The sequence below is a fragment of the Oerskovia merdavium genome (assembly GCF_014836755.1).
In the GTDB taxonomy this organism is placed as follows: Bacteria; Actinomycetota; Actinomycetes; order Actinomycetales; family Cellulomonadaceae; genus Oerskovia; species Oerskovia merdavium.
The window spans coordinates 1-57671 of record NZ_JACSQF010000019.1 but is presented as its reverse complement, the minus strand read 5'-3'; the positions used below and the strand labels follow the sequence as shown (position 1 = coordinate 57671).

At 72.0% G+C, this 57671-nt stretch carries 48 protein-coding genes (1 of these 48 running past the window's edge); 28 read left to right on the top strand and 20 right to left on the bottom strand.

Annotated elements, in window-relative coordinates; genetic code table 11:
• The 6 genes from H9641_RS16295 to H9641_RS16270 form a co-directional block, all read right to left on the bottom strand.
• A protein-coding gene (locus H9641_RS16295) for an aminopeptidase P family protein (RefSeq protein ID WP_191805482.1) crosses the window boundary here: on the bottom strand, positions 1-1087 show its 5' portion. 41 nt of this gene lie to the left of the window's left edge; only the first 1087 of its 1128 coding nucleotides appear in the window; it begins with the start codon at positions 1085-1087; its stop codon lies off the left edge, out of view.
• A 153-nt stretch (positions 1088-1240) separates the two neighbouring features.
• Positions 1241-2074: a hypothetical protein gene (locus H9641_RS16290; RefSeq protein ID WP_191805481.1), complete on the bottom strand. Its 834-nt coding sequence runs from the start codon at positions 2072-2074 to the stop codon at positions 1241-1243.
• A gap of 106 nt (positions 2075-2180) precedes the next feature.
• Positions 2181-2753: a hypothetical protein gene (locus H9641_RS16285; RefSeq protein ID WP_191805480.1), complete on the bottom strand. Its 573-nt coding sequence runs from the start codon at positions 2751-2753 to the stop codon at positions 2181-2183.
• Between the two features lie 87 nt (positions 2754-2840).
• Complete coding sequence (locus H9641_RS16280; protein ID WP_191805479.1) at positions 2841-3764, bottom strand: NADP-dependent oxidoreductase; 924 nt, start codon at positions 3762-3764, stop codon at positions 2841-2843.
• Between the two features lie 67 nt (positions 3765-3831).
• Positions 3832-4239 carry a VOC family protein gene (locus tag H9641_RS16275; protein WP_191805478.1) on the bottom strand — a complete coding sequence of 136 codons (408 nt, stop codon included), beginning with the start codon at positions 4237-4239 and terminating at the stop codon, positions 3832-3834.
• Positions 4240-4384: 145 nt separating this feature from the next.
• Positions 4385-5623, bottom strand: a complete 1239-nt coding sequence (locus H9641_RS16270) for an amidohydrolase (protein WP_191805477.1) — start codon at positions 5621-5623, stop codon at positions 4385-4387.
• 129 nt (positions 5624-5752) lie between these two features.
• On the opposite strand from H9641_RS16270, the gene H9641_RS16265 reads away from it, so the two are divergent.
• Positions 5753-6415: a GntR family transcriptional regulator gene (locus tag H9641_RS16265; protein WP_191805476.1), complete on the top strand. Its 663-nt coding sequence runs from the start codon at positions 5753-5755 to the stop codon at positions 6413-6415.
• Between the two features lie 4 nt (positions 6416-6419).
• Here H9641_RS16265 and H9641_RS16260 read toward each other — a convergent pair whose 3' ends face one another.
• On the bottom strand, positions 6420-9014 hold the full coding sequence (locus H9641_RS16260) for an ATP-dependent DNA ligase (RefSeq protein ID WP_191805475.1): 2595 nt from the start codon (positions 9012-9014) through the stop codon (positions 6420-6422).
• A 174-nt stretch (positions 9015-9188) separates the two neighbouring features.
• Between H9641_RS16260 and H9641_RS16255 the strand changes: the two genes are divergently transcribed.
• From H9641_RS16255 to H9641_RS16240, 4 genes are all read left to right on the top strand, one after another.
• A complete protein-coding gene (locus tag H9641_RS16255) occupies positions 9189-9650 on the top strand; it encodes a hypothetical protein (RefSeq protein WP_191805474.1) in 462 nt (153 codons plus the stop codon).
• A 223-nt stretch (positions 9651-9873) separates the two neighbouring features.
• Positions 9874-10677 carry an SDR family NAD(P)-dependent oxidoreductase gene (locus H9641_RS16250; RefSeq protein WP_191805473.1) on the top strand — a complete coding sequence of 268 codons (804 nt, stop codon included), beginning with the start codon at positions 9874-9876 and terminating at the stop codon, positions 10675-10677.
• 142 nt (positions 10678-10819) lie between these two features.
• A complete protein-coding gene (locus tag H9641_RS20325; protein ID WP_225220594.1) occupies positions 10820-11461 on the top strand; it encodes a TetR/AcrR family transcriptional regulator in 642 nt (213 codons plus the stop codon).
• The gene (locus tag H9641_RS16240) at positions 11458-13164 is read left to right on the top strand and encodes an MDR family MFS transporter (protein ID WP_191805472.1); all 1707 of its coding nucleotides are present in this window, start codon (positions 11458-11460) and stop codon (positions 13162-13164) included. Before H9641_RS20325 ends, H9641_RS16240 begins: the two co-directional genes overlap by 4 nt.
• Positions 13165-13231: 67 nt before the next feature.
• Here the strand turns inward: H9641_RS16240 and H9641_RS16235 are convergent, their stop codons facing one another.
• Entirely contained in the window at positions 13232-14191 is a 960-nt protein-coding gene (locus tag H9641_RS16235) for a DUF5692 family protein (RefSeq protein WP_191805471.1), read from the bottom strand.
• Positions 14192-14305: 114 nt separating this feature from the next.
• On the bottom strand, positions 14306-14917 hold the full coding sequence (locus tag H9641_RS16230; RefSeq protein WP_191805470.1) for a TetR/AcrR family transcriptional regulator: 612 nt from the start codon (positions 14915-14917) through the stop codon (positions 14306-14308).
• Between the two features lie 250 nt (positions 14918-15167).
• Here H9641_RS16230 and H9641_RS16225 point away from each other — a divergent pair, with 250 nt between their 5' ends.
• The 3 genes from H9641_RS16225 to H9641_RS16215 all read left to right on the top strand — a co-directional run bounded on the left by H9641_RS16225 (position 15168) and on the right by H9641_RS16215 (position 17969).
• Positions 15168-15917 (top strand): GTP pyrophosphokinase, encoded by a 750-nt coding sequence (locus H9641_RS16225; protein ID WP_191805469.1) that lies wholly within the window; start codon positions 15168-15170, stop codon positions 15915-15917.
• A 176-nt stretch (positions 15918-16093) separates the two neighbouring features.
• The gene (locus H9641_RS16220) at positions 16094-17152 is read left to right on the top strand and encodes a hypothetical protein (RefSeq protein WP_191805468.1); all 1059 of its coding nucleotides are present in this window, start codon (positions 16094-16096) and stop codon (positions 17150-17152) included.
• A complete protein-coding gene (locus H9641_RS16215) occupies positions 17130-17969 on the top strand; it encodes a hypothetical protein (protein ID WP_191805467.1) in 840 nt (279 codons plus the stop codon). The genes H9641_RS16220 and H9641_RS16215 overlap by 23 nt, the downstream gene beginning before the upstream one ends.
• 6 nt (positions 17970-17975) lie before the next feature.
• Here the strand turns inward: H9641_RS16215 and H9641_RS16210 are convergent, their stop codons facing one another.
• A complete protein-coding gene (locus H9641_RS16210) occupies positions 17976-18278 on the bottom strand; it encodes a DUF1905 domain-containing protein (protein ID WP_191805466.1) in 303 nt (100 codons plus the stop codon).
• Positions 18279-18424: 146 nt separating this feature from the next.
• Here H9641_RS16210 and H9641_RS16205 point away from each other — a divergent pair, with 146 nt between their 5' ends.
• From H9641_RS16205 to H9641_RS16185, 5 genes are all read left to right on the top strand, one after another.
• Complete coding sequence (locus H9641_RS16205; protein WP_318244646.1) at positions 18425-18976, top strand: MOSC domain-containing protein; 552 nt, start codon at positions 18425-18427, stop codon at positions 18974-18976.
• A gap of 39 nt (positions 18977-19015) precedes the next feature.
• Positions 19016-19993, top strand: a complete 978-nt coding sequence (gene ku, locus H9641_RS16200) for a non-homologous end joining protein Ku (protein ID WP_191805465.1) — start codon at positions 19016-19018, stop codon at positions 19991-19993.
• 27 nt (positions 19994-20020) lie between these two features.
• Positions 20021-20518, top strand: coding sequence for a heme-degrading domain-containing protein (locus H9641_RS16195; protein ID WP_191805464.1), 498 nt, complete (start codon positions 20021-20023; stop codon positions 20516-20518).
• Positions 20519-20634: 116 nt separating this feature from the next.
• The gene (locus H9641_RS16190) at positions 20635-21114 is read left to right on the top strand and encodes a VOC family protein (RefSeq protein WP_191805463.1); all 480 of its coding nucleotides are present in this window, start codon (positions 20635-20637) and stop codon (positions 21112-21114) included.
• Between the two features lie 39 nt (positions 21115-21153).
• The gene (locus tag H9641_RS16185; RefSeq protein WP_191805462.1) at positions 21154-21582 is read left to right on the top strand and encodes a hypothetical protein; all 429 of its coding nucleotides are present in this window, start codon (positions 21154-21156) and stop codon (positions 21580-21582) included.
• Between the two features lie 132 nt (positions 21583-21714).
• On the opposite strand, the gene H9641_RS16180 is transcribed toward H9641_RS16185, so the two are convergent.
• From H9641_RS16180 to H9641_RS16145, 8 genes are all read right to left on the bottom strand, one after another.
• Positions 21715-24261, bottom strand: coding sequence for a sialidase family protein (locus tag H9641_RS16180; RefSeq protein WP_191805461.1), 2547 nt, complete (start codon positions 24259-24261; stop codon positions 21715-21717).
• A 303-nt stretch (positions 24262-24564) separates the two neighbouring features.
• Positions 24565-25290 (bottom strand): N-acetylmannosamine-6-phosphate 2-epimerase, encoded by a 726-nt coding sequence (locus tag H9641_RS16175; RefSeq protein ID WP_191805460.1) that lies wholly within the window; start codon positions 25288-25290, stop codon positions 24565-24567.
• Positions 25287-26375 (bottom strand): ROK family protein, encoded by a 1089-nt coding sequence (locus H9641_RS16170; RefSeq protein ID WP_318244645.1) that lies wholly within the window; start codon positions 26373-26375, stop codon positions 25287-25289. Before H9641_RS16170 ends, H9641_RS16175 begins: the two co-directional genes overlap by 4 nt.
• Complete coding sequence (locus H9641_RS16165; protein ID WP_191805459.1) at positions 26372-27301, bottom strand: dihydrodipicolinate synthase family protein; 930 nt, start codon at positions 27299-27301, stop codon at positions 26372-26374. Before H9641_RS16165 ends, H9641_RS16170 begins: the two co-directional genes overlap by 4 nt.
• Before the next feature lie 73 nt (positions 27302-27374).
• Positions 27375-28169 (bottom strand): ATP-binding cassette domain-containing protein, encoded by a 795-nt coding sequence (locus H9641_RS16160; RefSeq protein WP_191805458.1) that lies wholly within the window; start codon positions 28167-28169, stop codon positions 27375-27377.
• Positions 28166-30274, bottom strand: a complete 2109-nt coding sequence (locus H9641_RS16155; RefSeq protein WP_191805457.1) for a dipeptide/oligopeptide/nickel ABC transporter permease/ATP-binding protein — start codon at positions 30272-30274, stop codon at positions 28166-28168. Before H9641_RS16155 ends, H9641_RS16160 begins: the two co-directional genes overlap by 4 nt.
• Position 30275: 1 nt before the next feature.
• Positions 30276-31229, bottom strand: a complete 954-nt coding sequence (locus H9641_RS16150) for an ABC transporter permease (protein WP_139107857.1) — start codon at positions 31227-31229, stop codon at positions 30276-30278.
• A 75-nt stretch (positions 31230-31304) separates the two neighbouring features.
• Positions 31305-32930, bottom strand: coding sequence for an ABC transporter substrate-binding protein (locus H9641_RS16145; protein ID WP_191805456.1), 1626 nt, complete (start codon positions 32928-32930; stop codon positions 31305-31307).
• A gap of 94 nt (positions 32931-33024) precedes the next feature.
• On the opposite strand from H9641_RS16145, the gene H9641_RS16140 reads away from it, so the two are divergent.
• The 3 genes from H9641_RS16140 (at position 33025) to H9641_RS16130 (ending at position 38687) form a co-directional block, all read left to right on the top strand.
• Positions 33025-33834 (top strand): FadR/GntR family transcriptional regulator, encoded by an 810-nt coding sequence (locus tag H9641_RS16140; RefSeq protein WP_191805455.1) that lies wholly within the window; start codon positions 33025-33027, stop codon positions 33832-33834.
• Complete coding sequence (locus H9641_RS16135) at positions 33831-34463, top strand: SGNH/GDSL hydrolase family protein (RefSeq protein ID WP_191805454.1); 633 nt, start codon at positions 33831-33833, stop codon at positions 34461-34463. The genes H9641_RS16140 and H9641_RS16135 overlap by 4 nt, the downstream gene beginning before the upstream one ends.
• Positions 34464-34562: 99 nt before the next feature.
• Positions 34563-38687, top strand: coding sequence for an NPCBM/NEW2 domain-containing protein (locus tag H9641_RS16130; RefSeq protein WP_191805453.1), 4125 nt, complete (start codon positions 34563-34565; stop codon positions 38685-38687).
• 403 nt (positions 38688-39090) lie between these two features.
• Here the strand turns inward: H9641_RS16130 and H9641_RS16125 are convergent, their stop codons facing one another.
• A complete protein-coding gene (locus tag H9641_RS16125) occupies positions 39091-39663 on the bottom strand; it encodes a TetR/AcrR family transcriptional regulator (RefSeq protein ID WP_191805452.1) in 573 nt (190 codons plus the stop codon).
• Between the two features lie 172 nt (positions 39664-39835).
• On the opposite strand from H9641_RS16125, the gene H9641_RS16120 reads away from it, so the two are divergent.
• The 10 genes from H9641_RS16120 to leuS all read left to right on the top strand — a co-directional run bounded on the left by H9641_RS16120 (position 39836) and on the right by leuS (position 53355).
• Positions 39836-41347, top strand: a complete 1512-nt coding sequence (locus H9641_RS16120) for an MFS transporter (RefSeq protein ID WP_318244648.1) — start codon at positions 39836-39838, stop codon at positions 41345-41347.
• A gap of 68 nt (positions 41348-41415) precedes the next feature.
• Positions 41416-43365, top strand: a complete 1950-nt coding sequence (locus H9641_RS16115) for a metallophosphoesterase family protein (RefSeq protein ID WP_191805451.1) — start codon at positions 41416-41418, stop codon at positions 43363-43365.
• A gap of 85 nt (positions 43366-43450) precedes the next feature.
• On the top strand, positions 43451-44194 hold the full coding sequence (locus H9641_RS16110; protein WP_191805450.1) for a YceI family protein: 744 nt from the start codon (positions 43451-43453) through the stop codon (positions 44192-44194).
• 88 nt (positions 44195-44282) lie between these two features.
• On the top strand, positions 44283-45224 hold the full coding sequence (locus tag H9641_RS16105; protein WP_318244644.1) for a metal ABC transporter substrate-binding protein: 942 nt from the start codon (positions 44283-44285) through the stop codon (positions 45222-45224).
• Positions 45221-46120, top strand: a complete 900-nt coding sequence (locus H9641_RS16100) for a metal ABC transporter ATP-binding protein (RefSeq protein WP_318244643.1) — start codon at positions 45221-45223, stop codon at positions 46118-46120. The genes H9641_RS16105 and H9641_RS16100 overlap by 4 nt, the downstream gene beginning before the upstream one ends.
• The gene (locus H9641_RS16095) at positions 46117-47019 is read left to right on the top strand and encodes a metal ABC transporter permease (protein ID WP_191805448.1); all 903 of its coding nucleotides are present in this window, start codon (positions 46117-46119) and stop codon (positions 47017-47019) included. The genes H9641_RS16100 and H9641_RS16095 overlap by 4 nt, the downstream gene beginning before the upstream one ends.
• A gap of 107 nt (positions 47020-47126) precedes the next feature.
• A complete protein-coding gene (locus H9641_RS16090; RefSeq protein ID WP_318244642.1) occupies positions 47127-47831 on the top strand; it encodes a metal-dependent transcriptional regulator in 705 nt (234 codons plus the stop codon).
• Between the two features lie 92 nt (positions 47832-47923).
• The gene (locus H9641_RS16085; protein ID WP_404821960.1) at positions 47924-49243 is read left to right on the top strand and encodes an MFS transporter; all 1320 of its coding nucleotides are present in this window, start codon (positions 47924-47926) and stop codon (positions 49241-49243) included.
• A 208-nt stretch (positions 49244-49451) separates the two neighbouring features.
• Positions 49452-50141 carry a vitamin K epoxide reductase family protein gene (locus H9641_RS16080; protein WP_191805445.1) on the top strand — a complete coding sequence of 230 codons (690 nt, stop codon included), beginning with the start codon at positions 49452-49454 and terminating at the stop codon, positions 50139-50141.
• A 298-nt stretch (positions 50142-50439) separates the two neighbouring features.
• Positions 50440-53355: a leucine--tRNA ligase gene (gene leuS, locus H9641_RS16075; protein WP_191805509.1), complete on the top strand. Its 2916-nt coding sequence runs from the start codon at positions 50440-50442 to the stop codon at positions 53353-53355.
• Positions 53356-53446: 91 nt separating this feature from the next.
• On the opposite strand, the gene H9641_RS16070 is transcribed toward leuS, so the two are convergent.
• Positions 53447-55342, bottom strand: a complete 1896-nt coding sequence (locus tag H9641_RS16070; RefSeq protein ID WP_191805444.1) for a helicase HerA-like domain-containing protein — start codon at positions 55340-55342, stop codon at positions 53447-53449.
• 106 nt (positions 55343-55448) lie between these two features.
• On the opposite strand from H9641_RS16070, the gene H9641_RS16065 reads away from it, so the two are divergent.
• Positions 55449-56303 (top strand): DegV family protein, encoded by an 855-nt coding sequence (locus H9641_RS16065; RefSeq protein WP_191805443.1) that lies wholly within the window; start codon positions 55449-55451, stop codon positions 56301-56303.
• A 107-nt stretch (positions 56304-56410) separates the two neighbouring features.
• Entirely contained in the window at positions 56411-57589 is a 1179-nt protein-coding gene (locus H9641_RS16060) for a ComEA family DNA-binding protein (protein WP_318244641.1), read from the top strand.
• The last annotated feature ends 82 nt before the right edge of the window (positions 57590-57671 follow it).

The following is a 57671-nucleotide window of genomic DNA, read 5'->3' as shown; positions in this document are numbered from 1 at the left end:
GACGGGCGCCGTCGGGCACGTCGTCGCCGAACGCGACCACGATGTCCTCGATGCGCACCCCGAACTTCCCCGGGAGATAGATCCCGGGCTCGACCGAGAAGCACATCCCGGAGACGATGGGCTGCTCCTCGCCCTCGATCATGTACGGGGGCTCGTGCGTCGTGAGCCCGATCCCGTGGCCCGTGCGGTGGATGAACTGCTCGCCGTACCCGGCCTCGGTGATCACGGCGCGGGCGGCACGGTCGACGTCCTGGCAGGTCGCCCCGGGACGTACCGCGTCGACGCCGGCCTGCTGCGCGGCGCGCACGATCTCGAAGACCTCGCGCTGCTGGTCCGTGACGTCGCCGCCGACGTGCACCATGCGCGTCATGTCCGAGCCGTAGCCGTCCTTGAGGCCGCCGAAGTCGAGCACGACCATGTCACCCTCCTGGATGACCCGGTCGCCCGCCTCGTGGTGCGGGTTGGCACCGTTGGGTCCCGAGCCGACGACCGTGAAGTCGACCTGCGAGTGCCCGTGGTCGCGCAGGAAGCCCGCGAGGTCCGCGGCGACGTCCAGCTCGCGGCGACCGCTGAAGCGGATCTCGACGATGTCCGCGAACGTCGCGTCGTTCGCCGCTCCCGCGGATGCGAGCCGTTCGATCTCGTCCGGTCCCTTGACCGCGCGCAGCATGGGCAGCGCCTGCGTCATGGCGGAGTACGAGGAGCCCGGCAGGGTGCGCTGGAGCCCCAGCAGGTGCATGGCCCACGCCGAGTCGGAGATCGCGTAGCGCCCGGTCGCGTCGAGCAGGTCGGCCGTGACCGCGTACTCGTCGACGCCGTCGGTCCACGGGGTGACGTGCAGGGCGGCCGCGCCGGGGGCCCGGTCGAGGTCCGGCTGTTCCAGGACGGGCACCACGATCGACGCCTCGCCCTCGGCAGGGACCACGAGCAGCGTGATGCGCTCGGTCATGGCCGTGGGGGTGTAGCCCGTGAAGTACGTCATGTCCGGGCCGGGGGTGACGAGCACCCCGGCGAGCCCGGCGTGGCGGGCCTGGGCAGCCGCGCGGTCGATGCGCGCGGCGAAGTCCTGTGCGGTGAACTCCCTCATGGGGCCAGCCTGCCACCGGCGGCGCGGGTGCGCCGGACGAGCGGGAGTCCGGAGGAGCGGGGTGCCCGACGGCGGAGCGCAGCCCGGGCGCTCGGCTCACGTCCTGTCGTCGGGCTGTGCGGCCGCTTGCGGGTCCGCAGGGGTGGTGCGGTCTCAGGCCTTGCGGTGCTCCGCGACGCCGCGCAGCGCCTCGCGCCGGGTCCGCAGCTCCTCGCGGCCCTCGCGAGTGATCTGTGCCCAGTTCCGGTTCTTGGTGATCCGGGCGCGAACCAGGCCGGCCTCGGTGAGGTCGTGCAGGCGTCCCGCGAGGTTGCGTTCCTCGACGCCCGTGAGGCGTGCGAGCGCGGGCTGGTCGGCCTCGTCGGCGTCCCCGAGCACCGCGAGCACGCGCAGGTTGTCGGTCGCGGGGTCGCCGATGCTCAGCGCGCCGTCGCCCGACGCGAGGGTCTGCCGCTCCCCGCGGAGCGCGAGGCCCGCGACCACGAGGAGGCCCAGGCCGAGCGCGATCGTCGCCACGAGGCCGGGTATCGACAGCGGGAGGTCGATCGGCGAGGAGATCATCGCGAGCCCGTACGAGGCGGCCATCGTCGCGAGCCCTGCCACCCAGAGGAGGCGGTCCGAGGCGCGCAGGCCCAGGACGACGAGTCCGAGACCCAGGAGGAGGGGAGCACCCGTCGTGAAAGGGATCCAGGGCACCAGGAAGGCGACCAGGGCGCTCAGGACGAGCGCGATGCCGTACCCGTCGCTCCCGACGCCCACGCCCGTGGGCAACCGCAGAGCGAACGCCGTGACGTACGTCGCGAGGAACCCTGCAGCAGGCACGAGCACGACGAGCCAGAACTGGTTCGCGTCGAGCGAGCTCATCCCCGCGATGACCAGCACGGCCAGCCCGGAGAAGGCCAGCGGGAGCGAGCGAGCGTGCCGCGCTGCGCGGGTCCGCAGGCGTGCGGTGTCGGCTGCGACGAGGGCGGGGACGGTGGCGGGCATGGGCTTCACGGTACCGGCCCGGGCGCCACACTGAGTGCGGAGCTCTTGCGCGAAACGCCCGGCGAGTCGCACAAGAGCTCCGCACTCAGCGGTAGGGGCAGACAGTTCAGACCGTGGGGCTCCTATGTCGACCAGTACGGTCCTGTCGCTTGGACGGCCTGCGGCCGTTCCGACGCCCCGGGCCGCCCGTACCGGCGGCTTCCGGGGGAGGGACAGGGAAGAGATCGGGCAGCGGTGACGGCAGCCGGGACGCGAGCTCGTCGTCGATCCTGGCCCCGCGAACGGCCTCGGACCACGACGGTTCGGCACGGCACCGGTCGGCGATCTGCTGGTGCAGGTCGGCGCGGTGGTTCAGGACGTCCTCGACGGCGCCCGTGCTGACCCGGTCGAGGAAAGCGCCCTCGTCGTCGCTCTCGACGCCCAGCGAGATCAGGGCGTCGAGCAGCGGCAGGGGGTCGAGGTCGTGCAGGAGCCGCTGGGCGACCTCCTCGTAGTCGTCGAGGCGGCGGTCTGCCTCGAGCCGCCCAGCGCGCCCGCCTCGGTCGAGGAGGGACCATTCTCGATAGCGGAGCGCGATCCGGTGCGCGGACCTCGCGTCGAGGGGCGCTCTGGGGGGATCGGCCTCGTCGGGTCCGACCGCAGGGTCGTCGTCGGGCACGCTGCTCTGGTAGTGCTTCACCCGGACACCTTCTCGGTCGAGTGCGGAGTTCCTGTGCGACACGCCCAGCGTGCCTCGCAGGCACTCCGCTCCCGCGGGCCAGGCAGGTCAGACCGTGATGACGACCTTGCCGCGCACGTGCCCGGTCCGGCTCGCCTCGTGGGCCTTCGCGGCGTCGGCCAGGTCGTAGACCTCGGCGACGTCGACTGTGAGCTGTCCGGCGTCCGCGAGGCGGGCCAGCTCGGTCAGCCCCTCGACGTCGGGGCGGACCCAGACGTAGTGCCCGCCGAGCTCGTCGCGGGCTGCGGCGTCGACGACCGAGGCGACCGTGCCGCCCTCGCGCAGGACGTCGGGCGTGGTGGCCAGCGCCTCGCCGCCGATGTAGTCGAGGACGACGTCCACGCCGTCGGGCGCGAGGGCGCGCACACGCTCGGCCAGGCCCTCGCCGTACGTCACGGGCTCGGCGCCCAGGGAGCGCAGGTACTCGTGGTTGCGCTCGGACGCGGTGCCGATAACGCGCGCCCCGCGCGCCACCGCGATCTGGACGGCCATCGACCCGACGCCGCCCGCGGCCGCGTGCACGAGAACGGTCTGACCGCTCGTCACCCCGGCGCGGTCGATCGTCTGCAGGGCCGTGAGCCCGGCGAGCGGCGCGCCGGCCGCCTGCTCCCACGTCCAGGACGAGGGCTTGCGGGCCAGCGTGCGGACCGGGGCCGCGACGAGCTCGGCCGTGGTGCCTCCGGAGACCACGTCCTTGCGGACGTAGCCGAAGACCTCGTCACCGACCGAGAGCTCGGGCGTGTCCAGCCCGACGCGCTCGACCACGCCCGCGACGTCCCAGCCCGGCACCACGGGGAACGTGGCGTCCATGATCGCGTCGAGGTAGCCCTCGCGGACCTTCCAGTCCACGGGGTTCACGCTCGTGGCCCTGACCCGGACCAGGACGGTGTCCGGTCCGACCTTGGGCGTGGGGAGCTCGCTGAGCTCGAGGACGTCGGCTCCGCCGTAGCGGGAGTAGGTGATGGCTCGCATGCAGGCGGCAACGGGCGGCGGCGCCGAGGCATTCCCCGGCCACCACCGCCCGTCGCGTCCCGGTCGGTCAGCCCTCGATCGTGCTCGGGTCCATGTACATGACCTCCCACAGGTGACCGTCGAGGTCGGAGAAGCTGCGCGAGTACATGAATCCCTCGTCCTGCGGCGGGTTGGTCTGCGCGCCGCCCGCGGCGAGCGCACGGTCCGCCAGGTCGTCCACGCCCGTGCGGGACTCGGCGCTGATCGCGTTGATCGCCTCGGTCGCGCCCTGCGCGTCGACGATCGACTTGGGCGTGAAGCGGCGGAAGAACTCGTGGGTCAGGAGCATCACGTAGATCGTGTCGCTGATGACCACGCACGACGCGTTCTCGTCGGTGAACTGCTCGTTGATCGAGAACCCGAGCTGCGTGTAGAACGCCTTGGACTTCTCGAGGTCTGACACGGGCAGGTTGACGAAGATCTGGGTTCCGGCCATGTCGTTCTCCTTCGGACGTGCCGCCGGGGTGCAGCTCCGGTCGGCGAGGACAGGGTGTCGTCGGTGTAGACCGGGCATCCCCGGAGAACTCATCGGCCCGTCCGGCCCGTCCGGCCCGTCCGGCCCGTCCGGCCCGGCGCGCCCGTCAGACCAGCACCTCACCGTCCCGGGCGACGACCTGGCCGGCGGCCACGACGAGCGCACGGGCCGGGGCGCGGACCACGGCGTCCTGGGTGTTCTCGGCGTCGACCAGCACCACGTCGGCCCGCGACCCGACGACCAGGTCGTGGACGTCGTGGCCCACGAAGAAGCCTGCGTCGCTCGTCGCGAGCCGGGCCGCGCGGACCAGGTCCTCGTCGTAGCGGAAGCGTGCGAGCTGGGCCAGGCGCGTCGTGAGCGCGAGCAGGTCGCCCGTCCCGTAGGGCGCCCACAGGTCACGGATGCCGTCGGTGCCCAGGCCCACGCGCACGCCGTGCTCGCGCAGCAGGTCGAGGGGGAGCGGGGTCGCGCCGATCGGTGCGACCGTCGTCATGCTGATGCCCGCGTCGCCCATGGCCTCGACCAGGTCGGCCATGCGGGTCGCGGGCAGCTGCCCGACCGCGAAGCCGTGCGCCACGTTGACCTTGCCCTGGAGTCCGGCGCGGACCGTGCGCTCGATCATGAGCTCGATCTGGAACGCGCCCAGCTCGCCGCCGTCGTGCAGGTGGACGTCGACCCCGACGCCGCGCCGCTCGGCGATCTCGAAAAGCCCGTCGAGCTGGGTCACGGGGTCACGGTCGATCGAGGCGGGGTCGAGCCCGCCGATGTGCTCGGCCCCCGCGGCGGCCGCGGCGTCGAGCAGCTCGAGCACGCCGGGCCGGCGCAGGACGCCGTCCTGGGGGAACGCGACGATCTCTGCGTCGACCGCGCCGCCCAGCACGAACAGCGACTCGCGGACCACGTCGATGCCGCGCAGCCCGAGGCCCAGGTCGACGTCGACGTGGGTGCGGATCGCGGTCGTGCCGTGGCGCAGGAACTCGCGCAGGACCGCGACCGTGACGTCGACTCCGGGGATGCCGAGCTCGTCGCGGTGCTCGCGCTCGTGCGCGATGCGCCCCTGCGTGGTGGCCTCGCCGCCGTAGCTGACCCAGGGCTTGCCCCACCAGCTCTTGTCGACGTGCGCGTGCGCGTTGACGAACCCGGGCAGGGCGAGGAGGCCGCGCCCGTCGACCTCGCCCGGGGCGGGAGTCCCGCTGCCCGACGCCGCCGCGCCGGCCGGGACGTGGGGCGTCACCTGGGTGATGCGTCCGTCCGCGACGTGGAGGTCGACGGCCTCGCCGCCCCAGGGCCGGACGTTGCGCAGCACCGACACCGTGGACGGGGGCGTGGTGGAGAACGGGGGCATGAGAGGTCCTTCCTCGGGTGGTGCTCGGCGGTCCGCGGGCCGTCTCAACCCCCTGGAACGGCCTGCGCTCAAACGGTATACCATTTCCGGGTCGCCGTGAGTGGCGTCATTTCGCGGGAGGATGGACCCATGAGCGTTGAGCAGCGGTTCGAGCCCGAGGCCGACCGTGTCGCCCGGATCGTGCGCGAGCAGATCATCGACGGCGAGCGGGCCCCGGGGGACAAGCTCGTCGAGCGCGACCTCGCGACCGAGCTCGGCGTGAGCCGCGTCCCCGTGCGCGACGCGCTCAAGACGCTCATCGCCGAAGGGCTCGTGACCCCGCGTCCCCGCACCTGGGCGGTCGTACGCACCTTCACGGAGGCCGACGTCGAGGACCTCATCGAGGTCCGCTCCGCGATCGAGACCCTGACGTTCCGCCTCGCGGCCGAGCGCAGGACCCCCGATCGGCTCGTCGAGCTCGAGGCCACGCTCGACCGCGAGGAGCAGGCGGCGCGCGACCACGACGCGACGGCCGCGCACCGGGCCGGAGCCGACTTCCACGAGCTCGTCGCCGCGACCGCCGCGAGCCCCCTGCTCGACGAGATCGGCGCGATCACCGCGAGCCGGCTGCGCTGGTTGCTCGGGCAGCACGTCGACCTCCAGGAGATGGTCGACGAGCACCGGGGCCTCCTGGCCGCGATCCGCGCGGGCGACGGGCAGGAGGCGGCGAGGCTCGCCGTCGGGCACCTGCGGACCAGCCGCGACGCGGCGCGCGCCCGCCTCGCCCAGCAGGGCGAGACCGCGCGGGACTGAGGACTCAGCCCTCCCGGCGCACGTCCTCGGGCGACTTGTCCGGGCGCCAGCCGCGCCAGACCGCGTGCCGCAGCTTGCCGTCGCCCTCGGGCGCGCTCGTCCAGTCCGCGTAGTCGACCTCGCCGACCAGGTGCGGCGTGACCCAGCGGGCGTCCGAGGCGTCCGCGGCCGGGACGTCGAGGGCCGGGTTCGTGACCCGCTCGATCCGACCGAGCCGCGTCACGAGGTCGCGCCGGTCCTTCTCGGTGAAGCCCGACCCGACGCGGCCCACGTAGCGCAGGCCCTGGTCGTCGGGCACCGCGAGCAGCAGCGAGCCCACGAGGTGCGACCGGTCCCCGTGCCCCGGACGCCAGCCGATCACCACGACCTCCTGGGTGTGCGAGTGCTTGACCTTGATCCAGCTCCGCGAGCGCCGCCCTGCCGTGTAGGTGCTCGTGCGCCGCTTGGCGACCACACCCTCGAGCCCGAGCTGCCTGCTCGTCGCGACGGCCCCCGCGAGGTCGCCGTCGAACGCGGGCGGCACGTGCACGGTCCCCGACCCGTCGACCAGGTCCTCGAGGATCTCGCGCCGCTCGTCGTACGTGCGCCGGACGAGCGAGCGCCCATCGACGGACAGGACGTCGAACAGCATGAGCTCGACCCCGACCTTGGCGCGGGCCGCCGCGACGTCACCCGCCTTGGTGAGGTTCGCGCGCTGCTGCAGGCGGCGGAAGCTCGGCCGCCCGCGCGCGTCGAGCGCCACGATCTCGCCGTCCAGGACCACGGGCAGGTCCGCGGCAGGGACGCGGGCCGCGAGGTCCTGGAGCTCGGGGTAGGTCAGGGTCATGTCCTTGCCGCTGCGGCTCACGAGGCGGACCGAGGCGTCGTCGGCCGTGCCCGTGACCTGCGCGATCACGCGGAACCCGTCCCACTTCATCTCGTAGGCCCAGTCGTCGGGGTCGCCCTCGGCGGTCAGCGTCTCGACCGTCCCGGCGGTCGCGAGCATGGGGCGCGGCAGCGCGACCCCGACGGGCTCGTCGTCGGTCTCGGACGGGCGCTGCCCGGACGCCCTGCTGCGAGGCCTCGCGTGGCCCGTGGGACGGGCCTCGTCGCGCGGGGCCATGAGGTGGATGAGCCAGTTGTTCTCCTCGGCTCTGCCCGCACTGCCCGACGAGCTGCGCTCCTGATGACCTCCCGTGTGGATGAGCGCGAGCCTCCGCGTCCCGTGCTGTTCGCCGTGCAGCGTGACGATGACCTCCTCGTCGTCGCGCCACTTCTCGAGCTCGTACGTGCCGGCGTCCCAGATGCTCACCTCGCCCCCGCCGTACTCGCCCGCGGGGATGGTCCCCTCGAACGAGCCGTAGGCGAGCGGGTGGTCCTCGGTCTGGACCGCGAGATGGTTCTGCCGGGTGTCGGTCGGTTCGCCGCGGGGCAGGGCCCAGCTCACGAGCACGCCGTCGTGCTCGAGGCGGAAGTCCCAGTGCAGGCGTCGCGCGTGGTGCTCCTGGATGACGAACGAGTTCCCTCGACTCGGCGCAGGGGCCTCGTCGGGGACGGGCTCGGGGGTCTTCGAGGCGTCGCGCTTGGCGCGGTAGGTCTCGAGGCGGTCGCGCCGGGGAGCGGCGTCGGCCTCGTCGCCCTGCTCGCCGTCGGGCCCTGTGTCCTGCCCGCCCGACGACGTCGCGCCCTTGCGCGCGAACGTCGCCATGCGCTCGGGCGTGGGTTCGAGCGAGGCCAGGTGGCCCGCGGTGAGCGCCGCGAGCGGGTCGCCGACCGTCCGCACGCGCTCCACGACCTCGTCCTTGTCGAGGTGCGCGAGGTCGGGGTCGTCGAGCTCTTCCCACGTACGCGGAGCGGCGACCGTGGGGTGGGTGCGGCCGCGCAGCGAGTAGGGCGCGATGGTGGTCTTGTTGCCGTTGTTCTGGCTCCAGTCGACGAGCACCTTCCCGCCGCGCAGCGACTTCTTCATGTCGCTCACGACGAGGTCGGGGTGCTCGGCCTCGAGGTAGCGGGCGAGCTCGTGCGCGACCGCGCTGACCTCGTCGGTGGTCTGGTGCCCGTCGAGGGCTGCGTACAGGTGGATGCCCTTGGAGCCGCTCGTCACGGGCAGGGGGTTCAGGCCCATGCCACGCAGCACCTCGCGGGCCAGGCGGGCGACCTCAGCGCACTCGGGCAGCCCCGCGCCCTCACCGGGGTCGAGGTCGAGGACCAGGCGGTCCGGGTTCTTCTGGACCCCGGTCCGGCCGAACTGCCACTGCGGCACGTGGATCTCCAGGGCGGCGATCTGCCCGAGCCACGTGAGCGTCGCGAGGTCGTTGACGAGCGGGTACGCGTTGGTGCTGTGCTTGTGCTGGATCGTGCGGCGCCGCACCCACGTGGGGGTGCCCGCGTCGAGGTTCTTCTGGAAGAACACGGGCCCCTCGACGCCGTTGGGCCAGCGCTTGCGGGTCGCCGGCCGGTTCGAGGCGTGGGGGAGCAGGACGCCGGCGACCGCAGCGAGGTAGGCCAGGACCTCGCCCTTGGTCGTGCCCGTGGCCGGGTACAGGACCTTGTCCAGGTTGGTGAGCTTGAGGCGGTGACCGCCGACGCTCACGGTCTGCGCCGTCGTCGAGGAGGCCATGGGTCCATGGTTGCCCGGGGCGGGTGGTTGCGCTCGGTGGGTGGTGTGCCAGGCGGATGCCGGACCCCACCATCGGTATACCGTTGCGCCGGTCCCGGAACTGGTGGCCCTCGGTGCGGCGGCCGGACCTCCGTCGACATCGAGCTCCCCGACGGCCCGGGAACCGAGTGGCTCATGGACGAGGGACCGGTCGCGGCGACCCTGGTGGAGTACGACCGCGTGAACCGGACCGGGCTGGCCGTCATCACGCTCGTGATCGTCGTCCCCTTGGCGGCGTTCGCCACCGACGGACCGTGGAGGGTGCTCCTGATCTGTGGGGCGGTGGTGGGCGGGATCGGCTACGCGGCTCTGGGCCCCAGCATCCGGCTCGACCTCCGCGACGGGCACCTCCTGCGTCGATTCATGACCCGTCGAACGGATCTCGACCTGGTGGGCGTGACCGAGGTGGACGTCTTCTGGATCCCCTACGGCCCGCCTCAGCTGGTCGTCCGGTCCCCGGCCGGGCGGGTCCAGCTGGCCGTGGACGAGGCGTCGAGCGCCTTTCGCCGAGAGCTCGGTCGCCAGCTGCGGGCCGCGGGCAGACGGGACCGTTGCTCCGGCGCGGCGAGCGAGCATCTCTATCTCACGGGCTCGTGACGCACGGCGTCTCAGTGGCACGGGGCCGGAGCGGGGTAGGCCGGCCCCTGCTCGTCGTCGTACCCACCGGCAGCCGCCCGGGCGAGCGCGCGATTGACGGGCACGGGGGACTCGGCGAGCATGTGACGCGCACCACTTCTCGGCCGCCTCAGCGGTGGCGACCGGCCGCCGCGCGGCCGGTCCTCCCTGTCTCGACCGCCCTGCCGACACCTCAGGAGATGCCATGACAGTGTTCGACCTCACCGGGCGCCGGGCCCTCGTCACGGGCGGGGCCCAGGGCCTCGGCGAAGGGATGGCCCGCGCTCTCGCGGCGGCGGGCGCGACCGTCGTGGTCGCGGACCTGCAGGACAGCGGAGCGCAGGTCGCGGCCGGACTGCCGTCCGAGCACGGGCAGGAGCACGCGTTCACCCGGCTCGACGTCACCGTGGAGCCGGACTGGGAGCGGGCGATCGCCGCGACGATCGACGCCGTGGGTGGGCTCGACGTCCTGGTCAACAACGCGGGCATCGAGATCTCGGGGCTGCTCACCGAGGTCGATCCCGACGACGTCCGGCGGATGCTGGAGGTGAACGTCCTCGGGACCACGCTCGGGATCAAGCACGGCCTGCGGGCGATGCGCCCCGGTGGGCCCGCTGGTTCCGGGGGTGCGATCGTGAACGTCTCCTCGGTCGCGGCCACGATCGCCTTCCCCGGCATCTCCGTCTACTCGGCCACCAAGTCCGCGGTCGACCGCCTGACGCGCGTCGCCGCCATGGAGAGCGGAAAGCTCGGCTACGGCGTCCGGGTCAACTGCGTCTACCCGGGCCTCGTGCCGACCGCGATGGGTGCGGGGCTCGCGAACGACATGGCAACCCTGGGGCTGTACGGCTCGGCCCAGGAGGCGGTCGGTGCCGTGGTCGACCTGACTCCCTCCGGGCGCCTGGGGACGGTCGAGGACATGGCCGACGCCGTCGTGTTCCTCGCATCGGACGCGGCGCGGTTCGTCAACGGTGCGGGGCTCCCGGTCGACGGCGGGATGGGGATGTGAGGGGCGCGGGGGTCGACGACCCTTCGTGAGTGCCGAGCGGCCGTCGTCGATCGGCCCGGCCGACGACGGCCGCTCCGCTCCCGCCACCTAGACCTCGAACGTGCAGTTGTGCAATCTTTGCAGTCGTGCATATAGTGCAGTAATGCACAACCCTCCGACGTCCCTCCGCGAACGCAAGCGCGCCGAGACCTGGCTCACGATCCATCAGGCGGCCGCCGCGCTGGTCCGTGAGAAGGGGCTCCAGCACGCGACCGTCGAGGAGATCGCCGCCACGGCAGGCGTCTCGCAGCGGACGTTCTTCAACTACTTCGCGACCAAGGAGGAGGCGATCCTGGGGCTCGTGCCCCCGCGCGTCTCCGACGAGGCGCTCGCCGCCTTCCGCGCGGAGACCGAGGGTCCCGCGTTCGAGCGGGTCGTGCGGTTCCTGCTCTCGATCCTGCGGTCCACGCTGCACCCCGGCGTGCCGTTCGCCGAGCGCAAGGCGCTCGTGCGGGAGCACCCCGAGCTGCGTCGGCACGCCATGGGCTACGTCTCCCAGGTCGAGTCGCTCGTCAACGACCTGCTGTCCGACCGGGCCGAGGACGGGACGGGGTTCAGCGAGCTCGCGTCGCTGGGCCTGCCCGACAGCCCCGACACCGCCCGAGCGCTCCTCATGCTCGCCGGCACCATCATGCGCTTCGCGTACTCGCGCGACCCCGGAGCCGCCCTGAGCGACGCCGACGCCGAAGCCGAGATCAGCGAAGCGATCACCATCTTCCGAGAGGTCTTCGAGGCCACGCTATGACCCACCCCACCCCGGCCGGCGGCACGCCGGCACCCACCCGGCGCGCGGCCCCCACCGCGCCCGGACAGGCCACGTCCGCGGCGGCCCCAGCACCGAAGGACCGCAAGATCGTCCTGCTGTTCATGGGCCTCATGGTCACCATGCTGCTCGCGTCGCTCAACCAGACCGTCCTGTCCAGTGCTCTGCCCACCATCGTGGGCGAGCTCAACGGCGTCGAGCACATGAGCTGGGTCATCACGGCCTTCATCCTCGCCTCGACCATCACCATGCCGATCTACGGCAAGATCTCGGACGTCCTGGGCCGCAAGCCCCTGCTGCTCACCGCGATCCTGCTGTTCATGGCGGGCTCCGTGATCGGCGCCGTCGCAGGCGACATGAACCTGCTCATCGTGGGCCGCACGGTCCAGGGCCTGGGCGGCGGTGGGCTCATGATCCTGTCGCAGGCCGCGATCGCCGACGTCATCCCCGCGCGGGAGCGCGGCAAGTACATGGGCATCATGGGCGCGGTCTTCGCGGTCTCCTCGGTCGCGGGACCGTTGCTGGGCGGCTGGTTCACCGAGGGGCCCGGCTGGCGCTGGGTCTTCTGGATCAACATCCCCCTGGGCATCCTCGCCGCGCTCGCAGCGATCTTCCTGCTGCACCTGCCCGCCAAGCAGCGAGGCGCAGAGCGCGTGCGCCACGACTACCTCGGCATGGCCCTCATGGCCGTGGCCACCACGGCGATCGTGCTGGTCGGGACCTGGGGCGGCTCGCAGTACGCGTGGGGCTCGGCGACGATCCTCGGGCTCATCGCGCTGGCGGTCGTGGCCGCCGTGGCGTTCGTGCTCGTCGAGAAGCGTGCCGACGAGCCGATCATCCCGCTGCACCTGTTCGCTGACCGCAATTTCACGGTCACGACCATCGCGGCGCTCGCGACCGGTATCGCGATGTTCGGCGCGATCGGCTACATGCCGACGTACCTCCAGATGGCGACCGGCGCGAGCGCGACCGTCGCAGGCCTGCTCATGATCCCCATGATGGGATCGCTGCTCGTCACCTCGGTCATCACGGGCCAGATGGTCTCGCGGACCGGGAGGTACAAGGTCCTCCCGATCGTCGGTTCGCTGATCCTGGGCGTGGGCCTGGCCCTGCTCTCGACCGTCAAGGCCGACACCCCGACCCCGATGATCTGCGTGTTCCTCGGGGTGATCGGGATCGGGCTGGGCAGCAGCATGCAGATCCTCACGCTGATCGTGCAGAACTCGTTCCCCCTGCGCGAGGTCGGCACCGCGACCGCGGCCAACAACTACTTCCGTCAGGTCGGTGCCACGCTGGGCTCGGCCGTGGTCGGCAGCGTCTTCATCTCGCGCCTGACCACGCTCATCGCGGAGAAGTTCCCGCAGGGCACGGGCTCGGCGGGAGGGACGGGCTCGCTCACCCCGGACCTGGTCCAGTCCCTGCCCGACGGTGTGCGCGCCCTCGTGATCGAGTCCTACAACGAGGCGCTCGTGCCGCTCTTCCTCTACATGGTGCCGCTCGCGCTCATCGCCGCGATCGCCCTGTGCTTCATCCACGAGAAGCCGCTCGCGACCTCGGTCGAGCACGAGATCGCCGCGGAGTCCCTGGCCGAGGGCCAGCTCCTGGTGACCGACGAGGACGAGGCGAGCGACGCCGTCGGGCCCTTCGAGGACGCGACCAGCGGACCGCAGCCCCGCCAGCGGTAGACCCCACCGCAAGCGCAGGGACCTCCGGCCGCGGCCGGAGGTCCCTGCACTTCGTGGTCTGAGGACCTCAGGTGGTCACGCTGCCCGCGGCTGCCGCCACGGGGCTCGGGGCGGGACGGTCCTTGGCGAGCTCCTGGTAGGACTTGTGGTCGGTGAACAGCTCGTCGCGCAGCGGGTTGCGCCGCCTGGTCACGATGACCTTGGCCTGGTAGACCGCGACCGCGACGTTCGCGAGGAGCGAGACGAGGCTCACGACGAACAGCGCCGTCGGGTTGTGCGACGAGTCGACCGCGAACGCCGAGTCGGAGACGAACGTCGGCACTGCCATCGTGAACATCATCCAGAACGCGAGCGTGTGAGCGCGGTGCTGGAGCCAGGCACCCTTGCGCAGGAAGAACGCCGGGATGGTGCAGCTGATGAGCAGCGCGGCGCCCGCGTAGAACGCGTGGTCACCCACGCAGTTGTAGACGTACGCGAAGTTCCACAGGTCGTACGCGATGATCCAGAACCACATCATGTCGGGCCAGACCATGTCCTTGAAACGGTCGCGCGTGATGTAGATGCCGGCCCAGCCGCAGATCGTCAGCAGGTTCAGGATCCCCGCGACGCCGTTCATGATGTTCCACGAGCCGCCGACCATGAAGACGCCGTCGACCATGCCGTGCATGCCGTAGACCTGGAAGTCGCGGATCACGGCCTCGAGGATGTTGAGGCCCAGGATCGCGGGCGGGAACAGCAACGCGTACTTCATGGCCGCGATGCGCGGGTTGTAGCGGATGAGCATGAAGCCGATGCACCCGGCCAGGGCCGAGTACACCTTGACCCAGTGGAACCAGGTGCCGGTCGAGGAACCGGCGCCCGCGGTGTGCGGCCACACGAAGATCGTCAGCAGGACCGGCAGGACGATGAAGATCCCGATCGCGGCGGTCTTGGACCAGCGGACCAGCTCGTTGAGGCCGACGAGGGCCGCGAGCACCACGAACCACATGACGGCGGCTTGCCAGGGGATGGAGTCGAACAGGAACACGTCGCTCCCTTTCTCAGGACGGCGGGACGGCAGGTGTCGTCCCGGCGGGTGGGGGAGGTGCGCCAGGTGGACGGGCGCGGACCCCGGCGCACCGGTGTGGTCCGTGCTGTCGCGTCACTCGGAATCGGCCCGCGCCCCCTCGAGGTGCAGCGCCTGCCGCACGATCGTCACGAGCACCGCGTCGTCGACCTCGGGGCAGTTCCGGGCCAGGCCCACGAGGCCGTAGACCAGGACGTAGAACGTCTCGGGCACGTGCTCGATGCGGACCTGGTGCCGGGCCGCGTAGGCCTCGACCGTGGTGGCCTCGACGCATTCGACGACCGCGCGCACTGCGCGGTCGAGGAACCGGTTGTACAGCCCTGTGTGCTCGGCGCGCTGCAGGTCGTCGCGCAGCGGGTCGACCGAGCGCAGGTGGGTGCGGAACATCGCGACGCAGTCGACGAGCGCCTTGTCGATGTTGCCCGGCTCGCGGGCTGCGTCCCAGGCGTGCACGGCCTCGACGAACTCGGCGACGTACCCCTCGAGGACCGCGTCGACGAGCGCGTCCTTGTCGGGGAAGTAGTAGTAGACGAGCCCCCGGGCCACGCCCGCCCGCTCGGCGACGTCCTTGGTCGAGGTGTGGGCGATGCCCTGCTCGGCGAACAGCTCGCGGGCCGCGAGGACGATCTCCTCGGCCCGCACCTCGGGCGCCGAACGGCGTCGTCTGGGCTTCGTGGCGTCGGTCATCTGGGGCTCCTTCTCGAGCTGATGAGACCGACGCTAGGACCGCTATTGACACAGCGTCAACAGTGTTCCGGCAGGTCAGGACGTAGGTCCCGGAGAACCGGGCCGTTGGGCCTGCGGACGCGCGGCGCCACGGGTCGTGCGCCCCGCCAGGACGTGAGACGCCCCGGGGGCGAGGGCGGACGCGGTCCCTCCGGGGGTGCGCGGTGTGCGACGGTAGATGGTCGGTGTCAGCACGAGCAGCGAGGAACTCATGAGCGGTGAACCCCAGGTCGGGGCAGAGCTACGGGCCCTGCGGGAGCACTTCACGCGGCTGATGATGACGTACCGGTTCGGCATGGACGAGGTGATGACCAAGATCACCATCCTGCGCGACGAGTTCGCGTACGCCCACGAGTACAACCCGATCGAGCACGTGTCCTCGCGCCTCAAGTCGCCCGAGTCGCTGCTCGCCAAGGCGCGGCGCAAGGGCGTCGACCTGACGATCGACGCGCTGCGTGCGGAGATCTTCGACATCGCGGGCGTGCGCGTCACGTGCAGCTTCGTGTCCGACATCTACAAGGTGCGCGACATGATCGCGGCGCAGCAGGACCTCGTGGTGCTCGAGGAGCGCGACTACATCTCCCACCCCAAGGGCAACGGGTACAAGAGCCTGCACCTGATCGTCGAGGTGCCCGTGTTCCTGTCCGACCGGGTGCAGCCCGTGGTCGTCGAGATCCAGATCCGGACCATCGCCATGGACTTCTGGGCCAGCCTCGAGCACAAGATCTACTACAAGTACGACAAGGCCGTCCCGCAGCGCCTCCTCGACGAGCTCAAGGAGGCCTCGCTCGCGGCCTCGGAGCTCGACGAGAAGATGGAGCGCCTGCACGACGAGGTGCTCCAGCACTCGCGCGACACCGCGACCGAGCACGCCGAGGGACAGAGCGCGAGCCCGTTCGCTCCCTCGTGGGAGCTGCTCGACTCGTACCTGCGGGGCAAGCCGGGGGATGCCTCGTCCTGATCGGAACGGAGTCTCGTCCGAGTTCTGCGCCTGTTCGTCGCGCATGCTCGGGGCAGGGCGGCACCCGTGGAACCCGCCAGCCGACAACCCTGTTGTTCGGGAAATGCTCTTGTTCACTCGTCGGGTGAACGGCTATATTTTCTGAACGCGCGCATGGCGTGTACAAGGGAGTCGACATGGATAGCGAGCCACGCTCGACGGGGCAGGTCCTTGCGGCAGTCGCCCGTGTCATCGAGGAACGGCTGCCCGAGGGGTGGGGCGCTCAGATCGAAGGACCCACAAGATCGGAGGGCGGGAACTACCTGGCCATCCTTGCCTCGCCGGACGGCCAGCGCGCAGACCTCGATGTAGAAGTGCGCTCGGTTGTCGAGCGCCGCGACGTCGCGAGGCTGAGCGAGCGCACGCGGGAGAGCGCGAGACAAGGAGTCGTCTTCGCTCGCTACCTGTCCGTCCCCGTGCAGGAGGCTCTTGCCGCAGCGGGAATCTCCTACGCGGACGCCACAGGGAACGTCAGGGTGGAGAACTCTCGACCCGGCCTGTTCCTTCGTGACGTGGGTGCGACGAAGGACCCCTGGCGCAGCCCCGGCCGTCCGAGGGGAACGCTGCGCGGTGCACCGGCAGCCCGAGTGGTTCGGGCTCTCGTCGACTATGCAGGGCCACTGACCGCGCGACGGATCCGTGAGATCTCCGGAGGATCTGTCGGAACCATCTATCGCGTGGTCGACTACCTCGACGGCGAGGGCCTGATCGAGAGGGATGGAACGTCGTTCGTCGTGACCCGCTGGCCCGAGCTGCTCCGGCTCTGGAGCAGAGACTACGACGTCGTCTCCACGAACCGTGTGACACGGTGGGTCGAACCGCGAGGGATGAACGCAATCCTCTCGAAAGCCCAGCAGACGCTCTCTGCGTCCTATGTCCTCACCGGATCCATTGCCTCGGAGACATGGATCGAGCCCTACGCCCCGGTCCGTGCGGCGACGGTGTTCACCCGAGATGCGTCAGGCTTGGCGAAGGAGTGGGGCCTGCTCCCGGCGGAGGGCAGTGCGAATGTTCTCTTGGTCGAACCCGGGTACGACGTCGTGATGGAACGCGCCATCCAACGGGCTGACGGAGCGGTGGTCGCGGCGCCGGCGCAGGTCGTGGTGGACCAATTGACGGGACCGGGGCGCGCCCCGTCCGAGGGTGAGGCCCTGATGGCGTGGATGGAGAAGAATGAACCGCAATGGCGCAGATGATTCGATGATGGTCCTGGTGCGTTGTGCTCTCCTTGACGCGCTCGTTGCCCTCGCCGCTCATCGGGACGCGATCGTCGTTGTCGGAGCACAGGCCGTCTACCTTCACACCGGCGGGGCGGACGTAGCCCTGGCTGAGATGACCAAGGACAGCGACCTTGTCGTCGATCGGCGTGTGTTGAGAGAAGATCCTCGACTCGAGAGTGCGCTGACCAAGGCCGGGTTCCGCCAGGAAGGTGGCTCGCAGCCCGGGGCATGGATCAGTCCCACCGGGGTCCCGGTGGACCTCATGGTCCCTGAGGCGCAGGCTGGTCCAGGTTCCCGGCGCTCAGGCAAGGTGCCGCCGCATGATGACCGTGCGACACGTCGCACCGCTGGTCTTGAGGCAGCCGTGGTCGACTCAGCTTTCGTGAGCATCGCCTCACTCGATCCGGCCGACACGCGTACGGTCAGTGCGCGTGTCGCGGGTCCGGCAGCGCTGTTGGTCGCCAAGGCGCACAAGATCGGTGAGCGCATCGTCGAGGTCGAGCGTGGCCGTTCATCTCGACTTGAGGACAAGGACGCGCACGACGTCTACAGACTTCTGGTCGGCGTGCCGACGGAAGACCTTGCAGCGGCGTTCGGGCGTCTGCTCACTGATCCGCTGTCTCAAGATGCCACGGTGAACGCGCTGCGTCTGCTCGACGAGCTCTTTGGCGTCGGAAGCGGCGCGGTCGGATCGCAGATGGCCGGACGGGCTGAACGGGGCATCGGTGAACCTGAACTTGTGGCCCAGTCCGTCGCGGCCCTCGCTCGGGAACTTCTGGATGCGCTGAGGTGAGCCCTGCTAGATCATCGTCTCGACCGCGATCCGCACGGTGTCGCCGACGTCGACCGCCTCGCGCCGACGCACCGCGGCCTTGACGGGCAGCACGAACGTCCTGCGCTCGGCGTCGGGGAAGACCGACGTGGACCAGCGCGAGCCGCCGAGCGTGACCTCGACCTTGACCGACCCGAACCCGGCCGGGGGCAGCGGGGAGTCGGCGATCTCGTCGCTGACGTCGGTGGGCAGGGCCGCGAAGACCCACGTGTCGCTGCGCGCGGTCCATCGCCACAGCTCCGCCTCGAACTCGTACCTGGTGCCGGCCATGCGCCCATGATGCCGGGCGCCGCCCACAGGCGGCGCTCCGCGCTGGGCGGCGCCCCGCACGCGGCGACCGCACCCGACGCCCTGCCGGCCCGCCCGAGCGCCGGACCGCCTCGCCACCGCGCACGCGAGCGCGCCATGATGGCCCCGTGACCGATCCAGTGCCCCACGTCGTGGCCGTGGCCTCGAGCCCTGCCCACGACTTCAGCAAGGACCTGCGCTCCAGCGTCCAGGTCGTCGAAGGGCTGGGCGTCGTCGGCGACGCGCACGCCGGGGACACCGTGAAGCACCGCAGCCGCGTGCGGGCCGACCCGACCCAGCCCAACCTGCGCCAGGTCCACCTCATGCACGCCGAGCTGTTCGACGAGCTGGCCGAGGCGGGATTCGACGTCGGCCCCGCGGACCTGGGCGAGAACGTGACGACGCGCGGGGTCGACCTGCTGGGCCTGCCGCGCGGCGCCCACCTGCACCTCGGCGAGACGGTCGTCCTCGAGGTCACGGGGCTGCGCAACCCGTGCCAGCAGATCAACGACTTCCGTCCGGGCCTGCTCAAGCGGCTCGTCCTGCCGGACGGCCAGGGCGACGTGATCCGCAAGGCGGGGATCATGACCGCGGTCGAGCGGGGCGGCACGGTCGGCGTCGGCGACCGTATCGAGGTCGAGCTCCCCGCCGGACCGCACCACCGGCTCCAGATGGTCTGACGACTCGCCAGGCCCCGGCCCCGGGAGCACCATGGAGGCATGAGGGCCATCTGGAAGGGTGCCATCACGTTCGGTCTCGTCAACGTGCCGATCAAGGTCTACTCGGCCACCGAGGACCACGACGTGCCGCTGCACCAGGTGCACGACAAGGACGGCGGCCGGATCCGTTACCAGCGCCGGTGCGAGGTCTGCGGCGAGGTCGTGGCGTACGAGCACATCGACAAGGCGTACGACGACGGCGAGCGCACGGTCGTGCTCACGGCCGAGGACCTGGGGTCGCTGCCCGCCGAGCGCAGCCGCGAGGTCGAGGTCGTGGAGTTCGTGCCCACCGACCAGATCGACCCCATGCTCCTGGACCGCAGCTACTACCTCGAGCCCGACTCCTCCTCGAACAAGGCCTACGTGCTGCTGCGCCGCACGCTCGAGGAGACCGACCGCACCGCGATCGTGAAGTTCGCGCTGCGCCAGCGCACGCGGCTCGCGGCGCTGCGCGTGCGCGACGACGTGCTGGTGCTGCAGACGCTGCTGTGGGCCGACGAGGTGCGCGAGGCCGCATTCCCGACGCTCGACGAGCCGGCGAAGGTCAGCGCGAAGGAGCTCGCGATGTCGTCGCAGCTCGTCGAGTCCTTCGCGGCCGACTTCACGCCCGAGGAGTACCAGGACGACTACCAGGCCCAGCTCCGTCAGCTCATCGAGGCCAAGATCGAGGCAGGCGACACGTTCAGCACCGAGGAGACCTTCGGCGAGCAGGAGGAGAAGGGCGGCGAGGGCGCCGAGGTCATCGACCTCATGGAGGCGCTGCGCCGCAGCGTCGAGAGCTCGCGCGGCAAGAGGTCGGGCGACGCGAAGGGCGAGAAGCCCGCGAAGGAGGCTGCGCCGTCGGGCACCACGAGGAAGAAGAGCGAGCGCCCGACGGCGTCACGCGCCTCGGACGACCAGGCCGCCTCGAGCACGGCTCCCGCCTCGACGAAGGAACCCGCGAAGAAGAAGACGACGCGCAAGAAGGCCTCGGCGTGACGTGCCGCGGCGTGCCAGGCTGACGCCATGACCCACGACCAGCCCGAGAACCCCGACCTGTCCCGCCTCGTCGCCGAGGCCGAGCAGCACGAGCGCGACCTCGTCCTCGCGCGCTTCACGCACGACGACGCGTGGCGGCTCGGCTGCCTGCTCGTCGAGCTCGCCGCGGAGCGGACGCTGCCGATCACGATCGACGTGCGCCGCGGACCGCAGCAGGTCTTCCACGCCGCGACCGAGGGCACCACGCCCGACAACGACACCTGGGTCCAGCGCAAGGTGCGCGTGGTCGAGCGGTTCGGTGCGTCGTCGTACCTCATGGGCCTGCGCGCCAAGGCCAGGGGCACGACGTTCACGGCGCAGCACGAGCTGCCGCTCCAGGAGTACGCGGCCCACGGCGGGGCGTTCCCGCTGCGGGTCGAGGGGGTCGGGGTGATCGGCGTCGTGACCGTGTCCGGCCTGGCCCAGCGCGACGACCACCTGCTCGTGGTCGAGGCGCTGGGGACGTTCCTGCGGACCGCCGCCTGACGCGCCCGCCGCGCCGCCGCGCCTGACCGGGTGCGCCGACCGATGAGTTCGCCGGTCCCGGCCGGTCGGACCTGAAGAGTGCGACGCACCGCGCGCCGCGCGGGAGGAGGAGAGCGATGAGACCGATCGTCCCGAGCCTGTGGTTCAACGGAGGACTCGAGGAGGCCGTGGCCTTCTACACCTCGGTGTTCCCCGACAGCACCGTCGGCGACTCCCTGAAGATGCCCGACGGCACCCTGGTCACCATCGACTTCACGTTGCAGGGCCAGCCCTTCAACCTCATCAACGGAGGCCCCGACCACCTGTTCCCGTTCAGCGAGGCCGTGTCGTTCATCGTGCGCTGCGAGGACGAGGCGGAGGTCGACCACTACTGGGACGCCCTGCTCTCGGGCGGCGGCACCGAGTCGCAGTGCGGCTGGCTCAAGGACCGCTACGGGTTGTCGTGGCAGGTCGTGCCCGTCGAGTTCGAGGAGCTCGCGCAGTCCGACGACCAGGAGGCCGTGGCGCGGATGATGGGCGTCATGATGCAGATGATCAAGCTCGAGATGCCCGCGCTGCGGGCTGCGTTCGCGGGGGAGGATGTTCCGGGAGCCTGAGGCAGCCCTGCGCGAGGCCCGGAGGAGCGGAGTGCTGCTGTGCGATCGACCGACCTCCCGAGGACGTTCCTCGGGAAGAAGAGGTTCCTTGCGTCGTTCGACGCGTTCTTCGAGCAGGGACTCCTGGTGGTCGCCGAGGACGGGAGCAGGGCCGTCCACGAGACGTTCGACCCCACTGCTGGGCCCGTTCACCACGACGGCGACTCGCTCTACGTCGTCGTCCAGAGCGCCGTCGACGGCCCCGTGACGGTCGTCGTCTTCGATGCGAAGGCGCCGCGGCAGCTGGTCGCCGACCTGAGCCTGGTGTTCGACGGCCGGTTCGAGGGCGGACGCGGAAGGATCGTCCTCGAGGCCACGGACGATTCGCTGCGGGTCGTCGTCGCGGCGGAGGAGGACGACTCGCCACGCGTCCGGGTCTACCTCGACGACCTGCTGTGGGCGACGTCCGTCGTCGTGGTCCTCTCCTAGCGGCCCTGCCGCGAGCGAGGCTCGGCCCTCGTCCCCACCGGCACGGGGACGAGGGCCGAGGTCTGTGGTGCGGGTGCGGCGCCAGGCAGGGCGCCGCACCCTGAGGTGGATCGGTCGCGGGTCAGCCGCCGATCAGCACGTCGTCGCGTCGTACGAGGCGACGAGCGTGGACGTCGCGCCCCCGGCCGTGACGTCGAACGAGACCTGTCCGGTGGCCACCGAGGCAGAGCGTGTCGCGAACCGCTGCGACGCGCTGCGCCCGGCCTCCACCCCCGCGAACGACTTGGAGCCGGCGCTCGTGCGGATCGTGACGTCGACCGCCTCGTCCCCGGCGTTGACGGCACGGCCCGTGAGCTGGACCTTGCCCGCCACGCACTGGGCGCTCGCGGTGACGTCGATCGCCACCGGCGAGACGGGGGTCGTGGGCACCTCGTAGGGGGCCACGTCGACCCGACCGGTCACGGCGAGGCCGCCGTTCGCTGCGTCCATCGTGACGGTCCGGCCCGCGAGCGAGCCCGCCGCGACGTCGGCCGCGGTGAGCGTGCGGCGCACCGTGCCGCACGACGCCTCGGCGCCCGCCGCGAGCTCGGGCAGGGTGCACAGGCCCGCCGACCCGACCCCCGTCAGCCGCACGTTGCCGGTGTTGCGCACCGTGACCTGGTTGACCACGACGTCGCCCGCGTTCACCGAGCCGTTCCCGTCGGTGTCCTCCACCGTGGGCTCGCCTGCCGTGACGGCGAGCGAGGGGCGACGGTCGACCAGGTCGACGGGCTCGCCCGTGAGCGCGACCGAGGACGCCTGGTCGGCGTTCATGTACCAGCGGGTCTCGGGGACGAAGAAGCCGTCCGCGAGGTCGCCGGCCGTCACGACGCGGTACGCGAGCGCGCACAGGTAGGTTCCGCCTGCGGGCAGGCTGCTCCAGTTGCAGCCCGGGGACAAGTTCGTCAGGTTGCCCGTCGCGGTCGAGCGGTAGGCCGTGGTCCCGGTGTTGTAGACGCGGAACGAGTAGGGGACGCGCTCGCCGATCGTGTACGGCTGGGCAGCCACGTCACGGTCCGTCGTGTACTTCCCGAACACCGCGAGCGAGGTCACGGCTCCCCCCGAGGGACCGCCGGTCACGCTCACGTAGCCGTACGCGCGGGCCTGCGTGCCGTCGGCCGCGGTCAGGACGCTCTGGACGCGGACGGGGTTGGCGGCCGTGGTCGCCGCGGCGGTCGCGGACGCCGTGAGCGCGACCTGGACCGTGACCGTCTCGCCGACCGCGAGCGCCGGGACGTCGACCGTGGTCGCGCTCCAGCCCACGGGGGCGTCGATCGTCAGGCGCGAGGCGGCCAGCGGCGCCTGGTTCTGGTTGGTGACCTTGACGGGGACCTGCACCGTGGCGCCCGTCGCGACGGTCGTGTCCGGCACGACGGTCGAGGCGCACGTGGCGTTGAGCCACTCCTGGTCGAAGCTCGCGAACGAGATGGCGTTCATGCCCTGCGTCTCGTACAGGAGACCGAACCGCCCGTCGCCGAGGGGCGAGAGCGTCGAGTAGGCGCCCGAGCCGGGGTTGACGACCCGGAAGCCGGGCCAGGTCGCGCCGTCGTCGCACGAGAGGCGCACGGTCACGTTCTCGCGGCCCGTGGTGCTGTTGGAGTTGCTGAACAGCAGCATCTTCGCCTCGGCCGAGCCCTCGGGGGCGTCGGGGTACAGGCGCGAGATCGACCCGTTGTTGGTCGGGTCGGGGAGCTGGCGGTCCAGGGTCACGGGGCCGTAGGTGTGCCCGCCGTCGTTCGAGAACGCGATCTTGCGGTACTTGCTGCCCGCGGAGTCGCGCGAGTTCATCATGACGCGACCGTCGGAGAGCTCGACCGACTTGTTCTCGTCCATGCCCGTGCCGAAGGCCTCGCCGTGCGCCCACGTGGCGCCGTGGTCGTCGGAGTAGACGCTGTAGGCCTTGTAGGTCCCGCCCGTGCGGGCCGTGAACTGCTGGACCAGGCGTCCGGCGTGCTCGCCGTAGCGCAGCTGGATGCCCTCGCCCGAGGCCGCGAAGATGCCGGCCCACGACGGGTCCTTGGCGCCCTCGGTGATGACGCGGCCCTCCCACGTCTCGCCCCCGTCCTCGGAGACGCTGACCGCGGCGTGCAGGATCTGGCGGTTGGTCGGGTCGATGCCCGTGGCCGACCCGCCGAACCCCTGGTCGAACGACTTCACGTGGAAGTTGAAGATCGTGCCGGTCTCGCGGTCCACGACGTAGCTGGGGTCCGAGAACCCGTACTTGTCGGGGGACGAGTTCGTCCCGTACCCCGCGGCCACGACGGTCGTGGCCTCCCAGGTGGCGCCGCCGTCACGGCTCACGCGCTGCAGGATCGAGTTGGGCTGCGGGGCGTCGCCCGCGTTGAACGGGCGCCCGTCGTACGAGGCGAGGATCGTGCCGTCGTTCGTCGTGGTCAGCGCGGGGATGCGGTAGTTCGCGTAGCCGCCCGTGCCGCCGACCGCGAGGGTCTGCTCGGAGAACGTCCCGGGCCCGTCGGTCGCGGCGGGCGGGAAGGGGTCGAACGCCTGGGCGCTCGCGGCGGGGGCCACGAGGAGCAGGGACAGCCCGGCCGCGAGGGCCGCGCGCGACCCGCGGCGGCGTGCGCACGCCGGTGACCGCGGGTCGGGTGGGGTCGCTGGGGTGGATGGGTGCAGTGGCATCAGATACTCCTGGCTTCGTCGGGTCAGAGCTCTTGGTGCACGGTGCGGTCCTGCGGGTGCTGTGCCGCCCCGGGGCGCGGGGTGTGCACGGCGCGGACCTCCGCCTCGGCACCGAGTCGGGTGCGGGGGTCCGGTCTGTGGGTGCTCCTGGTGCGAGGTGCCCGACGGCGGAGCGTGCGTCGGGCGGAGGGGTGCGGGACCGCCGTGGTCGTCGCGACCCGTGGTGCTGGTCACGGTGTCCGGGGTGTCGGCGTCGGTGCGGACGCCCCGGACGGGTGGGGCTCGGGTGGGTGGGGTGGGCCGTCAGTGCGTCAGCGCGTCGACGAACCACCCCGTGATGCTCGTGGGGTGCGTGATCGCGGTCCCGACCACGACGGCCCAGGCCCCCGCGTCGAGCGCGGCCCGCGCCTGGGTGGGCGAGTGGACGCGTCCTTCGGCGATGACGGGCAGGTCGAGGCGCTCGACGAGCTCGGCGAGCAGCTCGAGGTCCGGACCGTCGGTGCGGGGACGTTCGCCCGTGTACCCCGACAGCGTGGTGCCGACCACGTCGACCCCGGCGTCGAAGGCGGCGAGCGCGTCGTCGAGGCTGCCGCAGTCGGCCATGACGAGCGCGGACGTGTGCTCGCGCAGCCCGGCGACCGTGCCCGCGAGGCTCAGGCGGTCGGGCCGCGGGCGGCGGGTCCCGTCGATCGCGACGATCGTCGCACCGGCCTCGGCGACCGCGACCGCGTGGCGCAGCGTCGGGGTGATGAAGACGCCGTCGGACCCGTCCTTCCACAGCCCCGTGACGGGCACGGTCATCTTGCGCTCCGCGAACGCCCGCGTGACGTGCTCGATGTCCGCGACGCCCTGGACGCGGATGCCCGCCGCACCGCCCTCGACCGCGGCGAGCGCGACCTGGGTCATGGTGCGCGGGTCGCGCATGGCCTCGCCGGGGTAGGCCTGGCACGAGACGACCAGACCACCACGCAGAGCGATCAGGGGGTCCTGCGCGGGGGCGCTGGGCGGCGTCGACGGGCTGTCGGTCACGGGTTCCTCCGGGGAGCCGAGGGGGCGGACGGGAGAGCGGTGACGAGGTCGAGGCCGACCTCGAGGTCCTGCGGGAGGGACGTGGCGGCACCACGGGTGTCGCTGTGCGCGGCGAGCGCGAGCCGGGCGGCACCGAGGACCGCGGCGTCCCCGCCGAGCACGGCCGGGACCACGGGCAGGCCCGCGAGCGGCGGCATGAGCTCGGTGGCGAGCGCGGCGTTCATGGTGTCCCACCAGAGCGCCCCGGCCCCGGCGAGCCCGCCGCTGACCACGACGACCTCCGGGTCGAGCATGTTCGCGACGCCACCGACCGTGCGGCCCAGGGCTGTCGCCGCGACGACGACCGCGTGCCGCGCGACCGTGTCGTCGCCGGCGACCTCGCACACCGCGCGGGCGGTCGTGTGCGCCGGGTCGCCGCCCAGGCGCAGGTAGAGCGCGTGCAGCGCCGGGCCCGACCCGACGGCCTCGAGGTGGCCCGTGCGCGAGCACGTGCACGGGAGCCCCGCGGCCTCGGCCACGGGAAGGTGCCCGAGGTGGCCCGCGACGTGCCGGGCGCCGTGCTGGGGCGAGCCGTCGAGCAGGAGCGTCGCGCCGACCCCGGTACCGGCGGCGACCACCAGCGCGGTGCGCGTCCCCGCGCACGCGCCGAGCCAGTGCTCGCCCAGCGCGTGGGCGTGCACGTCGTTGTCCGCGAGCACGGGCAGGTGCGCGGCGGGACTGCCCGTGGCCGCGAGCCGAGCCGAGATCCCGCCCGTGAGGTCGGTCCCGGCCCAGCCCGTGAGGGCGTCGGTCGCGGAGACCACGGTCCCGCGGCCCGAGTCGATCACCCCGGCCGAGCCGATGCCGACCCCGACCAGGACGTCGGGTGACCCGGGCGACCCGGGTGCGTCGACGCCGTCGGGCAGGACGAGCCCGACCAGGCGCGCGACCGCGTCGAGGATCGCGGCCGCCCCCTCCCGGGCCGGGGTGGGGACCCCGGCCTGGGCGAGGACCGTGCCGTCGTCGCGCACGAGCCCGGCGGCGATCTTGGTACCGCCCAGGTCGATCCCGACGGCGGTGCGGTGGCTGATCGGGGAGCGCGTCACAGCAGCCCGGCCTCCGCGAGGATCACCTTGATCTGGTCCACGACCTCGCCCTCCAGGGCGGGGGCGGGGGTCGTCATGACGTTGGACTCGATCAGGCCGAGGAGCTGGAGCGAGGTCTTGAACGCGCCCAGGCCGCTCGCGCCGCCGCTGTACCCGCGGGGCTGGAAGACGATCTCGAAGAGCGCCGCGAGGCGGTCCTGCTCGTCGCGCGCCGCGGCCCAGTCGCCGGCCTGCGCCGCGTCCCACAGGCGCACGTAGCCGGCCGGGTCGACGTTGCCGAGGCCGGGGACCACGCCGTCGGCGCCGAGCAGGAGCATGCCGTCGACCACGACCTCGTGGCCCGTGAACAGGCGCAGGGGGCTGCCCGCCGCGCGGTTGGCCGCCACCAGGCGACGGAAGCCGACGTCGTCGCCGCTCGAGTCCTTGACGCCTGCGATGACGCCCTCGGTGCCCAGGCGCACCAGCATGCCCAGGTCGAGCTTCGAGTGCACGCACACCGGGACGTCGTACGCGAACAACGGCAGGTCGCTCGCCGCGGCCACGCCGCGGAAGTGACGCTCGATCTCCTCGTCGTTCGTGCGGATGTACAGGGGGGCGGTCGCGACGACCGCGTCGACGCCCGCGTCGACCGCGCGACGGACCTGGTCCGCGACGCGGTGCGTCGTCAGGTCGATCACGCCCGCCATGACGGGGACGCGGCCGGCCGTGATCTCGACGGCGGCCTCCATGACCTGGGTGCGGCGCGCGTCGTCGAGGTAGGCGACCTCACCCGACGAGCCGAGCACGAACAGGCCGTGCACGCCCGCGTCGAGCTGGCTGGTGATGACGCGCTCGAACGACGCGCGGTCGAGCTCGCCGTCCGCCGTGAGGGGCGTGACGACCGGAGGGATGACGCCGGCGAAGGTGGGCGTGGTCGAGGTGGGCACAGCAGACTCCAAGGATGGTGCGGTGGGGCCGGGCGGGACGCCCGCCCGGCACCGGGTGGATGTGGGGGGACCGTCAGAGCAGGGTCGGCGCGGCGCCGAGCAGGGTCCGGGTGTAGTCGTTCGTCGGGCGGTCGAAGACCTCCTCGGCCGTGCCCTCCTCGACGACCTTGCCGAAGTACATGACCGCGATGCGGTCCGAGACGTACCTGACGGTCTGGATGTCGTGCGAGATGAACACGAGCCCGAGGTTCAGGCGCGCCTTGAGGTCGGTCAGCAGGTTGAGCACCTGTGCGCGCACCGAGACGTCGAGCGCCGAGGTGGGCTCGTCCGCGACGATCACGTCGGGCTCGAGCGCCAGGGCGCGGGCGATCGCCACGCGCTGGCGCTGGCCGCCCGAGACCTGGCTCGGCAGCACGTCGAGCGCGGACTGGGGCAGACCCACGAGGTCGAGCAGCTCCGACACACGCTTCTCGCGGTCGCGCGGCGACCCGATCCCGTGCACGTCGAGCGGGTCGCGCAGGATGTCGCGGACCAGCATGCGGCCGTTGAGGGCCGTCGACGGGTCCTGGAACACGATCGAGATCGCGCGCCCGAACTCCTTGCGGGTCCTGGCGTTGCGCTTGAGGACGCTCCGGCCGTTGAAGACCACGTCGCCGCTCGTGGGCGCCTGGAGGCCCACCATGACCTTCGCGAGCGTCGACTTGCCGCAGCCCGACTCACCCACGATCCCGATGGTCTCGCCGCGCCGCACGGCCATGTCCACCCCCGCGACCGCGTGGACGCGGTCCGGACGGAAGAGCTTGCCGGTGCGGGCCTTGTGCACCACGTGCACGTCCTTCAGCTCGAGCACGGGCGTGTCGTCGCTCATCGGGCACCTTCCTGGACGAGGAGACCGCTGTCGGTCGACTCCGTGTGGCTCGCATAGCGGTGGTCGGTCCCCGGCAGCGTGCGCAGCGGGGGGCGGGGCACGAACGCGTCCTGCGGTCGCGAGGACCGGGGCGCGAAGCGGTCGCCCGTCGCAAAGTCGCGCGGGGAGGGGACCGTGCCGGGGATCTGGTGCAGGCGCTCCGCGCCCGACTCGATCGACAGGACCGCCCCGAGCAGACCTCGCGTGTACTCGTGCCGCGGGTGCATGAGCAGGCTCGGCACGGGGGCCGACTCGACCACCTGGCCCGCGTACATGACCGTCACGCGGTGCGCGAGCGAGGCGACGAGCGCCAGGTCGTGGCTCACGAAGACCATCGCGAACCCGAGCTCGTCACGCAGCTCGTTGAGCAGGTCCACGACCTGCTTCTGGACCGTGACGTCGAGGGCCGTGGTCGGCTCGTCGGCCACGACCAGGCGCGGGTCGCGGGTCAGGGCCATCGCGATGAGCACGCGCTGACGCTGGCCGCCCGAGAGCTCGTGCGGGTAGCTCTTGAGCGTGCGCTGGGCGTCGAGGCCCACGAGCTCGAGGAGCTCGACCGCGGTGCGCGTCCCGCCGCGCTTGACGAGCTGGGCCATCTGCGTGCGGATGAGCATCGACGGGTTGAGCGAGCTGAGCGCGTCCTGGTAGACCATCGCCATCTCGTGGCCGCGCAGCGCGTTGCGGCGGGCCGGGGTCGCCGTGAGCAGGTCCACGCCGTCGAGCAGGATCTCTCCCGTGACCTGCGCGGACGAGGGCAGCAGGCCCATGACCGCGAGGCTCGTGAGCGACTTGCCGCAGCCGGACTCGCCCACGAGCGCCATGGTCTCGCCGGGGCGCACCGAGAAGCTGATGTCGTCCACGACCGCCACGTCGCCGTGCCGCTCCGGGAAGCGGATCGAGAGGTTCTTGACCTCGAGCAGGGGAGCGGCGTCGCCCGTGTAGACCAGGCGGTCGGTGCGGTCCTGCTCGGCGACGCGCAGGCGCTCGAGCTGGACCGCGAGGGCCTCGCGCTGCGCGGCGGCCGCGGCGACCGCGATCTCCGGGTCGGGGACGACCGAGGTGTCCGCGACGAGCTCGTCGAGCACGCGAGGCTCGCGCAGGTCGGCCGCACCCGAGTACTCGAGGGGAGCGTCGGCGTCGGGCTCCGTGAGCGGGTCCGTGGCGTGCGCGGCGTCCTCCGCCGACGCGGCGGCCGCGCGGGCCTCGGCCGGCTTGCGGGCCGCGGGGCGGACCATCGCGTCCGTCAGGCCCTCGGACAGGACGTTGAGCGAGAGGACCGTCAGGAGGATCGCCATGCCCGGGAAGAACGTCGCCCACCAGCCGCCGTTGAGCAGCAGGTTGCGGCCGTAGGCGATCACGTTGCCCCACGACGGCTCGGGGTCCTGCACGCCCGCGCCGATGAACGACAGGCTCGCCTCGAACACGATGGCGTCGGCGACCAGCACGGTCGCGAAGACCATGATCGGGGCGATGCAGTTGCGGGCCACGTGCTTCATCAGGATCAGCGAGGTGCGTGCGCCGATGACCTTCTCGGCCGACACGTAGTCCTCGCCGAACTGGCTCAGGACGTTGGCCCGGACGATGCGGGCGATCTGCGGGGTGTAGAGGAACGCGATCGTGAAGATGAGGACCGGCAGGGACTTGCCCCACACGGCCACGAAGACCACGGCCAGGGCGATGCCGGGGAAGGCCATGATGATGTCGAGGATGCGCATCAGGGTCTCGCTCACGGCCTTGTGGGCCGTCGCGGCGATCGAGCCGAGGATCGCGCCGGCCACGAGGGCCACCGCAGTGGCCCCCAGGCCGATCACGAGCGAGTAGCGAGCGCCGTAGACGATGCGCGAGAAGATGTCGCGGCCCGTGCGGTCCGTGCCGAACCAGTGCTCGCCCGAGGGCGGCTGGGCCGGGGTGCCCGACTGCAGCGGGTCGTAGGCCGCCACGAGCGGCGCGAAGATCGCGAGCAGCGCGACCAGGAGCACGAACGCCAGGGCGATCTTGGAGCCCAGGGGGAGAGCGGCGAGGCGCAGACCCGGGCGGGACAGACGTTCTGTCAGCTTCCGACGCATGTCACACCGTCCGGATTCGAGGGTTGACGACGAGATAGAGGAGGTCGACCAGGATGTTGACGACCACGAAGGTCAGGGCGACGGTCAGCGTCACTCCCTGCACCAGGGCGGTGTCGCTCGCGGTGACCCCGTTGAGGATGAGCTTGCCCATCCCGGGCAGGTCGAAGATGACCTCGATGATGACCGCGCCGCCCATGAGGTAGCCGACGCGCAGGCCGAGGACCGTGATGGGCGTGATGAGCGCGTTGCGCAGGACGTTGCGTCCCACCACGACGCCGCGCGGCAGGCCCGAGCCGATCGCGGTGCGCACGTAGTCGCGGTCGAGCTCCTCGACCATCGCGGTACGGACGACGCGTGTCAGCGACGCCGCGACGGGGATGGCGAGCGAGAGCGCGGGCAGGAACATCGAGGCGAGGAACATCCCGAAGTCGTCCGCGGGGTTCGTGTAGCCGCCCGAGGGGAACCAGTCGAGCCGCAGCGAGAACTGCTGGATGAGGAGGATCGCGAGCCAGAACGACGGCGTCGCGACGCCCGCGATCGACAGGACGCGGATGACCTGGTCGGGCCAGCGGTCGCGGTAGAGCGCGGCGCTCACACCGAGCACCAGGGCGAGCACGACGGCGATCGCCAGGCCCATGAAGGTCAGCTGGAGCGTGAGCGGGAACGCGTTCGAGATGAGCTCGCTCACGGGCTGGGAGGGCGGCACGGTCATGCCCATGTCGCCGCGCACGAGGCCGGCCAGGAAGTTGCCGTACTGCACGAGCATCGGGTCGTTGAGCCCGTTGGCGGCGCGGTAGGCCTCCTTGGCGGCGTCCGTGGCGGACTCGCCGAGGGCGTTGGTCGCCTGGTCGCTGGGCGCGAACTGCATGACGACGAAGACGAGCAGGGTGATGCCCAGGATCATGACGGGCAGGGCGAGCAGGCGTCGTCCGGTCAGTCGTAGGAGCGCGGTCACGCGGTACTCCTCGGGGTCGGGGTGGGTGACGGCGGCGCAGGGAGGGGCGCCGCCGTCACCCGGAACACGGGGACGTCAGGCGGTGCGGGAGACGTCCAGGAAGGACAGGCCCGTGACGGGGATGGGCTTGAACCCGGTGAGCGCGGAGTCCTCCCAGGCCGTGGGGAGCTTGCGGTGCAGCAGCGGGTAGAGCGGGACCTCGTCCGAGAGGATGTCGTAGATCTCGCCCCAGGTCTTCTTCTGCTTGGCGGCGTCCTGCTCGGCGGCGCCGGCGTCGAGCAGACGCGTGACCTCGGCGAACTCGGGCGTGCTGGCCCAGCGGTAGCGCTTGACCGGCCACACCGAGCCCGAGTACCACCAGCGCAGGAGGAGGTCGGGGTCGTTGCCGAAGACCGACGGGTCGCCGGGGGCGACCATGACCTCGAGCTGGCCGTCGTCGACCTTCTTGTACTGGCCGCCGGACTGACCGATGTCGAGCGTCGTGGAGATCCCGACCGCGTCGAGGTCCTCCTTGATGAGCGGGGCGACGTCCTTGACCCAGCTCGTGTCGGTCGTCAGGAGCGTGATCGACAGGTCGCTCACGCCCGCGTCGGTCAGGAGCTTCTTGGCCTTGGCCGGGTCGTACGTGTAGACCGTGCCGGCCTCGACGTAGGACGGGTGCTCCTTGTGCAGGAAGCTCGTGGCCGCGGTCGCGTTGCCCAGCAGGCCCGTGCTGATGATCTTGTCCATGTCGAGCGCGTGGAAGAACGCCTGGCGCACGCGCTTGTCCGTGAACGGCGCCTTGGTGCAGTCGAACATCATGAACAGCAGGCCGAACGACTGGACCGACTCGACCGTCACGGCGTTGGAGAGGCGCTCGACGTCGAGGTAGGGCACGTCCTCGATCGACTGGACGCGACCCGACTCGACCGCGGTCACGCGGGCGGCGGCGTCCGAGAGCAGGTTCCAGGTCATGGCCTTGGCGAGGGCCGGGCGCGAACCGTTGTAGGCGTCGAAGCGCTCGAACGTGATCTTGTCGTCGACCGTGGCGCTCGTGAGCTTGTACGGGCCGGTGCCGACGGGCAGCGAGTCGTACGCCTTGGGGTCGGCCTCGACGATGGCCTTCGGGACGATCTTGACGACCGAGACGCGGTCGACGAACAGGCCGAACGGGTAGTTGAGCGTGAACGTGACCGTCTTGTCGTCCTTGGCCGTGACCGAGGCGAGGAAGGGCAGGAACTGGGAGTAGAGCGAGGCGTTCGCCGGGTCGAGGACGCGGTTGAAGCTGAAGACCACGTCGTCGGTCGTGACGGGGGAGCCGTCGTGGAAGGTGGCCCCGTCGCGGAGCGTGACCTCCCAGGTGGTCTCGTCGATCTTCTTGGGCAGCTCCTTGCCGAGCGCGGCGTAGGGCGTGCGGGCTGCGGGGTCGAGCTCGACGAGTCCCTCGAGGACGTGCCAGTTGGCGGCCATGGTCACGGCGCCCGACGTCGTCATGGGGTCGAAGCCCGTGGACAGGGCGTACGAGATGCCTGCCTCGATCGTGCCGTCGAGGTTGGGCTTGGTCCCGCTGCCGGCGGGGGTGGTCTGCGGGTCGGCCGAGGTGGACGCCGGTCCGCCACAGGCGGCGACCGCGCTCGCCAGGACCGCTCCTGCGCCGATCACGCCGGCGAGCTTGAGGAAGCTGCGGCGAGAGGTGTCGGTCGCGTTCGTGCTATTCGCCATCGAGGTAGCCATGAACTCTCCAGATATAGGACGTCTGATGTCTGACGCTGGTAGGGTTGAACGGTAGAGGCAATTCCTGAGGAGGTCAAGGCGCATGACAGCTACCGATCCCGTGGATCATGGGGGATTCGCTCGACAGGGGGTTCGTCCCCCGACGACGACGGAGCAGATCAAGGAGTACATCCTGCGGGCCCACCTGCGGCCCGGTGACCTGCTGCCCACCGAGGCCGAGCTCTGCTCGCTGCTCGGTGTCAGCCGGTCGAACGTCCGCGAGGCGATCCGCACGCTCGCGGCGCTCGACATCGTCGAGGTGCGGCACGGGTACGGCACGTATGTGGGGCAGCTCTCGCTCAAGCCGCTCGTCGAGGGCCTCGTCTTCCGCGGGGTCCTGATCCCCGGTGACGACTTCTCGGCGCTGCGCGAGGTCGTCGAGGTCCGTCAGGCGCTCGACATCTCGATGGCCGAGCAGATCGTCACGGAGATGGCCGGCAGCCGGAACCCCGAGCTCGAGCGGCTCGTCGCCGAGATGGAGCGCAAGGCGCGGGCCGGCGAGGACTTCTTCGAGGAGGACCGCGCGTTCCACTCGCACCTGCTCGCCCACCTCGACAACTTCCTGGTGGCGCAGCTCGGCACCGCGTTCTGGGACGTGCACCAGGTCGTCTCTCCCAAGCTCGGCCTGCCGGCCCCCGACCAGATCGACCTCACGGCCAAGGCGCACGGGGACATGCTCCGCGCGGCCGAGGCGGGGGACGCCGAGGCCTACCGCGACGCCGTCGTCGCGCACTACGCACCCCTCCGTGACGCGCTCACGCAGATGGCCTCGACCGTCGAGGAGAGCCGCGTGGCCGCGGCGACCGCGGCCGGTTCGCCCGAGCCCCAGGGTGCGCGCGGGGGCGTCGCGTGAGCGGCCCGTCGCTCGGCCGTGGCTCGCGGGTCGTGCTGATCGGTGACTCGATCACCGACGCGGGTCGGCTCGCCGAGGGGGAGTTCGGCCTGGGGCACGGGTATGCGGCCCGTGTCGCGGGCGTGTGCGGTCGGCGCGGCGTCACGGTGCTCAACCGGGGTGTCGGCGGCCACCGGGTGGTCGACCTCCAGGCCCGCTGGGACCAGGACGTCCTCGCCCTGGAGCCCGACCTCGTCTCGATCAAGATCGGCATCAACGACACGTGGCGCCGCTACGACGCGGGCGACGAGACCAGTGCCGAGGACTTCGAGACCGGGTACCGCGACCTGCTCGACCGCACGCTCGCCGGGGCGCCGCGGGCCTCGATCGTCCTGGTCGAGCCGTTCCTGGTGCCCGTGCGCACGGAGCAGTGGGGCTGGCGCGAGGACCTCGACCCGAAGATCCAGGTCGTGCGCCGGCTCGCCGGGTCCTACGGCCTGCCGCGCGTGGCGACCGACGGGCCCTTCGCCCAGGCGGTCGCGACGAGCGGGCTGGGCCCCGAGGCATGGGCGTACGACGGTGTCCACCCCACGCCCGCAGGCCACGGCCTCCTCGCCGAGGCCTGGTTGAAAGTTGTACATCTGCGCTAGTACTTCCGTATCTCTTGCCTCCTTCGCCGAGGTGACTGATTCTTAGTGCGTGGTTCAAGGCTAAAACACGCACAACCAGTCATTAGGCAAGGGAGCTCAATGAAACCGGTCGTCCAGCGCCGCCCCGCGACCCCCCGTCGCGGCGCACTGCCTTCATCCCGGGTCCTGGCCGCCTCGATCGCCGCACTGGCGCTCGTGGGCACAGGCCTCGTCTCCGTCCCTGCCGGCGCGGCCCCCGCCGCGCCGGCATCGACGTCGCTCGCGGCAGCAGCAGCCGCACCCAAGCCCGTGACCCCTGAGGTCCCCGTCGACGCGGCCGGCAAGCCGCTCGGCGCGATCACCCAGGTCACGGCCGTCGGCAACGAGGTCACTCTCACGGCAGGCACCGGCGCCTACCGTGTGACGTTCCTCGACGACGAGACGCTGCGCGTCGAGGCCGACCCCTCGGGGACGTTCTCCGACCCGGCGAACACGCCCCAGGGCGACGCGACGCGCACGGCGAACATCGTCGTCGGGCTCGACGAGTTCGCCGGCAGCACCCCGACCGTGACCGACGGCGCGACCATCACGCTCGCGACCGCGAAGGTCACCCTGAAGATCGACAAGGCGACGGGCCGGATGACGCTCGTGCGTGCCGACGGCTCGGTCGTCTGGGACGAGTCGGCGCCCCTGACGTTCGGCGCCTCCTCGGCGACCCAGCACCTGCGCACCGCTGCGGCAGAGCAGTTCCTCGGCGGCGGAATGCAGAACGGCCGCTCGATCCACACGGGCGCGACCATCAACATCGCGCGGAACTTCGACTGGGACGACGACGGCTACCCCAACGCGGTGCCGTACTACATGACGTCGAACGGCTACGGAGCGCTGCGCAACACGTTCGCCCGAGGGACCTACGCCTTCACGGACGAGGCCACGACCACCCACGAGGAGCGGCGCTTCGACGCCTACTACTTCGTGGGCGACTACAAGGGTGCGCTCGACGGGTACACCCAGCTCACGGGCCGCCCCCTCATGCCGCCCGTCTACGCGCTCGAGTACGGGGACGCCGACTGCTACAACCGCTCGAACCCCACGTACTCGTCGTCGGGCTTCGGCGACCCCGAGGGGATCAAGCAGAAGACCCCGCAGGCCGCCGTCACGGCCGCGCGGTTCAAGGAGAACGACATGCCGGCGGGCTGGATGCTCGTCAACGACGGCTACGGCTGCGAGTACCAGGACCTGCCGGAGACGGTCGCCCAGATCGCCGAGGACTCGGACCTGGTCACGGGCCTGTGGACCCAGCGGTCGCTCACGAACCAGGAGTACGAGGTCGGTGACGCGGGCGTGCGCATGCGCAAGCTCGACGTCGCGTGGGTCGGCAACGGCTACCGCCTGGCGCTGACGGGCTGCGAGTCCGCCTACAAGGGCTTCGAGGACTACTCGGACGCGCGAGGCACGTCCCTCATGGTCGAGGGGTGGGCCGGGTCGCAGCGCTGCGGCATGCAGTGGACGGGTGACCACTCGGGCAACCTCGACGCGGTGCGCTGGCAGATCTCGGCGCTCACGGGGGCCGGGAACTCCGGCCTCGCGTTCAGCACGGGCGACGTCGACGGGATCTTCGGTGGGTCCACGAAGTCCTACGTGCGCGACCTGCAGTGGAAGGCCTTCGCGCCCGCGCTGTACTCGATGAGCGGCTGGGCCTCGGTCGACAAGCGGCCGTGGCTCTACGGCGACGAGGCCACCGAGATCAACCGCAAGTACCTCCAGCTGCGGCAGAAGCTCATGCCGTACATCTACACGCTCGCGGCCGGGTCCCACGAGACGGGTACCCCGATGATGCGCTCGCTCGCGCTCGAGTACCCCCAGGACCCCATGTCCTACGGGGCCGAGGCGAACAACGAGTTCCTGCTCGGCGAGGACTTCCTCGTCGCGCCGGTGTTCTCCGACTCGGAGATCCGCAACGGGATCTACCTGCCCGAGGGGCGCTGGGTCGACTACTGGACGGGCGACGTGCTCGACGGCGGTCGCGTGCTCAACGGGTACAGCGCCCCGCTCGACACGCTGCCCGTGTTCGTGCGGGCCGGAGCGGTCGTCCCGCAGGGCATGGTGGCGCGCAACGCGTCGCTCGTGCCCGAGGACTCGGCGATCACGCTCGACGTCTACCCCCAGGGCGACGAGAGCTTCACGCTCTACGAGGACGACAAGCTCACCCGCGCCTACAAGGACGACGCGACGTCGTCGCAGGAGCTCACGGTCTCTGCGCCCGAGCAGGACGGCGGCGACGTGACCGTCACGATCGGCGAGCGGGTCGGGGACTACGCGGGCAAGGCTGCGGCGCGCCCGTACCTGCTCGACGTCCACACCGGCTCGGCGCCCTCGGGCGTCACGGTCGGGGGAGCGGTGCTCACGCAGGTCGCCGACGCCGCAGCCCTCGAGTCCGCCTCGACGGGCTGGTTCTACGACGAGTCCGCACCGGGTGGGGTGGTGCGCGTCAAGCTCGGCGCGATCGCCTCGGACGCCTCGGCGACGGTCGTCCTGGCCGGGACCAGCGCGGTCGGCGGCAAGGACTCCGACGCGGGCCGCGCCTCGGTGACCGTGGGCCTCGCGGCCCAGGTCTTCCAGGGCCAGGAGACGACGGCGGAGCTCACCTTCACCAACACCGGCACCAAGGCCAAGACCGACCTGGTGATCGAACCCGTCCTCCCGCAGGGCTGGACGCTCGCGAGCAGCACCGGGACGACCGCTGCCTCGGTCGCACCGGGGGCGAGCGTGACGGCTCGCGTGGTGGTCTCGCCGGCCGCGGGCTCCGCGGCCGGGCAGCAGACCGTGGGCGCTCGTGCGACCTACCGCGACGCGGCGGGCGACGAGCGCACGGTGTCGGGGGCCAACCAGCTCTACGTCGCCTACGGCACCCTCGCGGCGGCGTTCAACCACGTCTCGGTCACGTCGCTCGCGACCAAGGACGCCGGCAACTTCGACGGCGGGGGAGCGTCGTTCTCGGAGGACGCGCTCGCGGCGGCCGGGGCCACGTGGGGCGATCCCCTGACCGTGACGAGCGGCGAGGACACCGTCGAGTACACGTGGCCCGCGGCAGCACCGGGGGTCGCGAACTCGATGGCCCTCGACGGGCAGACGGTCGCGCTCTCGGGCAAGGGGACGCATCTCGCGTTCCTCGGCTCGGCGTCCGCCGGTGCCGGGGTCACTCCCGAGGTGACCATCACCTATGCGGACGGCACCACGTCCAAGCAGTCGTTCTTCTTCCCGAACTGGCTGCTCCAGGGCGGCCTGAACGGGTCGAGCGTCGCGGTCGCGAGCCAGGGTCGCAACAACAAGAACAACCCGGCGGGCTACGAGTACCCGACGTACAAGTACCAGGTCTACTCCGACACCGTGATCCTCAACCCGGCCAAGGAGCTGCGGTCCGTCACGTTCCCGGTGCAGACCAACGCCAAGCTGTTCGCGATGAAGGTCGCCACTCTCGGTCTGCCGGACGCCCCGCAGGGGACGGTCTGGGCCTCCGACCTCACGTGGACGTCGGCGACCAACGGCTACGGCGTGATCGGCAAGGACGTCGCCAACAAGGACTCGGCCTCGTCCCCGGACAAACCGCTCGTCATCAACACGACGCCCGAGCTCAAGAAGACCTATGCCAAGGGCCTGGGGGTGCACGCGGCGTCGAAGGTCACGTACTACCTCGGCGGGCAGTGCACGGCGTTCACCGCGGACGCCGGGCTCGAGGACCCCTTCAAGGGGTCGGTGATCTTCAAGGTCGACGTCGACGGTGCCAACAAGTACCAGGGCACCACCTTCCAGGCGGGATTCCCGACCGAGCAGGTCTCGGTCGACGTCACGGGCGCGCAGTACGTCGACCTGATCGTCGACCCGACGAGCCCCGGTGCCATCAACGGTGCGCACGGCGTGTGGGGAGACGCGAGGTTCACGTGCGCCGAGCCCGCCCCGGAGATCGCCTTCTCGGCCGAGGCCTCGGCCAAGCGCAGCGGCGCGACGGTGCTGCTCTCGGTGCGCACGGTCAACGAGGAGGACGTCCCGGTCGACGTCGTCGTCACGACGCCCTACGGCACCAAGACGTTCGTCGGGGTGCTGCCGGGCAAGAGCGCGAGCCAGAGCTTCAACGCTCGGGCAGCGACGATCCCCGCGGGCGAGGCCACGGTCACCGTGACCAGGACGGTGGACGGAAAGAAGGTGAGCGTCGACCGGACCGTCGCGTACGACGGGGTCGGCTGACCCAGGGGGTGACGGGGACGCCGCCGGTCGGGCCGAGGTCCGACCGGCGGCGTCCCCCGGGACCCCCCACGGCTCGGAGGCCGGTTCGTCCGGCCTCCGGCCTCGTGTCGCCCTGGCGGTCAGGGCCGAGACAGTGGAGACTGGCTCGTGGGCGTCCCTCGGGAGGCCCCCTGACCGTCGTCGCACCGGAAGCACCACGCTACGGACCGTGGGAGCCCCGGGCGAGGCACGAGGGAATCCCCCGCGCTGCTCGCAGGGCGGGGGTACCGCATAGAGGTGTGCGGGAGGGAGAGGCGCCGGTTGCCACTGGGGGCGAACGGCGCCTCTCGCATGTCCGGAGCAGGAGGAAGCACCCGCCCGACGGCGGCGCCCACCCGGCCCGGCCCGCGCTGGGCGCGCGGCCTCAGCCGCGCGGCGCGCGCAGGGCGACCATCTGGTCGATCAGGGCGAGGAGGTCGTCGATCGACCCGCCCTCGGGGGTCGCGGCGCTCGCGGGCGAGGCGCCGCTCGCGAAGTGCTCGCTCGCCTGGGCGTAGAGGCCGTCGCCGATGAGCATGATCGCGCGGGTCAGCACGGGGTCACCGACGACGTCGAGCACGGCTCCGGCCCAGGCGTCGTGCGCGTCGTCGAGCGCGGCGCGCGCCTGCGGGTAGCTGCCCTGCGCGAGCCGCGAGACCGCGACGTACACGAACTCGAAGTGGCTGTCGGAGTCGGCCGACGTGCGGATGAAGTAGTCCACGGGCCCCTCGGGGGCCGCTCGCATGGCCTCGACGTCGGCGGCCGTGAGGTCGCGCAGGTGCTCCATGAGCCCTTCGGCCAGCGCGACCTTGGACCCGAAGTGGTAGAGCAGTCCGCCCTTGGACACGCCGGCCTCGGCGGCCACCGCGTCGAGCGTGGTCGCGCGCTCTCCCTGGGTCACGAGCAAGGTGGCGAAGGCTTCGAGGACCTTGGCGCGAGCGGCGGGGGGCGGCGGCATCTTGAAAGTGTACCGACCGGACGGTTACTATACCGTCTGGACGGTTGGCAGTCCGGCGCCACAGCGCCGCCCCAGCCGTCCTCGTACGTGAAAGGACGCTCCCGTGACTCTCGTCCAGGACAACCGGACGCCCCGGGACCCGAACGGCCCCGTCGGCGCACCGCAGGACCTCGTGACACCTACCGGTGGCACGCCCCTGACCCGCAACCGCCGGTGGGTCGCGCTCGCCGTGCTCATGCTCCCCGTGCTGCTCGTCTCGATCGACAACACGGTGCTGACGTTCGCCCTGCCGCAGATCTCCGAGGCGCTGCGCCCCACAGGCACCCAGCTGCTGTGGATGATCGACGTCTACCCGCTCGTGCTCGCGGGGCTGCTGGTCTCGATGGGCTCGTTCGCGGACCGGATCGGTCGGCGCAGGCTCCTGCTCGTCGGCGCGGTCGGGTTCGCGCTGCTCTCCGTGGTCGCGGCCTACGCACCGAGCGCCGAGGCGCTCATCGCCTCGCGCGCGGGGCTCGGGTTCTTCGGCGCCATGATCATGCCGCCCACGCTCTCGCTGCTGCGCAACATCTTCACCGACCGTGAGGAGCGTCGGCTCGCGATCGCGATCTGGGCCGCCGGCTTCGCCGCGGGCAACGCGATCGGACCCATCGCGGGCGGCTTCCTGCTCGAGCACGCCTGGTGGGGCTCGGTCTTCCTGCTGGCCGTGCCGGTCCTCGTGCTGCTTCTCGTGCTCGCGCCGGTCTTCGTGCCCGAGTCCAAGGACTCGAACCCTGGCCGCGTCGACGTGGTCTCGATCGCACTCTCGATGGCGACCATGGCGCCGATCGTGCTCGGCATCAAGACGCTCGCGAAGTCCGGTCCCAGCGCTCTGGCCTTCGGTGCGCTCGTGCTCGGCCTCGTGGCGGGCTGGGCCTTCGTGCGCCGTCAGCTCGGGCGCCCGGACCCCATGATCGACGTCCGGCTGTTCCGCCGGGGTGAGTTCTCGGGGGCCGTCGTCATCAACCTGCTCTCGGTGTTCTCGCTCGTGGGCTTCCTGTTCTTCGTGTCCCAGGACGTGCAGCTCGTGCTGGGGCTGAGCCCCGTCAGGGCCGGCTATGCCCTGCTGCCCGGGCTGGCCGCGATGATCGTCGCCGGCCTCCTGGTGGTCCGGGTCGTGCGCAAGGTCCGTCCGGCGTACGTCGTGGCCGTCGCGATCCTCTTCGCCGCCGCGGGGTACGCGATGGTCGCGCTGACCGCGGGCACGAGCACCTTGACCGGGCTCGTGGTCGCGTTCGTGATCCTCGCGACCGGGATCGGCGCCGCGGAGACCGTGTCGAACGACCTGATCGTCTCGGCGGTCCCTGCGGACAAGGCGGGCGCGGCCTCGGCCATCTCCGAGACCGCGTACGAGGTCGGGGCGGTGCTCGGCACCGCGGTGCTGGGCAGCATCCTCACGGCCTCCTACCACCGCAACGTCGTCGTGCCCGACGGCGTGCCCGCCGCGGACGCGACGGCGGCCGCGGAGACGCTCGGGGGTGCCACGCAGGTGGCGCAGACCCTGCCGGCCGAGCAGGCGCAGGCGCTGCTCGCCTCTGCCCACGAGGCGTTCGGCAGCGGCGTCGGGACCACGTCCTGGATCGGCTTCGGGCTCATGCTCGTGGCGTCGGTCATCGCGCTCGTGGCCCTGCGGCCCGCGCGGTCGTGAGATTCACCCGGATGCCGGCGAGCGTGCCCGCTGGCATCCGGGCGCCCGATCGGCAAGGGTGAGAGGTGATGAATCGTCCCCGTCGCACCCCGCCCCGCTGGGTCCGCTACACGCTGTCCGCCCTCGCTCTGCTCGTCCCGTGCGTGGTGTTCGGCGTGACCACCGCGACCGCCAACCTCAGCCTGGGGCCGCACGAGGCTCGGTACGAGGTGTCGACCGACGGCCTCGTGGTGGTCGACCTGGGCCCGCTCGGGACGCTCGAGATCGACTCGCCGCTCCCCGCCGGGCTCGGCGCGCGGATCACGGTCGAGGAGATCCCCGCGGACCTCACGGCCTTCGACCAGGCAACGACGATCGCGGCCCTCACGCAGGACCTCCAGGGATACCTGCAGTTCTTCGGTGGTCCGCAGGACACGATCGAGCAGGTCACGCGCAGCCTCGTGGCCGACGCCGCGCGTCGGACGGGCCTCGCGGTCCTCGTGGTCGCGGCCGCCGGCACGGGGCTCTACTTCCTCCTGGGGGGCTCTCGACGGCGTGAGCTCGGTGACGTCCTCGCGCCGAGGACCTGGGAGATCACCGCCGGTGTCGTGGTGGTCACGCTCGTCTTCGGTGCGCTGTCCGCGTCGGCCGAGGAGCCCGCTGCCACCGATTCGCGGCCGGCCTCGGCGGTCTTCGCGGGCACCCCGCTCGAGGGAGCCCGGATCACGGGGCGTCTCGCCGGGGTCGTCGACACCTACGGCGGCATGCTCATGAACGCCTACAAGGACAACGAGGCCTTCTACGCGCGCGCGAACACGGCGCTGGGCGTCGCGTGGGACGAGCGCGACGTGCTCGAGGAGGCGGCGACCGCCCAGCGGGAGGCCGAGGAGCAGGCCGCCCGGGACGCGGCCACCGAGCCGCCCGCGGAGGGCGAGCCGGGGGTCGACGGCGACGTCACGGGCGAGGCGGCGGGCGCCGACGGCGAGGCCGCAGACCCTGCCGGTGCGGCGCCGTCGGGCAGCGAGGGCGACCAGGCGACCGAGGGCACGGACGTCGCCGGAGCGAGCCGGGGTGCGACCCCCACGGGCGGGCCGACCGAGTCGCCCACCCCGACCCCCGAGGACGAGCTCGTCTCGATGCTCGTGGTGAGCGATCTGCACTGCAACATCGGGATGACCCCGCTGATCCGGACCGCGGCCGAGCGCTCCGGGGCGAGCATCGTGCTCAATGCGGGCGACACGACCATGAACGGCACGAGCGTCGAGCAGTTCTGCGTGAACTCGTTCACGTCCGCGGTCCCCGACGGCGCCACGATGGTCGTCGCGGACGGGAACCACGACAGCGTCGAGACCTCGGCGCAGGAGCGCAAGCGAGGCGTCAAGATCCTCGACGGCGACGTGATCGAGATCGACGGGGTCCGCATCCTCGGCGACCGCGACGCGCTCGAGACGCGGATCGGCTCCGGGTCCAAGGCGGCCCGCCCCGAGACGCCCGCCCAGCAGGCCGAGCGGCTCGCGCAGACCGCGTGCGACGCGAAGGACGGGGTCGACCTCCTGCTCGTCCACTCGCCGCGGGCCGGGAACGAGGCCCTCGAGACGGGGTGCGTCCCGCTGCAGGTCTCGGGCCACACGCACCGTCGGAGCGGGCCAGAGCAGTTCGGCCTGGGGATCCGGTACGTCAACGCGAGCACCGCGGGGGCCGAGTCGGGCGAGCCGACCGTCGGGCCGCTCAAGGGGGTCGCGGAGATGACCGTCCTGCGCTTCGACCCCGTGCTGCGAGAGTTCGTCGACTGGCAGCTCGTGCAGGTCTTCCCCGACGGGTCCGCGCAGGTGAGCGCCCGCGAGGCGTTCCCCGTCCCGGTGCCCGAGGAGGTCCTCGACGGAGGGGCCGAGGGCACCGAGGAGCCGGACGGCACAGGTGCTGGCGAGAGCACCGACGGCACCGACGACACCGGGGGTGCCGACGTCCCGGACGGCGCGGGTGCGAGCGACGGGGCGCCCGCGGCGACCATCGCGGACGACTCCGCGAAGGAGGAGTGAGGGGCTCGTGCGCGACTCCGACGGAGCGGGTGAATCGACCGGTGCTGGTCCGGTCCCCGACCTCGGACGCGGCAGAATACGCGGTATGAGCAGAGGTGCCCGATGGATCCTCGTCGCGATCGTCGCGGCGCTGGTGATCGTGCTCGCGGGACCCTACGTGGTCGCTCGGCTCTCGGTCGGCACCGCCCCGCCGCCGCTCGGGCTCCAGACCCCGGGCGAGACGGTCTCGCCGACCGCCACCCCGGACCCCGGTCCGTTCGACCCCGACGGCACCTGGGCCGTGGGCGCGGGGTCGCAGGCGGGATATCGCGTCGAGGAGGTGCTCAGCGGGGAGAAGGGCACGGTCGTGGGGCGGACCGGGGAGGTCGGCGGGACGCTGGTCGTGACGGGCGGCGAGCTCGTCCGGGCCGAGATCACGGTCAGGACGGCGTCGATCGCGAGCAGCAGCGTGGTGCGCGACGACGCGTTCCGGCGACTGCTCGAGACCGACGTGTTCCCCGATGCGGTGTTCATCCTCACCGAGCCCGTCGACCTCGAGGGTATCGAGGAGCGCGACGAGCCCCTCACGGTCCAGGCACGGGGGACGTTGACGATCCGCAACGTGACCGAGCCCGTGACCGTGACGCTCGAGGCGCGGCGCTCGGGTGACGGGGTCCAGGTCAGCGGTGCGATCCCCGTGACGTTCGTCGACTACGGGGTGAACCTGCCCGAGCTGCCGTTCGTGACGGTCGAGCCCTCGGGGACGGTCGAGATGCTGCTCGAGCTCGAACGGGTCGGCGCTGCGCCGACGCCGGACCCCACGTCCTCGACGGGAACCGTCTCCCCCTGAGCCTCCTCGTCCCGTGCCTCGGGGACTCGACGTCACGCCTCGTTCGTGGTTAAAGTTCGGTATGCCGAACTTTGAACTTCGCACAGGGGTGAAAGGTCTCCTCGGGGGCCTGGCGGCCCTGCTCCTCGCCGCTGCGTGCACGGTCGACGCCGCGCAGGGCGAGCCCGCCGGAACCTCGGCCGAGGGTGCGGGGGCGAGCGACGCCGTCGGGCGCCTCGAGGTGCTGACGACCTTCACCGTCCTGGCCGACATGGCCCGCGAGGTCGGGGGAGAGCACGTCGAGGTCTCCTCGCTCACCAAGGTCGGAGCCGAGATCCACGGTTACGAGCCCACCCCCGCGGACCTGCGGCGCGCCGCGAGCGCGGACCTGGTCCTCGACAACGGGCTCGGGCTCGAGAAGTGGTTCGAGCCCTTCGTCGCACGCCTCGACGCGCCGCACGTCACGGTCTCGGACGGCGTCGAGGTCCTCTCGATCGCCTCGGGCGCGTACGACGGGCGGCCCAACCCCCACGCCTGGATGTCGCCCGTCAACGGCGCGGTCTACGCGCGCAACATCGGTGAGGCCTTCGCTGCTGCGGACCCGGCGCACGCTGCGGACTACCGCGCGAACGCGGCCGACTACGCCGACCGCATCGAGGCCGTGGGGCGCGAGCTGGCCGCCGAGGTCGAGCAGGTGCCCGCCGGGTCGCGCGTGCTCGTGACGTGCGAGGGGGCGTTCTCCTACCTGGCGCGGGACGTCGGGCTCGACGAGAAGTTCCTGTGGCCCGTCAACGCCGACCAGCAGGGCACGCCCCAGCAGGTCGCGGGCGTGATCGACCACGTACGTGACAACGGCGTGCGCGCGGTGTTCTGCGAGACGACCGTCTCGGACTCCGCGCAGCGCCAGGTCGCCGCGGAGACGGGCGCGACGTACGCGGGCACGCTCTACGTCGACTCCCTCTCGCAGCCCGACGGCGACGTCCCCACCTACCTCGACCTGCTCACCTACGACGCGCGCATCATCAGCGAGGGCCTGCGGGGTGGGTCGTGAGCGGGGCATCGCCCGCAGGGGTGACCGCGGCGGGTCCGTCGGCGGGGAGTGCCGGGTCTGCCGAGCCCGCTGCCCTCGCGGTCCGCGGGCTCACGGTCCGCTACCGCGAGACGCTGGCCCTCGAGGACGTCGCGCTCTCGCTCGCCCCGGGCGCCGTGACGGGGCTCATCGGGGCCAACGGCTCGGGGAAGTCGACGCTCTTCCGGTCCGTCATGGGTATGACGCGCGGCAACGGGGTCACCCAGGTGGGCGACGTCCGGATCTACGGCCGGGACGCCGACGCGGCCCGCAAGGAAGGGCTCGTGGGGTACGTCCCGCAGTCGGAGGACGTCGACTGGGCGTTCCCGGTCGACGTGCGAGACGTCGTGACCATGGGGCGCTACGGGGGCCTGGGGCCCACGCGCCGAGCGCGCGCCGAGGACCGCCGCGCCGTGGCCGACGCCCTGGACCGCGTGGGGCTCGCCGACCTCGCGCACCGGCAGATCGGGCGGTTGTCCGGCGGGCAGCGCAAGCGTGTCTTCGTGGCACGTGCGATCGCGCAGGGCGCGCGGCTCCTGCTGCTCGACGAGCCCTTCGCCGGGGTCGACAAGGTGTCGGAGGCCCAGATCACCTCGGTGCTGCGGAGCCTCGCCGCCGCGGGGTGCGCCGTGCTCGTCTCGACGCACGACCTCGCGTCCCTGCCGGACCTCGTGGACGACGCGATCCTGCTCCAGCGCCGCATCATCATGACCGGGCCGCCCGACGTGGTGCTGCGCCCCGAGAACCTTGCCCGCACGTTCGGGATCGACCCGCTCGCGTCGGCGCGCCGCGAGGGCGCCGACGGCGGCACCCACAGCGCCGGTGCCGCGGACCTGGCCCCGGCCGCCGACGCCCCGTCCGAAGGAGCAGCCCGTTGAACCCCGTCGACCTCCTCGCGAGCGCGGGGGACTGGCTCGCCGCGCCGCTCGGGTACGAGTTCGTCCAGCGCGCGCTCCTCGTCGCGGTCGTCGCGAGCATCGTGTGCGCGCTCCTGAGCTGCTGGCTCATCATGATCGGCTGGTCGCTGCTGGGTGACGCGGTCTCGCACGCGGTGCTGCCGGGCGTGGTCCTGTCGTACGTGGTCGGCGTGCCGTTCGCGATCGGGGCGCTCGTGTTCGGGGTCGGGGCGGTCGCGCTGATCGGGACGGTGCGCGACACGAGCAGGCTCAAGGAGGACGCCGCGATCGGCGTGGTCTTCACGACGCTGTTCGCGATCGGGATCGTGCTCATCTCGGTCACGCCGAGCCAGATCGACCTGGGGCACATCCTGTTCGGCAACATGCTGGGCATCACCGACACGGACCTGTGGCAGGTCGTGGTGCTGGGTGCGCTGACGACCGTCGTGCTCGTGCTCAAGCGGCGCGACCTCACGCTGTTCGCGTTCGACCCGGTGCACGCGCACGCCGTCGGGATCTCGCCGCGCCGGCTGTCCGCGCTGCTCCTGGGGTCCCTCGCGCTGACCGTGGTGGTCGCGCTCCAGGCGGTCGGGGTCGTGCTCGTGGTGGCCCTGGTCATCACGCCGGGCGCGACGGCCTATCTCCTGGTCGACCGCATGTCCCGGATGCTCGTGCTCGCCCCCGTGATCGCGGTCGGGTGCGCGGTCGTGGGCATCTACGCGAGCTACTACCTCGACACCGCGAGCGCCGCGACGATCGTCGTGGCCCAGGGGGTCGTGTTCGCGGTCGCGTACGTCGTGCACCTGGCGCGCCGTCCGCGTGCGGTGCCCCCGGCGGGCCCGACGGCGGAGCGCGAGCCCGTGGAGCTGGTCGCCCGGTGACGCGTGGTGGCGAGGCGGGCGGGCCGGGCGTCGCGCAGCGAGCAGGCACCGGTCCGTCCCCCGGTCCTTCCGGGGCCGGGGGAGGCCCGTGAAATAGAGTGGTCGCCGTGGACCATCCCCTCGACCTGACCTCCGTCGCCCAGGACTACCTCAAGGTGGTGTGGTCCGCGCAGGAGTGGTCCGACGAGCCGGTGACCACCAAGCTCCTCGCGGACCGGCTCGGCGTCGGGGCCTCGACCGTCTCGGAGACCGTGCGCCGCCTGTCCTCGCAGGGCCTGCTGGTGCACGCGCGCTACGGTGCGATCGAGCTCACGGACCTCGGGCGTTCGCACGCGGTCGCGATGGTCCGTCGGCACCGGATCCTCGAGACGTACCTGGTCTCCGAGCTGGGCTACTCGTGGGACGAGGTCCACGACGAGGCCGAGGTGCTCGAGCACGCGGTCTCGGACCTCATGCTCGACCGTATCGACGCCCTGCTCGGCCACCCCACGCGGGACCCGCACGGCGACCCTATCCCCACCGCGTCCGGGTTCGTGCCGCGTCCCGCGGCGGTCCGGCTGTCCGAGCTGGACCCGGGGGCGTGCGCGGTCGTGGCGCGGATCTCGGACTCGGACCCGGACGTGCTGCGCTACCTGGCCGAGCTGGGCCTGGGGCTCGACGCCGAGGTGCGCGTGCACGAGCGACGCGAGTACGCGGGGACCATGGCGATCACGTGGGGGAGCGACGCGAGCCCGGTCCACCTGGGCCTGCCTGCGGCGTCGCGCGTGTGGGTCGTGCCCGCGCCTCTCGCCACGGATCCCGCCCCGGTCTAGACTGACGTTCTTCCCGCATCACGCTGCCGATGGCGTCGGCGTTGCGCTCGAAACGATTCGATCCTTGCAACGACACCCTTGAAGGGGGCGCCTTGACCGTCGACAGCACCGGCCTGCCCGGGACGACCGACACCCGTTCCGACGCGCCCGTCCCGGGCGCGGACCGCCGTCGGGCGGGCGCCACCAGCGCACCCCGTGGAACCCGGACCGCGGGGCTCGCGCTGCTCGCGCTCGCCGTGGGCGGCTTCACGATCGGCACCACCGAGTTCGCGACCATGGGCCTGCTGCCCGACATCGCCGCCGCGTTCGACGCCTCCATCCCGCTGACCGGGCACGCGATCACGGCCTACGCCGTGGGCGTCGTGGTCGGCGCGCCGCTCCTGACCGTGCTCGCCGCGCGCGTCTCGCGCAAGAAGCTCCTCGTGGGCCTCATGCTCGCCTACACGCTCGGCAACGTGCTGTCCGCAGCAGCCCCCAGCCTCGAGTGGCTCATCGCGGGCCGCTTCTTCGCGGGCCTGCCGCACGGCGCGTTCTTCGGTGTCGGGGCGGCCGTCGGGGCCGCCGTGGCGGGGCCCGGCCGTCGCGGGCACGCCGTGGCCATGATGATGACCGGGCTCACGGTCGCGAACGTCGTCGGCGTCCCGCTCTCGACCTTCGCCGGGCAGGTGCTCGGGTGGCGTGCGGCGTTCGTGCTCATCGGCCTCCTGGGCGGCCTCACGCTCCTCGCGCTGTGGCGCTGGGTCCCTGCCGGGTCCGGCGACACCGGGTCGAGCGTGAGCCAGGAGCTCGCGGCGCTCAAGAACGGCGCGCTGTGGATCAGCTTCGTGGGTGGCGCGATCGGGTTCGGCGGCATGTTCGCCGTGTACTCCTACGTCGCCCCGACCATGACCGAGGTCACGGGGCTCTCGCTCGGCGTGGTCCCCGTGGTCCTCGCGATCTTCGGGCTCGGCATGACGCTCGGTACCGTCGTGGGCGGCCGGCTCGCCGACAAGGACGTCATGCGCACGGTCTGGATCGGGTTCGGCTCCACGGCGGCCGCCCTCGTCGCGTTCGCGCTCACGGGCCAGAGCCCCGTGCCCGCGGTCGCGTCCCTGTTCCTGCTCGGCGTGACCTCCCAGATCCTGGGGCTCGCGCTCCAGACCCGCCTCATGGACCTCTCACCCGACGCCCCCTCGCTCGGCGCCGCGCTGTGCCACTCGGCGCTCAACGTGGGCAACGCCAACGGTGCGTTCCTGGGCGGGCTCGTGATCGCCGCGGGCTGGGGCTACCTCGCGCCGGCCTGGACGGGCCTCGCGCTGACGCTCGTGGGGCTCGCGATCATCGTGGCGTTCGGTCGCCAGCGCGTCACGCACGTCCGCGAGGACGAGGTCCCGGCAGACGCGCCCGTCGAGGAGGTCGTCGCCGCGTCCTGAGGCGGCGGCCGCCCGCGGGTGGGCCACTCGGGGGCACGGCGCCCGACGACGTCGCTCGCCCGCGACGTGCCGCCCGCCGACGAGCGCAGCGCGGCTCACGCCGACACCCGGCGAACCGTGACACGTCCAGCCAAACCTCAGAGTTCGCCGGTACCTTGGGCCCACCTGTGTGCCGGAAGAGCACGCGCAGACCCTTCAGGAGCGGTTCGTGAGCGAGAGCCCCACCCGTCCTTCCCGTGCCGGGCGCACCCCGGCGGCCGGCACGCAGCGCCCCGCCGCCGGTGCGGCACTGCCCGACGCCGACGCCAAGAACCTCTCGCCCCGAGCGTTCGGGTGGGTGCTCGTCGTGGCGGGTGCGGTCGGCCTGGTCGGAGCCGCCTGGCTCGCGATCGAGAAGTACCTCAAGCTCATCGACCCGAACCACGTCGCGTCGTGCTCGCTCAACCCGTTCCTCGACTGCGGGCCCGCGATGGCCTCGTGGCAGGGCACCCTGCTCGGGTTCCCCAACCCCTACCTCGGGGTCGCGGCCTTCCCCGTGGTCATGACGATCGGCGTCGTCGTGCTGACCGGTGCGCGTCTGCCGCGCTGGTTCTGGCTCACGATGCTGGCCGTCACGACGGTCGCGATGGGGCTCATCCTCTTCCTCGTGTGGACCAGCCTCTACGTGCTCGTCGTGCTCTGCCCCTTCTGCATGGTCGTGTGGGCCGCGATGATCCCGCTGTTCTGGTACCAGGTCGTGCACGCCGTGCAGGAGGGGTACCTCAAGGTCGGCGAGGGCGTGAAGCGGCTGGTCGTCGACAACCGCGGGATCCTGCTCGCCGTGCTGTACGTCCTCCTCGTCGCCTGGGTCTTCCTCGAGATGGGACCCACGATCGTCACCTACCTGCAGAGCACCTGATCGGCGGGCGGGGAGCCGAGCCGCTCCCAGCAGCTCCCGACGGGTCCTGATCCCACCGGGCCGGTGGCCGGCACCACCGGCCCGGTGACCCTCCCCTGACGAGCCGTCGCCGCACGCTCGGGGGTCCCGGACGGGTGGTGACCGGGCCGCTCGGGGTGGGCTGCGCCGTCGGGCCGGCGCGTGCCCGTCCGGCCCGGCGTCCAGCAGCGACGACGCTGCCCGACGACGTCGCGCCGAACGGTAAACTCGCGGGGTGAGCACGCCTGAGAACCCCGCCCCCGAGAACCCCGCCGAGCCCGTGCACCCCGCCCCCGCGGCCTCGCTCGAGACGACCTCCCACCGCTACACGCCCGCCCTCGCGCAGGACATCGAGCTCCGGTGGCAGGACGCGTGGGAGGAGCGCGGCACGTTCTTCGCGGCCAACCCCTCGGGTCACCTCACCGACGGAGAGGGCAGGCACGCCGACGGCCGCTCGCCGTACTTCATCATGGACATGTTCCCGTACCCCTCGGGCGCGGGACTGCACGTGGGGCACCCGCTCGGGTACATCGCGACCGACGTCGTCGGGCGCTTCCGGCGCATGTGCGGCGACAACGTGCTGCACGCGCTGGGCTACGACGCGTTCGGCCTGCCCGCAGAGCAGTTCGCCGTGCAGACCGGCCAGCACCCGCGGGTCACGACCGAGGCCAACATGGCCAACATGAAGCGCCAGCTGCGCCGCCTGGGGCTGGGTCACGACTCGCGCCGCTCGTTCGCGACCATCGACCCCGAGTACATCCGCTGGACCCAGTGGATCTTCCTGCAGATCTTCGAGGCCTGGTACGACGAGGACGCCGTGCGTCCCGACGGCGGCACGGGCCGAGCACGCCCCATCACCGAGCTCGTGGCCGAGTACGCCGCAGGCACGCGGCCCGTCCCCGGCCACCCCGAGGGTACCCGGTGGGAAGACCTCGACCGCGTCGCGCAGCGCGACGTGATCGACCCGCAGCGCCTGGCCTACGTGTCCGAGTCGCCCGTGAACTGGGCCCCGGGCCTGGGCACCGTGCTCGCGAACGAGGAGGTCACGTCCGACGGCCGCTCCGAGCGCGGGAACTTCCCCGTCTTCCAGCGCAGCCTGCGCCAGTGGAACATGCGGATCACCGCGTACGCGGACCGCCTGGCCGACGACCTGGACCTCATCGACTGGCCGGAGAAGGTCAAGTCGATGCAGCGCAACTGGATCGGTCGCAGCGAGGGCGCCAACGTCCGTTTCGCGATCGACGGTGCGATCGGCGGGAGCAGCCCCGTCGGGGACGTCGAGGTCTTCACGACGCGCCCCGACACCCTGTTCGGTGCGACGTTCCTGGTGGTCTCGCCCGAGCACCCCCTGCTCGACGAAGTCCCGGCCGAGTGGCCCGACGGCACGCACGGGGTCTGGACCGGTGGTCACGCGACCCCGATCGACGCCGTCGCGGCGTACCGCAAGGAGGCCGCGGCGAAGACCGCGGTCGAGCGTCAGGCCGACGCGGGCAAGAAGACCGGCGTCTTCACGGGCCACCTCGCGGTCAACCCCGTCAACGGTGCGCTCATCCCCGTGTTCACCGCGGACTACGTCCTCATGGGCTACGGCACGGGCGCCATCATGGCCGTCCCCGGCGGCGACGAGCGCGACCACGCGTTCGCCGAGGCCTTCGAGCTGCCCGTGGTCCGCACCGTCGCGGCCCCCGAGGACCACGAGGGCGCGTGGACCGGCGACGGCGAGATCGTCAACTCGTCCAACGACGAGATCTCGCTCGACGGCCTGGGCGTGGCCGACGCCAAGCGGGCCATGATCGACTGGCTCGAGTCCAAGGGCATCGGCACGGGCACCGTGACGTACCGCCTGCGCGACTGGCTCTTCAGCCGCCAGCGCTACTGGGGCGAGCCGTTCCCCATCGTCTACGACGAGAACGACCAGCCCATCGCGCTGCCGGACTCGCTGCTGCCCGTCAACCTGCCCGAGGTCCCGGACTACTCGCCGCGCACCTACGAGCCCGACGACGCCGACTCCTCGCCCGAGCCGCCGCTGGGCCGCAACGAGGACTGGGTCAACGTCACGCTCGACCTGGGCGACGGTCCCAAGACCTACCGTCGCGACACCAACACCATGCCCAACTGGGCCGGGTCCTGCTGGTACTACCTGCGCTACCTCGACCCGGCGGACACCGAGCACATGGCGTCCCCGGAGCTCGAGAAGTACTGGACCGGACCGGGGCACAACGCCACGGCCGGGCCCGCGGGCGGCGTCGACCTGTACGTGGGCGGCGTCGAGCACGCCGTGCTGCACCTGCTCTACGCGCGCTTCTGGCACAAGGTGCTGCTGGATCTGGGGCACGTCACGAGCACCGAGCCGTTCCACAAGCTCTTCAACCAGGGCTACGTGCAGGCCTACGCGTTCACCGACTCGCGCGGTGCGTACGTGCCGGCCGAGGAGGTCGTCGAGGAAGGCAGCGGCGACGAGGTCCGGTACCTGTGGAAGGGCGAGCCCGTCAACCGTGAGTACGGGAAGATGGGCAAGTCGCTCAAGAACGTCGTGACGCCCGACGACATGTACGAGGCCTACGGCGCCGACACGTTCCGCGTGTACGAGATGTCCATGGGACCGCTCGACCTGTCGCGCCCCTGGGACACGCGAGCCGTCGTCGGGTCCCAGCGCTTCCTGCAGCGCCTGTGGCGCAACGTCGTGTCCGAGGAGACGGGCGAGACGACGGTCTCCGACGAGCCGGCGGAGGTCGCGACCCTGCGCCTGGTCCACCGCACCATCGCGGACGTGCGCGTCGAGATGGAGCACATGCGCTCCAACACCGCGATCGCCAAGCTCATCGCTCTCAACAACCACCTCACGGGGCTGGACCGCGTGCCGCGCGAGGCGATCGAGCCGCTGATCCTCATGGTGGCGCCCATCGCGCCGCACATCGCGGAGGAGCTGTGGTCGCGCCTCGGGCACCCGCAGTCGCTGGCCCACGAGCCCTTCCCGGTCGCGCTCGACGAGTACCTGGTCGAGGACACCGTGACGTGCGTCGTGCAGGTCCAGGGCAAGGTCCGCAGCCGGCTCGAGGTCTCGCCCTCGATCGGTGAGGACGAGCTGCGCGAGCTGGCGCTGGCCGACGCGAACGTGCAGCGCACGCTCGACGGGCGCGGGATCCGCACGGTGATCGTGCGGGCACCGAAGCTGGTGAACGTGGTTCCGGCCTGACGCTTCTCGCTCGAGTGCACGACTCGGCTGCGACACGCCCTGCGAGTCGCAGCCGAGTCATGCACTCGACGGCAGCCGGGGAGTCGGCGTCCTACCGCCGCCGCGTCCCGAACACCGTCCGCGTGATCTCCCGGCCGAGCTGCGTCGCCATCGACCCCAGGAACTTGTCGAGCCCCGACGACGCGGTCGACTTCCGGGGCGCTGTCCGGGACCCGCCCCCGGAGCGCGCCGCGTCCCGTTCGAGCTTGGCGCGCATCTTCTCGAGCTCGTCGGCCTGCTTCTTCGCGGCCTTGTCGGCCTCCTTCTGGGCGGCCTCCTGCTCCTTGGCGAGCTTCTCGGCCAGCTCGGCCTGCTCGGCCGCGGCCTGCTGCGCGGCGATGCGTGCGGTCAGCAGCTCGTACGCCGACTCGTTGTCGACCGCGACGGCATAGCGTGCGGCGAGCGGGGAGCCTGCCACGATCCCGTCGATCACTGTCTCAGGTGCCGGCTCCATCGAGGACTGGGGTGCCCGCACCCGTGTCCACGCGACCGGCGTGGGGGCCCCCTTCTCGGTCAGGACCGTGACCACGGCCTCGCCCGTGCCGAGCGACTGCAGCAGCTGTTCCAGGTCGTAGGGCGACGTGGGGAAGGTCCGCACGGCCGCTCGCAGGGCTGCGGCGTCGTCGGGCGTGAAGGCGCGCAGCGCGTGCTGGACCCGGTTGCCGAGCTGGGCCAGGACGTCGGCGGGCACGTCCTTGGGGCTCTGCGTCACGAAGAACACGCCGACGCCCTTGGACCGGATGAGCCGCACGGTCTGCACGACCTGCTGCAGGAACTCCTTGGAAGCGCCCGTGAACAGCAGGTGCGCCTCGTCGAAGAAGAACACGAGCTTGGGCTTGTCGAGGTCGCCGACCTCGGGCAGGTCCTGGTACAGGTCGGCGAGCAGCCACATGAGGAAGGTCGAGAACAGTGCGGGCCGGTCCTGGACGGCAGGCAGCTCGAGCGCCGAGACGGTCCCGCGCCCGTCGGCCGCGACGCGCAGCAGCTCGGTCGTGTCGAACGCGGGCTCGCCGAAGAACACGTCCGCACCCTGGGCCTGGAGCGTCACGATCTCGCGCAGGATGACACCGGCCGTGGCCGCGGACAGCCCACCGATGCCCTTGAGCTCGGCCTTGCCGTCGTCCGAGGTGAGGTAGGCGATGGTCGACTGCAGGTCCTTGAGGTCGAGCAGCGCGAGGCCCTGGGTGTCGGCCCAGTGGAAGATCAGGCCCAGGCTCGACTCCTGCGTGTCGTTGAGCCCCAGCACCTTGGCGAGCAGGAGCGGCCCGAAGTCGCTCACGGTCGTCCGGATCGGGATGCCCTTGCCGAGCCCGCCGAGCGAGTAGAACTCGACCGGGTAGGTGGTCGGCTTCCAGTCCTGCCCGATGCTCGCAGTCCGGTCCAGGATCTTCTCGCCGCTCACGCCGGGCACCGCGAGCCCCGACAGGTCGCCCTTGATGTCCGCGACGAACGTCGGCACCCCGGCGTCGGACAGCCCTTCGGCCATGCCCTGCAGCGTCTTGGTCTTGCCCGTCCCGGTGGCCCCGGCGACGAGCCCGTGCCGGTTGAGCATCGCGAGCGAGAACCCGACCTGGACGTCGGCACGGGGAACGGGGTCGCCGGTCGGCGCGTCGGGGGCCTCGAGCAGCGCGCCGAGCGCGAGCGTCCCGCCCTTGGAGGCGTAGCCGGCGGCGACCTCGGCGGGGTAGCCCTCGAGAGGCCTCGGGGAGGTGCCCGACGGCGAGGCGTCCGCAGCTGCGGCGCTCGCCTCGGGAGCGGCCTCGGGAGTGGTCGGGGCGACCGTGTCCGGCGGTGCGCCACCGGCCGACGACGCGGCGGCGGCCTCCGCTGCCTCGAGCGCGGCCTGGGCCGCGGCTGCCTTCGCCTCGGCCGCCTCGGCAGCCGCTCGTGCGGCGGCAGCCTTCAGTGCGGCGAGGTCTGCGGGGGAGGGGGCTGCGTCGTCGGGCATGTCTCGGATCCTAGGGCTGCACCGGGGTGAGCGCGCGGGGCACGCACGCCGCCCGGGGCACGACCGCGTGCGACCGCGGGCGCGCGACACGTAGGATCTCCCGGAGATGAGTCCTGCCAAGCCTCCGGCCGTCCGCGTCGTCACGGACTCGACCGCCTCCCTGCCCCCCGGTGACCACCCGGCCCTGTCGGTGGTGCCTCTGCAGGTGCTGGTCGGTGACGAGACGTTCCTCGAGGGCGTCGACATGTCGCCCGACGACGTCGCCGACAGGATCGGCTCGGGTCAGCGCGTGACGACCTCGCAGCCCACGCCGCACGCACTGGTCCAGGCGTACGAGGCCGCAGCGCGCGCGGGGGCCCGATCGATCGTCTCGATCCACCTCTCGGGCGACCTGTCGGGCACCGTGCACGCCGCGGCCCTCGCCGCGACACGGTCGCCGGTCCCTGTGCGTGTCGTGGACTCCCGGACCGTGGCCATGGGACTCGGATTCGCGGCGCTGGCCGCAGCGGACTCCGCGGCGGCGGGCGGGACGGTCGACGAGGTGGCCCGTCGAGCGATCGCGGTGGCGGACTCGAGCCGCGCGATCTTCATGGTCGACTCGCTCGAGCACCTTCGCCGCGGCGGTCGGCTCGGCGCTGCGGCGGCTGCGCTCGGCACGGTCCTGGGGGTGCGCCCGCTCCTCGCGGTGCGCGACGGTCGCATCGAGGTGATCCAGAAGGTCAGGACCCGGTCCGCTGCGGTCGAGCGGCTCGTGCACGTCGCGGTCGAGTCGGTCGAGCGGCGTGCCGAGCCCGAGCTCGCGGTGCACTTCCTGGGTGACGACACCGCGGCGACCGAGGTGGCCGAGCGGTTGCTCGACGAGACCGGCGTGCGTGCTGCCGTGACTCCCGTGAGCGCGGTCGTCGGTGCGCATGCCGGACCGGGGGTCCTGGCGATCGTCGTGGCGGACCGCGCGACCTGAGGTTCCGAGCGGTACCTGGCCGTGCACAGCCAGGCGCGCGAGCTGGTGTCGCACAGGGGAGTCTCGATGTTCCGCGGGTCCGGAGCGGACGCGCCTAGCGTGCCCGGGTGACCTTCTCCCGTGTGCGCCGCCCGCCCGGCACGACACCTGCTGACCCGCTCGCCGAGCCGCCCGGCGAGGACGGCGCGGTCCGGCTGCGGAGGCTGCGCAGCGTGCCGGGGGAGCGAACCGGGCCCACGGCGGTCCGGCAGGTATTCGGTCCGCGGGGGACGGCGCCCGTGGACGACGTCCCGCACGTGACCCTCGACCCGGACCCGAGACCCGACGAAGGGCATGTTCCGGGGCCGGAACCGGCGTGGTGGAGCGTGTCCGCGGGCGTGGCGACCGAACCCTCGACCGACGGTCGAGGGCTGGGCGGGACGAGCGTCGACCCCTTACGTTCGACCTCACATCGAGAGTTGAGGGACGCGGAACCAGGGCCTGCGACCGCGCCGGACGAACCCGTCGGGACACGTGGCGCGCTCGACGCGGTCGCCGCCGCGTACACCGCAGCGAACGGTCATCCCACGTCGCACGCGGGGTTCGAGCACGTGCCCGACGGCGGTCCTCGCCGCTGGTCCGTCGGCGCACGGGCAGCAGTGGTGGCCACGGTCGCGCTCCTGCTGCTCGCGGTCGGGGTCGGCGCGTGGAGCCTCCGGGGAGGGGACGACCTGCGGCCTGTCGCTGCGCTCACCGAGCCTGCCCCTGAGGGCGGCGCCGGGTCGGTCGGGCTCACGGAGAACGGCGGCGTCACGCCCGCGACCGCGTCGGCTTCCACCGAGGCGGGCGACGGCGGGGCGACGAGCCCTGCCAGGGAGAGCGACGTCGTCGTGCACGTGGTGGGAGCGGTGGCCGCGCCAGGGCTCGTGACCGTGCCCGAGGGGTCGCGCGTGGCCGACGCGCTCGCCGCAGCGGGGGACGCCACGGCCGAGGCGGACCTCGCGGGCGTCAACCTGGCGCGCGAGGTCGTCGACGGCGAGCAGATCGTCGTGCCACGCCCGGGGGAGGGCGTCGCCGCCGCGCCCGGTCCCGTGACCGGGACGGGCAGCGAGGCCGGACCCGTCGACCTGAACTCGGCGGACCAGACCACGCTCGACGCCCTGCCGGGGATCGGGCCCGTGCTCGCTGCCCGGATCGTCGAGTGGCGCGAGGCCAACGGGAGGTTCACGAGCGTCGAGGAGCTCGGGGAGGTGAGCGGGATCGGCGACGCGCTGCTCGCGAGGCTGCGCGACCAGGTGCGGGTCTGAGGTGGGAGACCGATCCTCGGACAGGGGTGCCGCGGCCCCCGGCGGCGCCCCCGCGGCGCCCCCCCCCCCCGGCGCGGCCCCC

Excerpts from the sequence above, each read along its gene's own strand:
- H9641_RS16255 (WP_191805474.1), top strand. The coding sequence starts at position 9,189 with ATGGACGAGGGACCGGTCGCGGCGACCCTGGTGGAGTACGACCGCGTG.
- H9641_RS16190 (WP_191805463.1), top strand. The coding sequence starts at position 20,635 with ATGAGACCGATCGTCCCGAGCCTGTGGTTCAACGGAGGACTCGAGGAG.
- H9641_RS16070 (WP_191805444.1), bottom strand. The coding sequence starts at position 55,342 with ATGCCCGACGACGCAGCCCCCTCCCCCGCAGACCTCGCCGCACTGAAG.
- H9641_RS16065 (WP_191805443.1), top strand. The coding sequence starts at position 55,449 with ATGAGTCCTGCCAAGCCTCCGGCCGTCCGCGTCGTCACGGACTCGACC.
- H9641_RS16260 (WP_191805475.1), bottom strand. The coding sequence starts at position 9,014 with ATGGCCTCCTCGACGACGGCGCAGACCGTGAGCGTCGGCGGTCACCGC.
- H9641_RS20325 (WP_225220594.1), top strand. The coding sequence starts at position 10,820 with ATGCACAACCCTCCGACGTCCCTCCGCGAACGCAAGCGCGCCGAGACC.
- H9641_RS16225 (WP_191805469.1), top strand. The coding sequence starts at position 15,168 with ATGAGCGGTGAACCCCAGGTCGGGGCAGAGCTACGGGCCCTGCGGGAG.
- H9641_RS16265 (WP_191805476.1), top strand. The coding sequence starts at position 5,753 with ATGAGCGTTGAGCAGCGGTTCGAGCCCGAGGCCGACCGTGTCGCCCGG.
- H9641_RS16275 (WP_191805478.1), bottom strand. The coding sequence starts at position 4,239 with ATGGCCGGAACCCAGATCTTCGTCAACCTGCCCGTGTCAGACCTCGAG.
- H9641_RS16280 (WP_191805479.1), bottom strand. The coding sequence starts at position 3,764 with ATGCGAGCCATCACCTACTCCCGCTACGGCGGAGCCGACGTCCTCGAG.
- H9641_RS16155 (WP_191805457.1), bottom strand. The coding sequence starts at position 30,274 with ATGCGTCGGAAGCTGACAGAACGTCTGTCCCGCCCGGGTCTGCGCCTC.
- H9641_RS16220 (WP_191805468.1), top strand. The coding sequence starts at position 16,094 with ATGGATAGCGAGCCACGCTCGACGGGGCAGGTCCTTGCGGCAGTCGCC.
- H9641_RS16110 (WP_191805450.1), top strand. The coding sequence starts at position 43,451 with ATGAGCAGAGGTGCCCGATGGATCCTCGTCGCGATCGTCGCGGCGCTG.
- H9641_RS16250 (WP_191805473.1), top strand. The coding sequence starts at position 9,874 with ATGACAGTGTTCGACCTCACCGGGCGCCGGGCCCTCGTCACGGGCGGG.
- H9641_RS16290 (WP_191805481.1), bottom strand. The coding sequence starts at position 2,074 with ATGCCCGCCACCGTCCCCGCCCTCGTCGCAGCCGACACCGCACGCCTG.
- H9641_RS16140 (WP_191805455.1), top strand. The coding sequence starts at position 33,025 with ATGACAGCTACCGATCCCGTGGATCATGGGGGATTCGCTCGACAGGGG.
- H9641_RS16210 (WP_191805466.1), bottom strand. The coding sequence starts at position 18,278 with ATGGCCGGCACCAGGTACGAGTTCGAGGCGGAGCTGTGGCGATGGACC.
- H9641_RS16130 (WP_191805453.1), top strand. The coding sequence starts at position 34,563 with ATGAAACCGGTCGTCCAGCGCCGCCCCGCGACCCCCCGTCGCGGCGCA.
- H9641_RS16230 (WP_191805470.1), bottom strand. The coding sequence starts at position 14,917 with ATGACCGACGCCACGAAGCCCAGACGACGCCGTTCGGCGCCCGAGGTG.
- H9641_RS16195 (WP_191805464.1), top strand. The coding sequence starts at position 20,021 with ATGACCCACGACCAGCCCGAGAACCCCGACCTGTCCCGCCTCGTCGCC.
- H9641_RS16115 (WP_191805451.1), top strand. The coding sequence starts at position 41,416 with ATGAATCGTCCCCGTCGCACCCCGCCCCGCTGGGTCCGCTACACGCTG.
- H9641_RS16180 (WP_191805461.1), bottom strand. The coding sequence starts at position 24,261 with ATGCCACTGCACCCATCCACCCCAGCGACCCCACCCGACCCGCGGTCA.
- ku (WP_191805465.1), top strand. The coding sequence starts at position 19,016 with ATGAGGGCCATCTGGAAGGGTGCCATCACGTTCGGTCTCGTCAACGTG.
- H9641_RS16145 (WP_191805456.1), bottom strand. The coding sequence starts at position 32,930 with ATGGCGAATAGCACGAACGCGACCGACACCTCTCGCCGCAGCTTCCTC.
- H9641_RS16160 (WP_191805458.1), bottom strand. The coding sequence starts at position 28,169 with ATGAGCGACGACACGCCCGTGCTCGAGCTGAAGGACGTGCACGTGGTG.
- H9641_RS16125 (WP_191805452.1), bottom strand. The coding sequence starts at position 39,663 with ATGCCGCCGCCCCCCGCCGCTCGCGCCAAGGTCCTCGAAGCCTTCGCC.
- H9641_RS16270 (WP_191805477.1), bottom strand. The coding sequence starts at position 5,623 with ATGCCCCCGTTCTCCACCACGCCCCCGTCCACGGTGTCGGTGCTGCGC.
- H9641_RS16240 (WP_191805472.1), top strand. The coding sequence starts at position 11,458 with ATGACCCACCCCACCCCGGCCGGCGGCACGCCGGCACCCACCCGGCGC.
- H9641_RS16215 (WP_191805467.1), top strand. The coding sequence starts at position 17,130 with ATGAACCGCAATGGCGCAGATGATTCGATGATGGTCCTGGTGCGTTGT.